The organism is Lentzea sp. NPDC036955, from assembly GCF_055608005.1.
Genome location: NZ_JBVJRC010000009.1, coordinates 1 through 56,714 on the forward strand (window position 1 = coordinate 1; position 56,714 = coordinate 56,714).

Consider the following 56,714-nt stretch of genomic DNA (forward strand, 5'->3'; position numbering starts at 1 on the left):
ACGAACTCTCCGGACCTGACGCCGTCCGGGTCTCCGTCGGGGTCGCACTCCGGTTCGCCGTCTTCGTCCACTCCGGACTCTTCGCCCTCCTCACCGTCTTCGCCCTCTTCACCGTCTTCGCCCTCTTCACCGTCTTCGCCCTCTTCACCGTCTTCGCCGTCTTCGCCGTCCTCGCCGTCTTCACCCTCGTCGCCTTCGTCTCCGGACAGCTCGCCGTCGCCGTCGTCTCCCTCGTCACCGTCGTCACCTTCTTCTCCCTCGTCACCGTCGTCGACTCCGGACGGCCCTTCGCGCGCTCCCGACGGCTCGTCGCCGTCGTCGACCCCGAGCCCGTCCCGCACGCCGGATGCCCCGTCCACTCCGGACACCCCGGCAGCACCTCCGCGCAACACCGGCCAGACCACCCAGTCCTCGGTCGCCACCCCCGAGGCCCCGCCGCGCACGGACGTCCCCCACGCCCCGCAGCCCCCGCGCACTCCGGACACCACCCCGTCGTCGTCCCAGTCGGGCCCGATGGGCAGCACCCCGAACGCCGGCGGCAACACCCCGTCCTCCCCCGCCGCAGGACGCCCCGGCAACCAGGGCTGGACCGGCACCCCCGGCTCCCGCGGCGACACCGGCTCCGGCATGCCGTCCCAGCGCACACCGGACACGTCACCTTCCTCGGCCCGCCCGTCCGCGCCGTCGCAGCCGAACTTCAGCCCGTCCTCCCCGAACACCCCGCACTCGCCCAGCGCACCCTCCGCGCCGCACGCGGGCACCCCGAGCGCACCTTCGGCCCCGAGCGCGCCCCACAGCGGTCCCACCGCGCCGTCGGCTCCCAGCACTCCCAACGCGCCGCACAGCCCGAACACCCCGTCGTCGCCGAACGCGCCTTCCAGCCCAGTAACCCCGCACAGCCCAACCGCTCCCCACGGCGGCCCGAGCGCGCCTTCGGCTCCGAGCGCCCCTCACAGCCCCAGCACCCCCTCGGCACCGAACGCACCCTCGGCACCAAGTGCGCCCCACAGCCCGAGCGCGCCCCACAACGGCCCGTCGGCACCGAACGCACTCTCGGCACCGAGCGCGCCCCACGGCGGCCCCTCCACCCCGCACGCGCCTTCGGGCCCCGGCGCACCGCACAGCCCGAACGCCCCGCACTCCCCCGACGCACCGCAGGGCCCGGGAACGACCTCGGCCGCAGGCCGCACGGACGTGCCAACCCGCCCGCAGTCGGCCACCCCCCACGCCGACGCCCCGCACACCACCCCGAACTCCCCGAACAGCCCGCACGTGCCCCAGCAGCAGGGCTTCTCGCCGTCCCCCGGCAGCCCGAACGCCCCGCACGCCGGCACCCCGCACACCCCAGGCACCCACAGCCCCGGCGGACGCCCCGACGCCCCGGGATCACGCCCCGACAGCCCCCGCCCGGACGCCTCACGCCCACGCACCGACGCCCCCGGCGGCCACCCCAACGGCCCGAGCAGGCCGGACTCCCCCACACCGCACCGTCCAGGCCCCAACCACCCCGACGGCGCACGCCCCCGCGGCTTCGACAACCCCACGACGCACCCCGGCCAGCGCCCCGACGCACCCGGCCAGCCCCACAACCGTCCCGACGGCTCCCGCCCCGACACGTCCCGCCCGGACGGCACTCGTCCTGACGGCACGCATCCCGGCAGCATCCACCCCGACGGCGCTCGTCTCGACGGAACCCGTCCCGACAGCAGGCCAGACGGCACTCACCCCGACGGCAGTCGTCCGGATGGGACGCACCCCGACGCGAACAAGCCCGACGGCCCCGGCCACCACGACGCGGACGGCCGACCGGACGGCGACACGCCCACCAGCCACGCCGACGAGCGGCCCGACCCGGCCACCGCGCACGAGCGCCACGCCGAGCAGACGCCCGCCGGTGTGTCGCACCACGGCGGTGACCCGGACATGGGCGACCTGCCGCACCGCGTGCCGAACGACCCGCGGTTCTTCACGGCGGACGTCCACATCACGCCGGACGGCCGGGCTCGCATCGGCGGGCACGACTACACGCCCGCCGAGTACGCGGACATGCTGCGCCGCGGCGGGTACGACGGCAGCAAGCCCGTCCGGCTGATCGGCTGCAACGCGGGCAGCAACGACTTCGCCCAGCAGCTGTCGAAGCACCTCGACGCACCGGTGGTCGCGCCGACCAAGCCCGCTTGGACGGACAGCCGGGGCCGGGTGTTCACCAGTGACGCGGAGATCGGCCCTGACGGCACCCGCCAGCCGAAGATCCCGCCGAACGGCGAGTGGGAGACCCACCACCCGGACGGCACGAAGTCCAAGGCGAGCGAGGACGGGTTCGCACCCGGCACCGACCCGAAGGACAAGGACGGCCTCGACCCCACCGATGCCAAGGACCGGCCGGGCAAGGTCGACCAGACCAACGTCGTCGAGGTCGAGAAGCCCGAGAACAACATCCCGATGAAGGACCGGATCCAAGATCCGGAGTACCGCGCGAAGTACTACGACGAGCGCGCCGACGGCTGGCACCGCAAGAAGATCGGCGAGGAGGACGCCTCCGGCGATCCCGTCCCGAAGATCCGCGAGAAGGACGGCCAGTTCATCGAGACCGACAAGGAGACCCCGACCAGCGGGAAGTACCAGCCGGACCCGGACAACCCGAACAAGGACTGGGCCTCCAACCGCAGGGCGGGCGAGCAGGAGGTCGACGACTTCGTCGACGCCAACCGCGGCCACCCCGACAGGGACGTCGAGAAGGTCGTCACCGACCGCCAGAAGGCGATCGAGGACCTCGACCAGGCCAAGAAGGACCACGACAGCGCACCCACCGACGAGACCGCGGAGGCCAAGCGGGACGCCTTCGAGCGGCAGACCAACGAAGGCGAACGCCTCGGCGACCTCGCCGGCGAGAACGCCATCCCGGTCGAGTTCGGTTCGCCGGCCACCCGGCTGGACCCGAACCTCGGCGGGTCGGGCCGGTTCGACCAGATCTGGGAGGTGCCCGACGGCAACGGCGGCACCAAGTACGTCCTGGTCGAGGCGAAGGGCCCGAATGGCACGCTCACGCCGCGCCGCGGGTTGGACGGCGAGCTCTACATGCAGGGCCACCCCGAGTACGCGAAGAGCATCCTCCAGGAGATGGTCGACAAGCGACTGACGCCGGAGCTCGAAGCGAAGATGCGTGCCAACGGCGCGACCGACGCGGACATCCAGGCGCACAAGGACGCGCTGAAGACAGAACGCGACCTCGCGCGGAAGATCATGTCGGGCTACCCGGACAACGCGGAATACGTGCACGTCAAGGCACAGGTCAAGACGGAAGCCGTCCCCGGTGGCACCGGCACCCGTGACGTCTACGATGGGTACACGATGAAGAAGTTCCAGTGACTGAAGCCCCAAACCCCGCAGGAGAGTGAGTTTCCAGGTGGTCACCGTGCAGCGTCATCTGACCGACGCGGAGTGGGCTGAGGAGCAGCTGGAGTACTACGTCACGGTCGTTCCGGAGGGCGCGCCGAGCGTCGAGCAGTCGACCGAACGACTGAGCGTGCTGCACCCCGCTGCGCTCAGCCGCCTCGGCTACGCCACGGTGCTCGACCCCACCGCGGAGAACCTGACCACCTGGGACGCCGTGGTGCAGGCGATGCAGGTGACCACCGGCATCTTCGCCGCGGCCGGCGCCACCGAGGGCACCGTCGAGTGGCTGATCGGCGAGCGGACGGTCCACATCCCCGCGACCGGGCCGGTGCACTACGCGAACTTCAAGCGGTGGCTGGACGCTTTCTGGCTCGCGGCGATCGTCCGCGACAAGAAGTGCCTCGACCTGCTCGCCTCGTTCCCGTTGGACATGATCAAGGAGTCGGTCGGCCAGTACGAGGAGTCCGACGCGTTGTGGGCCCGCACCTTGCAGATGTTCACGAAGAGCGAGCCGGGCATGGCCGAGGCGCTGTCCGAGGCGATGGCCGCGACCAATCCTGAACGGCTGAGGGTCAGCACGCCGGACTACGCGCTGCGCCTTGCCTTCCCGGTGATGAACGCGTTCCTGAACATGGTGCGCAGCAACCACGAACGCGAGTTCAACGAGGCTCTTGTGCAGGCGCTGGAACAGTTCAAGGCCTACTGGACGGAGAACAGCGAACTCGCCGACAACCCGCGCGGGTTCGTCGCGCTGGCTCCGCTCGGGCTCGCGTGCATCGCCAAGGACTCCGGGTTGAACGTCGAGGTCGAGTCGGACTACCTGCCCAAGCACCTGCTACTCGGCTCGTGGGTCGGCGAGTACCGGACTTCGTGACCGTTCTCCGTGTTCCTGAAATCTGTGCTTTCGAGCGGTGGCTGAACGATGAAGGTCCCCCGGCATCCCACCGACGCCGAGTGGGCTGAGGAGCAGCTGGAGTATTACGTCACCGTTGTTCCGGAAGGTGCGGCGAGCGTCGAGCAGTCGGCCGCGCGCCTGCCCGTGCTGCAGATGGGCGCGGTCGACCGGATCGGCTACGCCACGGTGCTCGACCCGACCGCGGAGAACCTGACGACGTGGGACGCCGTTGTCCAGGCGATGCAGGTCACCACCGGGATCTACGCTGCGGCCGGCGCCACTGAAGGCACCGTCGAGTGGTTGATCGGCGAGCGGACGGTCCACATCCCGGCGACCGGGCCGGTGGAGTTCGCGAACTTCAAGCGGTGGCTGGACGCCTTCTGGCTCGCGGTGATCGTCCGCGACAGGAAGTGCATCGACCTGCTCGCCTCGTTCCCGTTGGACATCATCAAGGCGTCGGGTAACCAGTACGAGGAGCTCGACGCACTGTGGGCCCGCACGCTGCAAATGTTCACGAAGAGCGAGCCGGGCATGGCCGAAGCGCTGGCCGAGGCGATGGCCGCGACCGACCCCGAACGGCTGAGGGTCAGCACGCCGGACTACGCGCTGCGCCTTGCCTTCCCGGTGATGAACACGTTCCTGAACATGGTGCGCAGCAACCACGAACGCGAGTTCAACGAAGCGCTCGCGCAGGCCCTCGAACAGCACAAGGCTTACTTCACCGCAGACAGCAAGCTGGCGGACGATCCGCGCGGTCTGATCGCGTTGGCTCTGCTCGGACTCGCGTGCATCGCGAAGGACTCCGGGCTGAACGTCGAGGTCGAATCGGACTACCTGCCCAAGCACCTGCTACTCGGCTCGTGGGTCGGCGAGTACCGGACCTCCTGATCACCGGCCTGTAGGCATGTTGGTCAACGCTTGCGCCGGCGCGGTGCCGCGGAACGGGGCGGGGCCGCGCGCATGTGGTCGCGGACCGGGGTCAGCAGGTCCGCGAGGGTCTGGACGTCGTCGGGCGACAGGCGGTCGAAGAGCAGGCCGCTGACCACCTCGATGTGACCGGGCAGCACCTGCGCGAGCAGGGTGCGGCCGGTGTCGGTGATGGTGACCGTGACGCCGCGTTCGTCGTCGGGTGACTGCGTGCGGGTGACCAGGCCCGCCTTCTCCAGCAGGCCGACCTGGTAGGTCAGGCCGCTGCGGCTGTAGACGACGCCGTCGGCGAGGTCGGTCATGCGGTGGCTGCCGGTGGGCGCGTCGCCGAGGCGGGCCAGCAGTTGGAACTGCACGTAGCTGAGGTCGCCGGCCTCCTTCAGCTGTTGCTCGACCGCGTGCCGCAGCAGGCTCGTCACCTCGACGAGCGTGAAGTACGCGCCGAGCTGGGCCGGGTCGAGCGACGGCGGTGGGGCGGGCATGCCCGGCAGTCTACTGCTTCGAATTCGAAGTGACAGCGAGCACATCTCTTGCTTCGAATTCGAAGCAGGCTGTAGCGTCGTCCTCAGTTGCTTCGAGTTCGAAGCACAACAGCGGAAGTGGGAGAGCCATGAAGGCAGTGCGTTTCCACGAGTACGGCGGCCCCGAGGTCCTGCGCCACGAGGACGTGGAGCAGCCGCAGCCCGGTGCCGGCGAGGTGCGGGTCCGGGTGGCCGCCACGTCGTTCAACTCCGTCGACGGCAACATCCGCGCCGGCTTCATGCAGGGGGCGATCCCGGTGGAGCTGCCGCACACGCCCGGTCTCGACGTCGCCGGCACGGTCGACGCGCTCGGCGAGGGCGTGACCGGCTGGTCCGTCGGTGACGAAGTTGTCGCCTTCCTGCCGATGACCAAGCCGGGTGCGTCCGCCGAGTACGCGCTCGCACCGGCGGAAGCGCTGGCACGGGCACCCAAGGGGATTCCGTTGGCCGATGCCGCCGCACTGCCCGTGGTGGGGCTTACCGCGTGGCAGGCGCTGTTCGACCACGGCCGGCTGAAGGCCGGGCAACGGGTGCTGGTCAACGGTGCGGGTGGAGCGGTCGGCGGGCACGCCGTGCAGCTGGCCAAGGGTGCCGGTGCGCACGTCATCGCCACGGCCAGCCCGCGCAGCGCCGAGGCCGTGCGTACTGCCGGGGCCGACGAGGTCGTCGACCACACCGCCACGAGCGTGACCTCGGCGGTCACCGAGCCGGTCGACCTCGTGCTCAACCTGGCGCCGGTCGCCCCGGAGGAACTGGCCGCGCTCGTCACGCTGGTGCGACCGGGCGGGGTCGTCGTGAACACCACGGTGTGGATGCCCGCGCCCTCCGACGAGGCACGCGACGTGCGCGGCATCGACCTCTACGTCCGCAGCGACGCCGAGCAGCTGGCGCGGCTGGTCGGGCTGGTCGACCGCGGCGAGCTGCTCATCGACGTCGGTCAGCGGGTGCCGCTCGCCGAGCTGCCCGCGCTGCACGCCGCGGGTGCGGTGGCCGGCAAGGTCGTCGTCCTCGTCGGCACCGGGGACTGAGGAGGACGACGACGGCGGTGGGGTCAGGCGACGACGACCTCGACACCGGCCGCGCGCAGGCGGTCGAGGTCCGCGGCCGGGGCGGAGGAGTCCGTGACCACCACGTGCACGTCGGTGATCGCGGCGATGCGGGAGAACGCGCGCTTGCCCACCTTCGACCCGTCGGCGAGCACGACCACGCGGTCGGCGGTGCGCAGCAGGCAGTGGTCGGTGTGGGCCTCGACCTCGTCGTGGGTGGTGATGCCGCCGCGGGCGTCGATGCCGTCCACGCCGAGGAACACCACGTCCAGGCTGATGCCCGCGAGCGCGCGGTCGGCGATCGGGCCGACGAGCTCGTAGCTCTCCGGGCGCACGCCACCGCCGGTGACCACCAGGTCGATGGTCGGGCGGGGGCACAGGTCGGAGGCGATGTTGAGGGCGTTCGTCACGATCTTGAGCTGGCGGCCGACCGCGAGCAGGCGGGCCAGCTCGGTGGTGGTCGTGCCGCCGTTGAGGCCGACCGAGTGGACGGACCCGGTCACGAACCTCGCGGCGGCCTCGGCGATCTGGCGCTTCTCCTCGCGCCGGCCCACCCGGTAGCGCAGCGGCAGCTCGTAGATCACCTCGGCCGCGACCGCGCCGCCGTGGGTGCGTTTGAGCAGCTTCTGCTCCTCCAGCGACTGGAGGTCGCGGCGGATCGACGCGACGGACGTGGCCAGGTCCTCCGCCAGCTCGGTGACGGTCACCGAGCCCGACTCGGCGAGCCTCTCCAGGATCGTGGCGAGGCGCTGCTCTTGACGCATTCGATCAGAATAGCGCACAAATTGTGTCCGTTTGGGCGCGAAACGATGCACCGAAGGCAGACACCGAACTAGAAACGATCAAATAAGCAACTGATCTGATCAAACGTGATTGGCCACCGGTCTCAATAGGCCTTCGTCGCTACAGTCGCTCACATCCGATCACCAACTGAGCGATCAAGGAGTGTGGCGTCCATGGCCTCCCCTGCCCGCGCCCTCGCCGGGGCCGCGCTCGCCGCGGCCGCGCTGACCGCCTGCGCCGCCGGTCCCCCGGCCTCGGCCGGCGCCGCGGTCGAGCCGTCCGCTGCCGCCGCCATCGAGAAGCCGCCGACCAGCGGCGTGCTCGACTACCAGCTCGGCGCGGCCTACACCCCTCCGGCCGGCGTGACCCTGGTGACCCGCGACAGCAGCGCGTCACCCGCGAGCGTCTACTCGATCTGCTACGTCAACGGGTTCCAGACCCAGCCCGGTGAGAAGAGCCTCTGGCTGAACCAGCGCAGGCACCTGCTGCTCGAGGACTCCTCCGGCAACCCGGTCGTCGACCCCGGCTGGCCGGACGAGTTCCTGCTCGACACCTCCACCCCGGCCAAGCGCACCGAGCTCGCCTCGATCATCGGCGCCACCATCGACCTGTGCGCGAACAAGGGCTTCGAGGCCGTCGAGGTCGACAACCTCGACTCGTACCTGCGTTCCCGCGGCAAGCTGACCGTGGGCGACAACCTCGCCTACGCCAAGCTCTTGGCCGACCGCGCGCACGGCAGGAACCTCGCGATCGGCCAGAAGAACTCCGCGGAACAGGCCGCCCAGGCGAAGTCCCAGGTCGGCTTCGACTTCGCCGTGTCGGAGGAGTGCCACCGCTGGGAGGAGTGCTCGTCCTACAGCGACGTCTACGGGAAGAACGTCATGGACGTCGAGTACACCGACGACCTGCGCGGCACGTTCGAGGACGTGTGCGGGGACCCGGACACCCCGGCCGTCACGACGTTGCGCGACCGCTTCCTCGTCGGGCCGAACGACCCCGGCTACGCGTTCGACCACTGCTGACCACGTGAGCGGCCCCGGTCGCGGGGCCGCTCCTCCTCGTGCGCGACGCGGCGCGGCGCCACCGCGATCGGCCTGCGGCCGGCGGGTCAGACGTCGACCACCTCGTGCAGCCGCAGCCCGCGGTTCATCGCCCCGGCCGCCTTCGCCACCGCCGCACGCGGCAGCAGGCGCGGCACCCACGTGATCGCGCGGGTCAGCCCCCGGCCGGGATAGGACGCCGTGCGGCGCCGGGCGTAGTCGTCGAGCAGCCTGCGCGCGACGGACTCCGGTGAGTCGGCGAAGCGCGGGTTGATCGACGCCGTGGTGCCGTCGAAGAAGCCGGTCGCGATCGCACCGGGGTGGGCGGCCATGACGTGCACGCCCGTGCCGCGCAGCTCTTCGGCCAGTGCCTCGGTGAACGACAGGACGAACGCCTTCGTGCCGGCGTAGGTGGCCTGGTAGGGCAGGGGCTGGAAGCCGGCGGTCGAGGAGACGTTCACGATGCCGCCGGTGCCGCGTGCGACCAGGTCGCGGCCGATGGCGTGGGTCAGCTCGACGAGGCCGGCGACGTTCAGGTGCAGCGACCGCAGCTGGGGTTCGAGCGGGCGGTCGAGGAACGGGCCGGCGCTGCCCGCGCCGGCGTTGTTCACGAGCAGGTCGACGGTCAGGTCCCGGGCGCGCAGCTCGGCGAGCACCCGGCGCGGGCCGTCGGGGGTGGCGAGGTCGGCGGTGATGACCTCGCCACCCCCGATCTCGGCGGCGAGCTCGCGCAGGCCGGACTCCGAGCGGGCCAGCAGGACCGGGCGCGCTCCTCTGCGTGCCAGGTCGAGGGTGAGCGCGCGGCCCAGCCCCTTGGACGCGCCGGTGACCAGTGCGGTGACACCGCGGTACTCGTGCCTCACGACAACCTCCACCAGTTCGAGACTCGAAGTACTCACGCTAGCAGAACACTTCGAGACTCGAAGCAAAGGTAGGATGCCGGTATGACGGCGGCCGACCTCACCGCGGCACTGGCCGCCACCCACGACGTGTGGATGCGCACGGCCGACCGGCTCGGGCCGGTGCTGGCCGAGCACCGCCTGACCACCGCGACCTTCCAGGCGCTGTGGGCGATCGACCCGGCAGAGCCGCCGCCGTCGATGAAGGTCATGACCGAGCGGCTGCACTGCAACGCGCCGAACCTCACGTTCGTCACCGGCCAGCTGCTCGACCGGGGACTCGTGGAGCGCAGCGTCGACCCGGCGGACCGGCGGTCGCGGGTGCTGAGCCTCACCGCGAAGGGGCGGCGGGTGCGGGACGAGGTGGTGCGGGCCGCGCTGGAGAACACGCCGCTGGCCCGGCTGGACGAGGGCGAGCTGCGGCAGCTCACGGCGTTGCTGGGCCGCGTCCTTCAGCCCGAGGGGTGAGTCCGGGTCACAGCAGCGCGCGCCACTCGTCCGCCCGCACGGCGGGACCGGCCGTCAGCCCGCACCCCCGCCACCCGGTCACGGCGCGGATGCCGTGCAGAGCGCCGAGGCTCCACACCTCCAGACCGTCCAAAGAGGCCAGATCGCACCGCTCGGGCCGCACCGCCACGCCCTGCCGACCGGCCAGGTCCACGACCAACCGGCGCGTCACGCTGTCCAGCACGGGCAGGCTCGGGTCGGGAACGCACAGCAGGTCCCCGCGCCACCACACGACCGAGCTGAGCGCGCCCTCCAGGACCGTGCCGGTGCCGGTGCGCAGCAGCACCTCGTCCGCACCGGAGGAGGCCGCCGACACGCGCAACGCCTGCATCGCCACCAGGTCCGGCCCCTTCGTCCGCGGGTGGCGGCGCGGGTCCGGGCCTGGGTGCGGCAGCAGCACCACCTCCGCCGACGGCTCGGGAGCCGGTCGCAACCGCAGCCGCAGCCGGTGGTCGGCACCGCACTCAACGCGCGGGAACCAGCGGCCGGTGCGCGGCACCGCACCGGCTGCGGAGTCCAGGAACCGGCGCACCGCCGCCGCGCCGAGCCCGGCCTCGCGCTCGCACGACGACACGAACCTGGCGTGGTGCAACGGGAGTGCGCGCGTCACGCCGTCCGAGACCAGCCACGAGTCCGCCACCAGCAGCGCGGCTTCACCGGAGTCCTCGGCCAGCCGGCCGTCCCGCCACAGGAAGGTGTCCACGTCTCCCCTCGCCCACGCCCCTACGCGCACAACGGAACCAGGAAGCGGGAGACGCTGCGCAGCTTCTCGGTCGTCTCCTCCAGCGCACAGCCGGGTTTCGCCGCCACGTCCGCACCGGCGCGCAGCCACGTGCGGCCGCCGTGCCGGAACAGACCGCGCAGCACCAGGACCGCGTCCAGCGAACCGTCCGGCTCGACCAGGACGACAGCGCCGCCGTACAGGCCGCGTTCGGGTTCGACCCGGTCGATCAACGCGCACGCCCGCGCCTTCGGCACCCCCGAGGCCGTGACGGCGGGCAGCAGCGCGGCCAGCGCGTCCCACGACGTGCGGCCGGCCGACAGCGCGCCGGTGACCTCGGCGGCCGGGAACCGCGCCACCCGCACCGAACCCGGTTCGCACACGCCGGCCAGTTCGGCGGCGGCCAGGCGCACCGCGACCGCGCGCTCGAACACCGCACCGGCGGCACGGCTCGGTTCCTCCCGCCACGCCACGTCGAACACCGGGTCGCCGCTCGACGGTGCCAGCGCCTGCGTCACGAGGCCTCGGGCGGTGTCGACCCTCGTCACGACCTCGGGGTCGAAACCGAGGACCTCCCAGCCGCCGAGGCGCAGCAGGGCCGACCGCGCCGGGTCGCCACCGCGCCGCCCGGCCAGGTAGGTCGCCGCGAAGTCGACCTCCCCCGGCACCGGCACGGTCCTGGACAGCACCACCCGGTCCAGCAGGCCCGCCCGGATGTCGGCCACCGCCGCGCCGACCGCCGAGCGGTACTCCTCGGCACCGTGCGTCTCCACCGGTGCGCGCACCCCGGCCTCGACCACGTCCACAGTGGACACGTCGGCGAGCCGCTTCTCCAGCACGTCCAGCGCGGCCTCGTCGTCCGCGCGCAGCACCGCCGTGCCGTCGGCGAACCGGACCTCGGCGCGCGGCACGGCGAGGTGGCCGGTGCGTTCGAACGACACCCAGCCGTAGGCGGTGCGCCCGGCCAGGCGGGCCACGTCGGCGAGCCCGCCGGTGACCGTCTCGGCCTCGCCCTCCGCGAAGTGCACGGTGGCGCCGTTCTCGTGGACGACGTGCGGTTCAGCGGCTGTGCGGGCCAGTGCCGCGGCCGCCTCCAGCGCGTCGCCCGCGAAGGGCACGCTGCGCTCATGGGTACTCATCGGAGACCTCACCTGTGGGCGGGGCGGCGGCGGTCAGATCACCCCGGTTCTGAGCGCGTAGGCCACGGCGTGGGACCGGTTGCGGAAGTTCAGCCGGGTCGTGATGCCGAAGACGGTCTGCTTGATCGACCGTTCCGACAGGTGCAGCCGCGCGGAGATCTCGGCCGTGCTGCACCCCTCCGCGGTGAGCCGCAGCACCTCGACCTCCCGCTGGGTGAACTCCGCCTCCGCGGCGCCGGCCGGGGCGCGGGTGATCGCCTCGACCTGCTCGGCGAGCCGCCTGCGCCGCTCGCCCAGCGTCTCGTCGCCGCTCACCACCGCGGCCAGCACGGCGCGGACCAGCTCGGCACCGGTCATCCGGCGCCGGGACAGCACGGTGACCACGTTGGTCCCGACCGACCTCAGGTCCGCGGTGCCGATCTCGTCGACGACCAGGACCGCCGGCACGGTGCCCGCCGTCACCCCGTACACCTCGGCCGCGACCTCGGCGGAGAACCGCCTCGCCCCCACGACCGCCACGTCGTAGCGGTCGTAGGGGTCGCCGTGCGCCTCGACCTCCCTCCTCGCGCGCAGGAAACCGACCAGCCCAGCACGGGTGATCGGGTCCCGCGCCTGCACCAGGACCGTCGCCGCGACCATCGCTGCACCTCACGTCGGAACGTCGAAAGCGTCGAGAACACGGGGAACCGGCGGCACTGCCGGACTGCGGGCTCAGATCACGCCGTGGCGCAGCGCGTAGGCCACCGCGTGCGGCCGGTTGCGCAGGTTGAGCCTGCTCGTGACGTTGTGGATCAGCTTCTTGACCGACCGCTCGGAGGCGCTCAGCTTGGCGGCGATCTCCGCGGTGTCGTGCCCGTCGGCCATGAGCTCGATGACCTCCACCTCCCTGGGCTTGAGCCCGGAGGCGCGCAGGCCGTGGGGGTCGAGCAGCTCCGCGTGCACCCGCCGGACGTGCCGGACGAGGTCGCCGGCCAGCGCGAACGGCAGCACCGCGCCGCCGCGGGCCGCGGTGAGCACCGCGGTGTGCAGCCGGTCGGCGGTGAACTCGGCGGCGGGCAGGACGGCCACGACGTTGCAGTCGACCGCCAGCACCACGTCGACCTGCTCGACCTCCCGCACCACCAGGACGACCGGCCGGTCGAGGAGCTGCCGCAGCTGCCGCAACGCCGCGGCCACGTCCACGGAGAGCCGGTCGGCGACGGCGACGACCACGTCCGCCCCCTGCCGCGCCGCGGCCGCGGCCAGCGCCGCCTCCTCGCGCACCTCGACCTCGGGGAAGGAACGCAGGGAGATGACGACGCCGGTTCTCGCGATGAAGTCCGCACAACACACGACGACGCGTGTGACGCCCATTCTTCTTTCCTCTCCCGCAAAAGAATTCAGGCGACTCCGAGCGTACGACACATCACCGAGGCCACCAAGGTCGTATCAATTGGCGTCCCGAAGAATGCGTCCCGCACCACTCGTCCGCAGCATCGGACATTGATTTCCTACGCGAGTGCGCAGGTTGACAGCACACCGGCTCCCTGGACCTCCGGAATGCCCGGTTCGCCGGGTTGTCCGACAACGTTGCCGACCGGCAGAACATCACGGTTCAAACCTCCCCACCTGCGAGTTTGCCCACCTCGTTCCCCAAGGGGCACCGACCTGATCCCCAAGGGGAAGTCATTCGACCGGCTGCGCCGACATCGTTGACAACGCCGCGGGAGGCCCCGCAGGATCACTTGACGCCGTCACTTGACCATTGCTGGTCGCCACGGTAATTCTGGGATCGGTCCCCGATTCAACCCGCGGTCACCGGCTGCACGGGAATGGGTGGGTGTCATGCACCACGGGCAGAACGACAAGTGGAAACGCGAGCAGCGACCGGCGAACTGCTGGACGCCCAGCTCGCTGCAGGCCAGGATCTTGGAAGGTGTCGCCGCGGGATTCTCCAGCGGGCGGTTGTCGAGGGAGCTCTACCTCAGCCCGAAGACCGTCGACTACCACGTCCGCGTCATGTCGGACAAGCTGCAGGCGCCGAACCGGGTGGCGCTGGTGTCCAGGGCGTTCGTCCTCGACATCCTGCGCGCCGACACGTGGCCACCGCGGGTCGCGTGCGACACCGTGGACTGATCGCGACACCGCCCCGGCGGTCGTCACCGCTCCTCCCCCGCGTGAACGGCGCCGGCGTCGTCGATGCCGACCGGCGCCGCGTCGAGGCCGGCCAGCAGGTCCACCACGGCCCTCGTGATGTCCTGCGCGGTCAGCCCGCAGGCGGCGAGCACCTCCGCCCGCGAACCGTGGCTCAGGAACCGCCGCGGGATGCCGAACTCCCGCAACGGGGTGCTGACGTCGTTGTCCCGCAACGTCTGCGCGATCGCCGAACCGACACCGCCCGCGCGGCTGTTGTCCTCGACCGTGATCGCGAGCCGGTGCCGGCGGGCCACGTCGGCCAGCGCGGGGTTGACCGGCGTGACCCACCGCGGGTCCACCACGGTCACACCGATGCCCAGGGCGCGCACGCCGTCCGCGACCGCCAGCGCGAGTCCCGCGAGCGCCCCGACCGCGACGACCAGCACGTCCGACGGACCGGAGCGGCGCAGCACGTCGACACCGTTGAACGTGGCGACGGCCGGCAGGTCGGGGCCGACCGGTCCCTTGGGGAACCGCAGCAGCGTCGGGCCCTCCGACCACGCCACCGCCTCGGCCAGCAGCTCGGCCAGCCGGGCGCCGTCACGCGGTGCCGCGATCCGCAGCCCCGGCACGACCTGCAGCACCGAGAGGTCCCACATGCCGTTGTGGCTCGGCCCGTCGTCACCGGTCACCCCGGACCGGTCGAGCACGAACGTCACCGGGCGCCGGTGCAGTGCGACGTCCATCAGCACCTGGTCCAGCGCGCGGTTCACGAACGTCGAGTAGATCGCCACCACCGGGTGCACGCCGCCCAGCGAGAGCCCCGCGGCCATCGTGACCGCGTGCTGCTCGGCGATGCCGACGTCGATCACCCGCTCGGGGTGCTTGCGCTGCAACGGGAGCAGGCCGGTCGGCTCGGCCATGGCGGCCGTGATCGCGACCAGGTCGGCCCGCCGCTCGGCCAGCTCGACCAGCTCCTGCGCGAACACCGAGGTGAACGACCGGCCGGAAGCCGGCAGCGGCTGGCCGGTCCGCGGGTCCATCGGTTTGACGGCGTGCCCGAGGTCCAGGTCGTTGTCCTCGGTGTGGCGGAACCCCTTGCCCTTGGCCGTGACCACGTGCACGACGACCGGCCGGGCCAGGGCGGCCGCGTGCCGCAGCGCGTCCTGCACGGCCGCGATGTCGTGACCGTCGACCGGGCCGAGGTAGCCGAGCCCGAGCTGTTCGAACACACCGGGCCCGCCGCCGGCGCGCAGGTCGGCCAGGTGCCGGGCGAGCCCGCCGACCGTCGGCGCGTAGGACCGGCCGTTGTCGTTGAGGACGACGACGAGCGGCCGGTCCGGCCCGCCCGCGATGTTGTTGAGCGCCTCCCAGGCCATGCCACCGGTCAGCGCACCGTCGCCGACGACCGCGACGGTCGCCCGGTCACGCCGCCCGAGGTGGGCGTCCGCGCGTGCCAGTCCGTCCGCGTAGGACAGTGCGGTGGACGCGTGCGAGTTCTCCACGAGGTCGTGCTCGGACTCCTCCGGGTTCGGGTAGCCGGAGAGGCCACCGGAACGGCGCAGCCGGTCGAACCCGGCCTGGCGACCGGTCAGGACCTTGTGCACGTACGCCTGGTGCCCGGTGTCCCACAGCACCCGGTCGCGCGGGGAGTCGAAGACGGTGTGCAGCGCGATGGTCAGCTCCACCACGCCGAGGTTGGGGCCGAGGTGTCCCCCGCTCGCGCAGACCCGGTCGACCAGGAACGCGCGGATCTCGCCGGCGAGGTCGCGCAGCTGCGCGGCGGTCAGCTCACGCAGCCGCGCCGGGTCGCGCACGGTTTCCAGCAGCGCCATGTCGAACAGAGCTCCTCATCGGGTGTGGTCGCTCTCGATCGGTCCTGACCGGTCACGCGGGTCCGCGACTCATTCCCGGCCCGTTCCCGGACGCGGTTTTCCGGTGTCGCGCAGAATCCACCAATCCGCAGAATAGTCCCGGTCAGTCCCACCTCCGCGTTCCTTTGGGGTTTTTCCCAAAGTCGATCCCGCGCACTCCGGCGTCGTTGACACCACCCGGACGGCGCCTCCACGATGGAATCCGCTCGCTATTCGCGAGGAATTCGGTCCACAGGCCATCCACCAACGCAGTCGTCGGCAACCGAGCCCTGGAGAAGTGACCGTGTCAAATCTTCCAAGTTCACCTCTGGCAGCGCTGGACCCCCAGGACGAGGTACGGGTAGTCGGCCAGTACTACGACGGCAAAACCGCCAAGCTCGTGCGCAAGTACGGTCCTGGCCCGCGAATTCACTACCACGTGGGCTACTACCCGGACAGCCGGACGCCCGCGCACGCGCCCGGTGCGAGCCCGGAGGACATCCGCGGCAGCATCCGCGTCCACCAGGAGGGCCTGCTGCAGTACGCGGCGAAGGTCTGGGGCGCGGAGCACCGGCTGTCGGGCAAGGTCCTGGACGTCGGCTGCGGTCTGGGCGGCGGCTCGCTGTTCTGGGCGCAGGAGTACGGCGCCGACGTCACCGCGGTCACCAACGCGCCGGAGCACGCGCCGATCGTCGAGGGCTTCGCGCGGGAGACCGGCGTGGGCGGGAAGGTCCGCTCGCTGGTCTGCGACGCCAACCGGCTCAGCGTGGACGACGGCCCCTACGACGCGGCGGTGGCGATCGAGAGCAGCGGCTACTTCAACCGCCCGCAGTGGTTCCAGCGGCTGGCGGACGTGATCCGCCCCGGTGGCAGCGTGTGCATCGAGGAGGTGTTCACGACCCGGCCCGGCGGTGCCGACGTGTGGGCGGAGTACTTCTACTGCAAGCCGGTCCCGGTGCGCGAGTACGTGCAGGCCGCGGAGGCGGCGGGCTTCGCACTGGTCGACGAGGTCGACGTCACGGCGGAGACCGCGCCGTTCTGGGAGGAGAGCGCCGCCTGGACGAAGGCGGTCCTGGACACCGACGACAGCCTTTCGGCGGTCGAGCGCAGGAACATGCGGATCTCCCTGCTGGCGAACCAGGCGCAGGGCGCCGAATGGCGAGCGGGCGGCCTGACGCTCGGCTTCCTGCGCTTCGAGAAGAAGTGAAGGAGAAAGCTCCGCACCCGCGCTCGGCCGGAACTCCCCGGCCGAGCGTCCGCATGTCCACCCCGTTCCCGACGATTCGGAGTTCGTCATGACGATCGACCAGACTCCCGCCCATCACGCCGAGGTCCGCAACGTGTACGACGGGTTCGGCCGGGTCTACCGCTCCGTGTGGGGACCGAACATCCACTACGGCTACTGGGAGGACGACGCCGACGACAGCTCCGTCGAGGTCGCCACCGACCGCCTGACCGACCTGATGATCTCGGGTCTGGCCGCGCAGCCCGGCCAGCGGGTCCTCGACATCGGCTGCGGCATCGGCCACCCCGCGCGGCGGCTCGTCCGCACGAGCGACGTGCACGTGGTGGGCATCAGCATCAGCCACCTGCAGGTGGAGCAGGCGAACGACGACGCCGTCGCGGCCGGTCTCGGCGACAAGGCCACGTTCCAGTTCGCCGACGCCATGGACCTGCCGTTCCCCGACGGCTCGTTCGACGCGGCCTGGGCGTTCGAGTCGATGTGGCACATGCCCGACCGCGGCCGGGTGCTCGCCGAGACCGCCCGCGTGCTGCGCCCCGGCGGCCGGCTCGTGGTCGCCGACGTCGTCCAGCGCGAGCCGATCACCCCCGAGGGACAGGTGGTCATCGACCACGTCAAGGCCAACTACGGCGTGACGACCCTGGGCACGATCGACGAGTACGAGCGCAACCTCGCCGCCGCCGGTTTCGTCGACGTGGAGGTCCGCGACATCACCGACAACGTGATCCGCACCCTCCTGCTCATGGCCGACGCCTTCGAGACGGTCCGCGACAAGCTCGCCGACCTGGTCGGCGCCGAACAAGCCGATTCGCTCATCGACTTCGTGCGCCGGTTCGGGTCCATCCCGGAGAGCGGCTACATCTACGTCACCGCGGTCCGCGCCTGACCTGACGACGGGAGAAGAGCCCCGGCCACTCCTGGCCGGGGCTCTTCTCCCGTCGTCACTGCCGGACGCGCAGCTCGGTCAACGCCCGCAGCGGGAACACCGGCTTGTGCCGGTGCGACTGCCCCGGCGCCATGGTCAGGCCCGGCATCCTGGCGGCGATGGCCTGCACAGCGACCTCCAGCTCCGCACGGGCGAACGACGCCCCGAGGCAGAAGTGGATGCCGTGCCCGAACGCGAGGTGCGAGGACGACCCGCTGCCCGGGCTGAACGCGGCGGGGCAGGCGTGGACGCGGCTGTCCCGGCCGGCGGTGCCGTACAGCAGGAGCAGCCTGCTCCCCTCGGCCAAGTGCACGTCACCGACCACCACGTCACGGGTCGCCGTCCGGTACATGCCCGCCAGCGGGGCGTCGAACCGCAGCCCCTCCTCGACGAGGTCGCGGGTGTCGACCGTGCCGTCGGCGACCTCCGCCCAGCCACCGGGCGACCGCAGCTGGTGGTACACGATCGTGCCGAGCGCCTCCGCGCAGGTCATGTGGCCCGCGAAGATCAGCGTGGGGATCTGCACCGCGACCTCGTCGGCGGTGAGGGTGTTGCCCGCCCTGCCGTCGTGCAGCAGCTCGCTGATCAGGTCGTCCTGCGGGTGCGCCAGCCGGTCCCGCGCGAGCTCGCGGGCGAACGCCCCGAAGTCGACCAGTCCCTGCGCCCACTCCCGCAGCAGCTCGGGGTCGGTGTCGCGTTGCAGCATCATCAGCTCGATGCGCTGCTCCGACCACAATCGGCAGCGGTCGAGGTAGTCGTCGGGCACCCCGAGGCGCGCACACATCACCTCAAGGGCGTACGGCACCGCGAACGCCTCGATGAGGTCGAACTCGGCGTCGGCCGCGACCCGCTCGACGAGCTCCGCGGCGATCTTGCGCATCGTGGGCTCGAACGCCCTGACCTTGGCCGGGGTGAACCCGATGTTGAGCACCTCGCGGACCCTGGCGTGCGCGGGCGGGTCGAGTGAGCCGACGCCCAGGCCACCGTCACCGCGCCACGTCTTGAACATCCTGGCCACGTCGTCGGGCAGCTTCACCTTCGGACGCGGGTTGTGGTCGCGCGCCGAGTAGCTCTTGTCGTCCTTCAGCACGGCGAGCAGCTCCTCGCGCCGGCTGACGCACCACGCGTCGAGCAGCGGCGCGTAGAACACCGGCTCGTCGTCCCCGATGCCGGCCAGGAACTCGTACGGGTCGTCGCGGTGTTCGCCGTACGGGTCGAACGGCCTGCCTTCGCGCACTTTCCCGGAATCGGCTGACACAGCCATTTCGCCTCTCCAGCTGTCAGTGGAACCAGCAGCCACCAATCCGCAGAATATCCAGTTCCCGGTCACACCCCGCGCACATTGGGGTTTTTCCCAAAGTCGAACAGGTGTGCGCGCCGAGTCGTTGACACCGCGGGAGCGGGTCGTTCAGGATGCTGATCGGAACCACCGCTCGAAATCCCGAGCACCACTCAGCGAACCAGTGGCGTTTTTTCGGTATTCAATTCGAGCGCCGGAGGGAAATCCGATGAGCACACCCGGCACCTCGTCGACCGCGCTCCTGTCGCCGGCGACGGTGCGGGCCGCGGTACTGCCCGTCGTCCGCCAGCAGGTGTCCGCGCTGGAACCGGCGCTGGCCAGGATCAGCTCCTACCACCTCGGTTTCACCGACGAGCACGGTGCGCCCAGCGACGCCGCGAGCGGCAAGCTGACCCGCGCGTCGCTGATGATGGCGGCGGCAGCGGGGGTCGGGCTGCGACCGGAGGACGTCCTCGCCCCGGCGGCGGCACTGGAGCTGCTGCACAACTCGACCCTGGTCCACGACGACATCATCGACGCGGACGACCTGCGGCGCGGGCGGCCGGCGACGTGGCGGGTGTTCGGCACGGGCCTCGCGATCCTCGCCGGGGACGCGTTGCAGGCGCTGAGCATCCAGATGGTCGTCGAGGACCCCGGTCCCGGCCGTGCCGAGATCGCCGGCGCGTTCGCCGAGGCCACCCGGCTGGTGCTCTCCGGCCAGTCCCGCGAGCTCACCGTCCGGCTGGGCCCGGACGCCGGAGTCGCCGCGTACGACCGGATCGTGGAGGAGAAGACGTCCGCGCTGCTGGAGTGCGCCCTGGTGACACCGGCGTTGCGGGCGGGCAGCGCGGACCACGTCGTGGCCGCCCTGCGCGGCGCGGGCAGGCACCTCGGCCTCGCCTTCCAGATCGCCAACGACGTCGAGGACGTCTGGGGCGACCCCGCGGTGACCGGCAAGCCCGTCCGCGGCGACATCGGGCGGCGCAACCCGTCCTTCCCCGTGCTGGCCGCGCTCGCGACCGGTGGCCCGGCCGGCGAGCGGCTGCTCGGGCTGTGGGAGTCCGACGACACCTCCGCGGCGCACCTGCGGGAGATGGCCGACCTCGTCGACGAGTCCGGCGGTCGCCGCACCGCCGAGCGGACCTCCCGCGAGCACTTCGACTCGGCCTTGGCGCACCTCGCACGCGCCGGGCTGACCCCCGCGGCGGCGGCCGAGCTGGCCGCCCTGTTCGACCGCATCGTCCACCGCACCCCGTGAACCTCGATCCCGGCGGAGGTCGTCAGTGAGTACCCCGGTTCAACTGCCGTTCGAGCAGGAGGACGTGCTGCGGCTCGCACCGCGGTTGCGCGAGCTGCAGTCCCAGGGCTCGGTCCACCGGGTGCGCACCCCCGACGGCGGCGCGGCGTGGCTCGTCACCGGGCACGCCCACGTGCGTCAGCTGCTCGACGACGACCGGCTGAGCCGCACCAACCCCGACCCGGCCGCGCAGGACCCCAGCTCGGCGCTGCTCGCAAGCCTGCTGGGCGGTTTCGCCACCGACCACGCCCGGATGCGCGCGCTGCTGGAACCGCACTTCTCGCCCGAACGCATGGCGGAGCTGCGCCCGTACGTCGAGAAGCAGACCGGACAGCTGCTCGACCGGCTCGCGGAGCGGACGCCGCCGGTGGACCTGCGCGAGGCGGTGGCGCTGTCGTTGCCGATCCAGGTGATGTGCGAGTGGCTGGGCGTGCCGCAGGAGGACAAGGACCGCTTCGGCGGCTGGACCAGGGACGCGGCCGGCGTCGGTGACCCGGTCCGGTCCAAGCAGGGGCTGGGCGGGTTGTTCGGCTACTGCCGGCAGCTCGTCGCCGACAAGCGGCGCACCCCCGGTGACGACGCGATCTCCCGGATCTGCGCGACCGAGGGCATCACCGACGACGAAGTCCTCGGGCTGACCGCGTTGTTGTTGTTCGGCGGCTACGAGACCACGGTGGCCCGGATCGGCACGAGCACCCTGCTGCTGTTGTCCGATGTGGACCAGTGGCGGGCGTTGGTGGCCGACCCCGGTCTCGTGCCCGGTGCCGTCGAGGAGACGCTGCGGCTGTCGATGCCGAACCCGCACAACGGTGGCATGCCCCGGTACGCGGTGACCGACCTCGACGTCGACGGGGTCACGATCCGGGCCGGTGACCCGGTGCTGCTGAACATCATCGCGGCCAACCACGACGAGGCGGTCTTCCCCGGCGCCGACCGGGTCGACGTCACGCGCGACACCGCGGCCAGCCTCGTGTTCGGGCACGGCGCGCACCACTGCGTGGGGGCGGCACTGGCGCGGATGCAGCTGCAGGTGGTGCTCACCCAGCTCGTCGCGCGGTTCCCGTCGCTGCGCCTGGCCGTCGGCGTGGACGAGCTGGCGCTGCGCACCGACACGCTGATCGGCGGTCTGGTCGAACTCCCGGTGACCTGGTGATTGGGAACCTGATGCTGCACAAGATATCCGCGGGCGTCGTCACGAAGAGCCCGGACCCGGTCCGCCCGTACCTGCTGCTGATGCGGCTGGACCGGCCCACGGGGTACGTCCTCTACCTGCTGCCCGGTCTGTGGGCCGTCGTGTTCGCCTCCGGCCACCGGCCCGACCTGCTGTCGGTGGCGGCCATCGCCGTCGCCGCGGTGCTGATCCGCGGCTTCGCCTGCGCCAGCAACGACGTGACCGACAGGGAGATCGACGCCCGCGTCGCCCGCACCGTGGGGCGACCGGTCGCGGCGGGGACGATCAGCGTCCGCAACGGGATCCTCTGGGGCGCTGCACAGGCCTTGGCCGCGCTGCTCGTCCTGCTGCTGGCGAACGTCGAGACCGCACTGGTCGCGCTCGCCACGTACCCGCTGATCGTCGCGTACCCGTTCATGAAGCGCTTCTTCTTCTGGCCCTCGGGGTTCCTCGGGCTGGTGATGAGCACCTACGTGTTCGTCGGCTGGACGGCGGCGACCGGCGACACCGACTACCCGCCCGCGGTGTACGGCCTGTACGCCGCCGGGACGTTCTGGACGATGGTGCACGACGCCATCTACTCCCACCAGGACAAGGAGTTCGACCGGAAGATCGGTGTCAGGTCCTCGGCGCTGCTGTTCGGCGGGGCGACCAAGGCGTGGCTGTCGCTCTTCGTCGTGCTCAGCGTGGCCGGTGTGCTGTGGGCCGGTTCGCTGACGTCGATCGGGTGGGCGTTCTACGCGGTCGTGGTGCTGGCGGCGGCGTACCTGGCGCACCTGCTGTTCCGGGTGGACCTGGACGACCCGAAGGCGTGCTGGGACACCTTCGTCGCCAACACGAACTACGGCTGGATCGTCCTGGCCGCCGTGATCGCCGGGCAGTTCACGTGAGCACCGCGATGTGGCAGGGCGACGCGGTCGACCTGGACGCCTACCTGGCCCGCGTGGGCGTCGAGGGCGCGGTGGCGCCGGACCTCGACACGTTGCGGCGCCTGCACGTCGCCCACGTCGACGCGATCCCGTTCGACAACCTCGACCCGCTGCTCGGGCGCACCGAGGTGCCGCTGGACCTCGACCGCGTCCAGGAGAAGGTCCTGCGGCAGGGCCGCGGCGGCTGGTGCCTGGAGCAGGTCGTCCTGGTGGCCGCGGTGCTGGACCGCATCGGGTTCACGTTCACCGCCTTCGCCGGCCGGACCCGCATCCGCACCGGCAGCAGGGTCGGTCCGGCGCTGCACGTGGCCCTGCTCGTCGACCTGGACGGCGAGCGGTGGCTGCACGACGTGAGCTTCGGCGCCCACGGGCCGCACGAGCCGATCCGGTTCGCGCAGGACGCGCGGCTGGACGGCCCCTGGTCGTTCGACCTCGTGCGCGAGCCGACCGGTGAGCACGTGCTGCGCATGCTGCGGCCGGAGGGACCGGCGGAGCTCTACGGCTTCACCACCGACGTGCGCTACCCGTCGGACTTCGAGCTCCTCAACCACTTCTGCCTCACGCACCCCCGGTCCCCGTTCAACCACCGGATGGTCCTGCAACGCACGCGACCGGACGTGCGGCACCTCCTCGTCGGCACCACGCTCACCGAGCTGCGGCCGGGTGCGCCGGCGGAGGTCCGCGAGCTCGACGAGGCGGAGGCGCTGGCCGCTCCCGGGGAGGTCTTCGGGATCACCCTGGAACCGGAGGACGTCCAGCTCCTCGGGAAGACCTTGGCCGGCTCATGACGCGCACCCTGCTGGTGGACAACTACGACTCGTACACCTTCAACCTGTTCCAGCTGATCGCCGAGATCAACGGACGGGAACCGGTGGTCGTGGTCAACGACGACCCGGCGCTGCCCGAGCTGTGGCGGGAGGGCTTCGACAACATCGTCGTCTCCCCCGGCCCCGGCCGGCCGCAGCACCCCCGCGACATCGGCCTGGTCGGGGAGCTGCTGCGCCGCACCACGTTGCCGGTGCTCGGGGTCTGCCTCGGGCACCAGGTCATCGGGCACCTGGCGGGCGCGACCGTGGCCGCCGCACCCGAACCGCGCCACGGGCACCTCGCCAAGGTCTCCCACGACGGCGACCCGTTGTTCGCCGGTGTGCCGAGCGAGTTCGTCGCGGTCCGGTACCACTCGCTGTGCGTGCGGGAACCGCTGCCGGAGGAGCTCGTCCCGATCGCGTGGGCCGACGACGGGGTGCTGATGGCGTTGCGGCACCGGGACCGGCCGCAGTGGGGCGTGCAGTTCCACCCCGAGTCGGTCGCCTCCGGTTACGGTGCGGAGATCCTGCGCAACTTCGCCGAGCTGACCCGCCAGGCCCACCGCCGCGGTGAGCTGGAGCTCGTCAGCGCCGTCGTGCCGACGACCGCCGACGCCGAGTCGGTCTTCCTGGAGCTGTTCGGCGAGTCCACCCACTGCTTCTGGCTCGACAGCAGCCGGGTCGAGGAGGGGTTGTCCCGGTTCTCGTTCCTGGGCGACGTGTCCGGGCCGCACAGCGAGGTCGTGACCTACCGCTGCGGTACCGGCGTGGTGCGGGTGCGCGACGCCGGCGGGGAACGCGACGTGCCCGGCACCGTGTTCGACTACCTGGAACACCGGTTGCGCGAGCGGCAGGTCGCCAGCACCACCCTGCCGTTCGACCTCACCGGCGGGTACGTCGGCTACTTCGGCTACGAGCTCAAGGCCGACTGCGGCACCTCGAACCGGCACACCGCCGAAACCCCCGACGCGGCCTGGATGTTCGCCGACCGGGTCATCGCGTTCGACCACCGCGAGGGCCTGACCTACGTCGTCGCCGTGCACGACCCGGCGACCCGTGAGGACGCGCAGGACTGGGTGGACCGGACCGCGACCGTCCTCACCGGACTGCGCCAGGCCGGTGAACCGCCGGTCGAGCCCGCCGAACCGGTCGACGCGGCGGGGTTCCTGGTCCGCGACCGGGAGCAGTACCTCGCGGACATCGCGGAGTGCCAGCGGCAGCTGCGGCTGGGCGAGAGCTACGAGATCTGCCTGACCGACAAGCTGCACCTGCCGTTCCACGACGACGACACGGCGTTCTACCGGCGGTTGCGGCGGGCGAACCCGGCACCGTACGCCGCCCTGCTGCGCCTGGGCGACCTCTCGGTCTTCTGCTCCTCGCCGGAGCGGTTCCTGCGCGTCGAGCGCGACCGCACGGTCACCAGCAAACCCATCAAGGGCACCGCCCCGCGCGACAGCGACCCCGTGCGCGACGCCGAGATCGCCGCCACCCTCGCCTCCAGTGCCAAGACGCAGGCCGAGAACCTGATGATCGTCGACCTGCTGCGCAACGACCTGGGCCGGGTGTGCGAGGTGGGCAGCATCTCCGTGGACCCGTACCTCGCGGTCGAGAGCTACCAGACGGTGCACCAGCTCGTCTCCACCGTCCACGGCCGGCTCGGGGACGGGGTCGGCGCGCTGGACTGCGTCCGGCAGTGCTTCCCCGGCGGGTCGATGACCGGGGCGCCGAAGCTGCGCACCATGGAGATCATCGACGAGCTGGAGACGGAGGCCAGGGGCGTGTACTCCGGTGCCCTCGGCTACTTCGGCCTCTCCGGCGGCGCCGACCTCAACATCGTGATCCGCACGGCGGTGCGCGTCGGCGACCGGCTGACCATCGGCGCGGGCGGGGCGATCGTGCTCGACTCCGACGCCGCCGACGAGTACGAGGAGATGCTGCTCAAGGCCGCGGCGTCGCTGCGCGCCTGGCGTGCCCGGTCCCCGAGCTGACCACCTGAAGGAGGCTTCCCGATGTCCAGCACCCCGGTGCGCGAGGAGTACGAGCGCGACCTGCTGGTCCAGCTGAACCGCCGCTGGGCCGGGCGGGTGGCCGTCAAGAAGGACGAGCTCGACCTCGACGGGCACTTCGACCCGCGCCTGCCGGACTTCCCGGAGCACCTCGTGCCGGTGCTCGCCCTGCCCGGTGCCGAGCGGCTCGACCGCGACGCTCGCGAGCGCATCCTGTCCGCGGCCTGGATCGCCTACAACGCCAAGACCGCGGCCATCGAGGACGAGATCATCCTGCCCGCCTGCGGGCTGATGCTGCACGGGAACATCCCGGTACGCCGCGACGACGCCGCCGTCGAGGCGCTGCACCAGACGATGCTCGACGAGCACTACCACATCCTCATGTGCCACAACGCCGTCGGCGTCACGCGGCGGCGCAGGGACATGAGCGACGTGCGGTTCGCACCGGGCGGCTGGTCGGTGGTGCAGGGGCTCGCGGCGGCACGCACCGGGCTGTCCGGGTTCGACCGCGACATCGTCGACATCGCGTTCTCCCTGGCCGCGGAGACGACGATCAGCGGGTTCCTCTCGACGCTGTCCACGGCCCAGGACATCCAGCCGATGAACCGCATCACCACCGACCTGCACCGGCGTGACGAGAGCGGTCACGCCGTGGTGTTCCGCGAGCTGTGCGGATCGCTGTACCGGAGCCTGGACTCCGCGCAGCAGCGGATGTTCCGCGAGGCGCTCGTCAGCGGCCTGACCGCGTTCCGCTCCGCCGACCTGGAGCCGTGGGTGGCCGTCGCGGCACAGGGCGGTTTCGAGATCGGCGCCGACCAGCTGCGCGAGTGGGCAGCGGCCCGGCCCGTGCCGAAGCGGGACAACGGACCGCTGCAGCTGCTGCTCGACGACCTGGGCATCGGCCACGACCTGCTCGGGACGTGACGCGACGACCCCGCCCCACCACCCCAGGCGCCCACCGAAGCTGGTGATGAACCCATGCGCGTTCTGCTCGTCGACAACTACGACTCCTACACCTACAACCTGTACCAGCTGCTGGCAGAGGTGTACGGCGTCGCGCCCGTGGTCGTGCGGAACGACGACGCCGGCTGGGAGCACCTCGACCTCGACGGCTTCGACGCCGCGGTCATCTCGCCGGGACCGGGGCACCCGGCGCTGTCCCGCGACTTCGGCCGGTCCCGCGACGTGCTGGAGCACGGCCGGCTGCCGGTGCTGGGCGTGTGCCTGGGTCACCAGGGCATGGGACTGCTGGCGGACGCGCGGATCACCCCCGCCCCGCAGCCGCGGCACGGGCACCTCACCACGGTCCGGCACGACGGCGAAGGCTTGTTCGCGGGCCTGCCGCAGGACTTCACCGCCGTGCGGTACCACTCGCTGAGCGTCGCCGAGCCGGTGCCCGCGCACCTGGAGATCACCGCGCGGGCCGAGGACGGCGTGGTGATGGGCCTGGCGCACCGCGACCGGCCGTGGTGGGGCGTGCAGTTCCACCCCGAGTCGATCTGCACCGAGCACGGCGCCCGGCTCGTGGCGAACTTCCGCGACCTGGCCCTGAGCGCACACCGGCGCACCAACGGGCACAGCCTCACCGGCGACGGCACCGGCACCGCACTGCCTGACGCACCGTCCACAGTGCACTCTCCAGATGCACCGCTGCGGGCGCACATCAGGATTCTGGACAAGGCCGTCGACACCGAGGCCGCGTTCCAGACCGCGTTCGGTGCGAGCCGGCGGGCGTTCTGGCTCGACAGCGCGCACGTCGAACCGGGACTGGCCCGCTTCTCGTTCCTGGGCACCGCCGACGCACCCGGTGCCGAGATGCTCACCTACCGGGTGGAGGACGGGCACGTCGTCGTGGACCCGGCCGGAGGCACCGCGCGGTTCGAGAGCGGCACGATCTTCGAGGCGCTCGACCGCCGCACCGGCCGCGTGGTCGCCGGCGCCGAGGGGCTGCCGTTCGACCTCACCGGCGGGTACGTCGGCTACTTCGGGTACGAGCTGAAGGCCGACTGCGGCGCGAACAGGGCCCACCGGTCCGACACCCCGGACGCCGTGTGGCTGCAGGCGGACCGGTTCATCGCCGTCGACCACGCGGAGAACCGCACCTACGTCGTCGCCGTGGGCGAGCAGCGGGACCTGGCAGCGGCCGAGGAGTGGACCGGCACGACCGTCCGCGCGCTGGCCGACCTACCCGCTCCGGCACCGGACCCCGTTGCCGCGCAAGCGGAACAGCACGACGTGTCGGGGTTTCTCGTCCGTTCGCAGGAGCGGTACCTCGCCGACATCGCCGAGTGCGACCGGCGGCTGCGCGAGGGCGTGAGCTACGAGATCTGCCTGACCGACAAGCTCCGCCTGCCCGCACCGGCCGACGACTTCGCCTACTACCGGCGGCTCCGGCGGCTCAACCCGGCGCCGTACGCGGCGTTCCTGCGGCTGGGCGACGTCACGGTGCTCAGCTCCTCGCCGGAGCGGTTCCTCAAGGTCGACGCCACCCGCACCGTCGAGACCAAGCCGATCAAGGGCACCGCGCCCCGCCACCCCGACCCGCGCACCGACGACGAGCGGCGGCGCTCGTTGCAGATGGACCCCAAGACCCGCGCGGAGAACCTGATGATCGTGGACCTGCTGCGCAACGACCTCGGGCGGATCTGCGAGGTCGGCAGCGTCACCGTGCCGTCGTTGATGGCCACCGAGTCCTACGCCACCGTGCATCAGCTGGTCTCCACGGTCACCGGCACGCTGCGGGCCGGCACGTCCGCGGTGGACGCCGTGCGGGCGTGCTTCCCCGGCGGGTCCATGACGGGAGCGCCGAAGCTGCGCACCATGGAGATCATCGACGAGCTGGAGACCGAGGCCCGCGGCGTCTACTCCGGCGCCATCGGTTTCCTGTCCCGCAACGGGACCGCCGACCTCAGCATCACCATCCGCACCGCCGTGAGCCACGGCGGCGAGCTGACCATCGGCGCGGGCGGCGCCATCGTGCTCGACTCCGACCCCGCCGCCGAGTACGACGAGATGCTGCTCAAGGCCCAGGCCACCCTGCGCGCACTGCCGAAGGCGAAGGTCCCCGACGCTTAGGCCCCACGACGATCGGAAGGCCCCTGATGACCGAACACCCGCCACGCTCGGTGCTGCTCGCCTCGCCCCGGTCGTTCTGCGCCGGGGTGGAACGCGCGATCGAGATCGTGGAACGACTGCTCGACCAGCGCGGTGGCCCGATCTACGTGCGCAAGCAGATCGTGCACAACGTCCACGTGGTGCGCGGTCTGGAGGCCCGCGGCGCCGTGTTCGTGGAGGAGCTGTCCGAGGTTCCTCCCGGTGCCACGGCGGTGTTCTCCGCGCACGGCGTCTCCCCCGCCGTGCGCGCGGAGGCCGTGGAACGGTCGCTCGACGTGGTCGACGCGACCTGCCCGCTCGTGGCCAAGGTGCACACCGAGGCCCGCCGGTTCGCCGAGCGCGGCGACACCATCGTGCTGATCGGCCACGCCGGGCACGAGGAGGTCGACGGCACGCTGGGCGAGGCGCCCGACCGGACGGTGCTCGTGGAGACCGTCGCCGACGTCGAGGCGCTGGAGATCACCGGACCGGTCTCCTACCTCACCCAGACCACGCTGGCGGTCGACGAGACCGCCGAGGTCGTGGCGGCGTTGCAGCGCAAGTTCCCGCAGCTGCGCGGACCCGGTTCCGACGACATCTGCTACGCCACCACGAACCGGCAGGTGGCGATCCGCGACGTCGCCGCACGATCCGACCTGGTGCTCGTCGTGGGCTCGAAGAACTCCTCCAACTCGGTGCGCATGGTCGAGCTGGCCGCCCGCACCGGCACCCCGGCGCACCTGGTCGACGACGCCTCGGAGATCGACCCGGCATGGCTGGAGGGCGTGACCGCGGTGGGGCTGTCGGCCGGCGCCTCGGCGCCACCGGAACTGGTGGACGAGGTCGTCGCCGCGTTGCGGGAGCTGGGCGTGGTCGACGTGTCGACGCACACCACCGCCGTCGAGACCATCTCGTTCACCATGCCGTCGGCGGTGCGCCGTGCCGACTGATCACACCGGTCACCGCAAGATCATGTTAGCGATAACATTTAGGTTGTCCGGAAGTGGTCATCGAATCGTCGAACGTGCTTGTAAAGCCGGGATGGCACCCTGGTCCAAAACCTCACCACGGACGTTAGCGCTCACATCGAACCGTTGACCGGTCGGTGAGGTCGTGGCTACATTCGGTCGCGGAGCCACGACGGTGCGACGTCGCACCACTCGCCGAGCAACCGGAGCGCGCCATGTCCTCATCGTTGAGTCGACGCAGGCTTTTCCAGGCAGCGGGCGTGGTCGCGGTCGCGACCACCGCACCCTCGTTGGTCTCCGCCGCGGCCCAAGCGGCCGCGGTGCCGCCGGTGCGCGGTGACGCGGGGGTGTCGGCCTACGCCTTCGACCTGTCCGAGGTCCGGCTGACGTCCGGGCGGTGGCAGGAGAACCAGAACCGGACGTTGTCGTACCTGCGGTTCGTCGACGTGGACCGGCTGCTCTACAACTTCCGCGCCAACCACCGGCTGTCGACGAACGGCGCCGCCGCGCTGGGTGGCTGGGAGGCGCCGAACTTCCCGTTCCGCACGCACAGCCAGGGCCACTTCCTCACGGCGTGGGCGCAGGCGTGGGCGATGCTGGGCGACACGACGTGCCGTGACAAGGCGAACTACATGGTCGCGGAACTGGCCAAGTGCCAGGCGAACAACGGTGCGGCCGGGTTCAACACCGGGTACCTGGCCGGTTTCCCGGAGTCGGACTTCGACGCGATGGAGTCCGGCTCGCCGAAAGCCGTGTCGTACTACTCGATGCACAAGACCCTCGCCGGGCTGCTCGACGCGTGGCGCTACCTCGGCAACAACCAGGCGCGCGACGTGCTGCTGCGCCTGGCGGGCTGGGTGGACTGGCGCACGTCCCGGTTGTCCTACAGCGTGATGCAGCGCGTGCTGGGCACCGAGTTCGGCGGCATGAACGCCGTGCTCGCCGACCTGTACCAGCAGACCGGCGACTCCCGCTGGCTCGCGACGGCCCAGCGGTTCGACCACGCCTCGGTCTTCGACCCGCTGGCGGCCAACCAGGACCGGCTGGCCGGCCTGCACGCCAACACGCAGGTGCCGAAGTGGATCGGCGCGGCCCGCGAGTACAAGGCGACCGGCACGACCCGGTACCGCGACATCGCCTCGAACGCCTGGAACATCACCGTCGGCGCGCACACGTACGTGATCGGCGGCAACAGCCAGGCCGAGCACTTCCGCTCCCCCAACGCGATCGCCGCGTACCTCAACACCGACGCGTGCGAGGCGTGCAACACCTACAACATGCTGAAGCTGACGCGGGAGCTGTGGCTGCTCGACCCGAACAGGGCCGCGTACTTCGACTACTACGAGCGCGCCCTGATCAACCACCTGATCGGCCAGCAGAACCCGGCCGACCCGCACGGCCACATCTGCTACTTCACCGGCCTCAACCCCGGTCACCGGCGCGGCAACACCGGGCCGGCGTGGGGCGGCGGCAACTGGAGCACGGACTACACCACGTTCTGGTGCTGCCAGGGCACCGGCCTGGAGAACAACACCAAGCTCGCCGACTCGATCTACTTCTACAGCGGCACCACGCTGACGGTGAACCTGTACGCGCCGTCGGTGCTGACGTGGTCGGCGCGCGGCATCACGGTCACCCAGGCCACGACCTACCCGGCGAGCGACACGACGACGTTCACCGTCACCGGCAACGTCAGCGGGTCGTGGACGATGCGGTTCCGCATCCCCGGCTGGACGTCGGGCGCGACCGTCAGCGTCAACGGTGCCGCGCAGGACGTGACCGCCACGCCCGGTTCCTACGCGTCGCTGACCCGGTCGTGGACCTCCGGTGACGTGGTGGTGCTGAAGCTGCCGATGCGCGTGATCGCGCAGGCGGCCAACGACAACTCGAACGTCGTCGCGCTCACCTACGGCCCGGCGGTGCTGGCGGGCAACTACGGCAACTCCAGCCTGTCGGGGTTGCCGTCGCTCAACGTGAGCTCCGTGACGCGCACCAGCTCGTCGGCGCTGGCGTTCACCGCGACGGCGAACGGCACGCAGGTCAACCTCGGGCCGTTCCACGACGCGCACGGCTTCAACTACACCGTCTACTGGAACGCCGGCGGCGGTGGTGGCACGACGAGCCACCGGCTGGTCAACGTCGCCACCGGCATGGTGCTCGGCGTGCAGAACATGTCCACTTCGGACGGTGGGCTGGCGGTGCAGTGGCACGACAGCGGTACCGCCGACCACAACTGGCAGATCGTCACCGACGGCGCCGACGTGCGGTTGCGCAACGTGCACAGCGGCAAGGTGCTGGGCGTGGAGAACATGTCCACCGCCGACAACGCCCGCGTCCTGCAGTGGTCGGACAACGGCACCGCCGACCACCGCTGGACGCTGCTGCCGCAGGGCGACGGCACCTACAAGGTCCGCAACGCCAACAGCGGCAAGCTGCTCGGCGTCCTCAACGGCTCCACCGCCGCCGGCGCCCAGATCGTGCAGGACCCGGACAACGGCAGCGCGGACAACCGCTGGCGCCTGGTCCAGAACTAACTCCCCTGCTTGCCCCGGGCATCTGCAAGTACCACCAACTCTTGATCAAACCGCCGCTGACCACACCCAACCTGTTCGCCGGTCACCGAAGCAGCCGGTGGTCGGAGGACGAGTTGGCAGTGGAGAAGTGCTCGATGACCTTGAGTCGGTGGTACTGGCAGATGCGGGTGGAGCAGGGGGTCAGAGCGGGCCGCCGGGGCGCCGCCCGGAGGTCAGCGCCTCGACCTGCTCGGCCGTGAACGGCGCGCCGAGCAGGTCGTCGCGCACCGCGTGGCAACGGAACATGTCGGCGATGTAGTGCATCCGGTCCGGCAGGTCGGCCCAGTCCCGCGCGGCCGTGTCACGCAGGCTGTCCGGTGTCGGGTCGACCTGCGCGAGCAACGCCAGCAGCTCCGGGTCGGCCGGCTCCGCCAGCAGCGGAGGGAACACGGCCGGCAGGTCGTCGCTCAGGTCGAGCACCTCACCACCGGGCAGCGCCAGCGTCATCAGGTGCCGGGTCACCGCACGCCGGACCACCGCACGCGCCTGGTCGGCCAGCTGCTCCGTGGCGATGCGCACGACGGTCCGGCGGCCGAGCACGAACAACACCGCCTTGCGCAGCCACCGCACCACCCGGTTGCCGGGCAGCAGCAGCTCGAACAGCCGCCGTTCGAGCTCGCGGGGGTCGACCACGGGCGCCTGCATCGCGGCGGCGATCTCCGGCTGCAACCGCGTCTGCTCGTGCAGGCCGACCTCGATGTTGGCCAGCAGCAGCAACTCCGCGCGCTGCTTGGGGTCGCCGGTGGTCATCGCCCGGTGGTACCGGCCGAAGGCCTGGCGCAGGTACCGCTGCCCCTCCGGCGGCTCACCGGACCGCAACGAGTCGCGGAACTCCCCGATCGGCTCGTCCGCACCGCCGCTGAACCCGGCCAGGAACCGGGCGAACTCCCGTGCGACCTCCTCGAAGACCTTGAGGTTGCCCCGCGCCGCCGCGGCACCGACGTCGTCGAGCCGCGCGGTCGTCAGCACGGCCTTCCGCACCACCCCGTGGGCGTGCTCCAGCACCTCCCGCGGCACACCCCGCCGCAGCCCGCGCACCACCAGGTCGACACCGGCGGCCACCTCGGGCGAGGCCTTGAGCAGCCGCTCGACCGTGCGCGCCAGGTCCTCCTGCCGGATCGACTGCCCCACCTGCTTCGACGCCCACACCGCGAAGGTGCACCAGTTCGCGCCCCCGCCGGTGCGCGCGGCCAGCGCCCGCGACAACCGGTGGTAGCAGTGGGTGATCTGCAGGTTGCGGACGACCGGGTCGGCGTGAGCGCAGATCCGCTCCACCTCACCGACCACCGGCGCGCTGTCGTCGCCGAGCACGTGCACGTCCACATCGGACCGGCTCATCAGACTGACCTCTCCTCCCAGGGACCACACCTCCAGGATCGTCCGCCGGGCGGAGAACGTGACGGTCGCGTTCAGGCCTGCCGGGTCAGCTCACCGAGCACCGCAAGCGCTCGCGCCAGCACCGGCGAGTCGTCGTCCACCCGTACGGCGGCGGCGAGGTCGATGCGGTGCTCCCCGGTCAACGGCCGGTAGACCGTGCCGGTGACGCCCAGCTCGGCCACCGGCTCCGGCACCACCGCCACCCCGAGACCGGACGCCACGAACGTGACCAGGGTCGAGGTCTCCGACACCTCGTGCCGCACCCGCGGCTCGAACCCGGCGGCACGGCACAGCCGCGCGACGATCCCGTGCATCACCGACCGGCCGCCGGAGGCGTGCACGACCAGGTCCTCGGTCTCCAGGTCCGCGATGCCCAACCGGCGGCGGCGGGCCAGGCGGTGACCCTCGGGCAGTGCGACGATCAGGCGGTCGCGGCGGACCGTGCTCAGCCGCACCGACGGGTGGTCGACCGGCGGGCGCAGCAGGGCGAGGTCGATCGTGCGGGCCAGCAGCGCCTCGACCTGGTCGGGGGCGAGCATCTCGCCGCGGAACGCGAAGTCCACGTCGGGCAGCTCCTCGCGCAGGGTGCGGGCGAGGGCGGGCAGCAGGCTGTAGGTGGCGGAGCCGACGCAGCCGACGACGAGCCGCCCCTCCAGCCCGGCGGCGACCCGGCGGGCCTCGGCACCGGCGTCGTCCACGGCGGCCAGCACGGCGCGGGCGCGGTCCAGGTAGACGGCGCCGGCACGGGTGAGCTCGACCTTGCGGGTGGTGCGGCGCAGCAGGGTCACGCCCAGCTCCGCCTCCAGCTGCTGGATCTGCTGCGACAGCGGCGGCTGGGCCATGTGCAGGCGTTCGGCGGCCCGGCCGAAGTGCCGTTCCTCGGCGACGGCGACGAAGTAGCGCAGATGGCGGAGTTCCACGCATTGATACTCACAGAGTCTCAGCCGACGTGAAATGAGTATTTCCAGATATGGACGTGACGATCTAGCGTCGAGGGCATGACCGACGTCGTGATCTGCGCGCCCCTCCGCACACCGGTCGGGAGGTTCGGCGGCGCTCTGGCACCGCTGAGCGCCACCGACCTGGCGGCCACCCTGCTGAAGGAACTGGTTCGCCGCACCGGGCTGGGCGAGGGCGACGTGGACGACGTCGTGCTCGGGCAGTGCTACCCGAACGGCGAGTCACCCGCGATCGGCCGGATCGCCGCGCTCGACGCCGGGCTGGGCGTCGGGGTGCCGGGTGTGCAGGTCGACCGGCGCTGCGGGTCGGGGCTGCAGGCCGTGCTGTACGCGGCGGGCCAGGTCGCGACCGGTGCCGCGCGGGTCGTCGTGGCCGGTGGTGCCGAGTCGATGTCGCAGGTCGAGCACTACGCGCTCGGGCTGCGCACCGGCGTCAAGAGCGGCGGCGTCGAACTGATGGACCGGCTGGTGCGGGCACGCGAGACGGCCGGTGGCCGGTTCCACCCGGTGGCCGGCGGCATGCTGGAGACCGCGGAGAACCTGCGCCGCGAGTACGGCATCTCCCGCGAGGAGCAGGACGAGCTGTCGGTGCGCTCGCAGCAGCGGTGGGGCGCGGCGCAGGAGGCGGGCCGGTTCGCCGACGAGCTGGTGCCGGTGACGGTCCCGCACCGCAAGGGTGACGTGGTCGTCGACCGCGACGAGCACCCGCGGCCGGACACCACGCTGGAGGACCTGGCGAAGCTGCGGCCGGTGCGGCTCAAGATCGACCCCGAGTCGACGGTCACGGCGGGCAACGCCAGCGGGCAGAACGACGGCGCCGCGCTGTGCGTCGTCACCACGCGCGCCGAGGCGGAGAAGCGCGGGCTGCGCCCCCTGCTCGCGCTCAGGTCGTGGGCCGTGGCGGGCGTCGGGCCCGAGGTCATGGGCATCGGTCCGGTGCCCGCCGCTGCCGCCGCGCTCGACCGCGCCGGGCTCACCCTCGACGACGTCGGCGTCATCGAGCTCAACGAGGCGTTCGCCGCCCAGGTCCTCGCCTGCCTGCGCGAGTGGAAGCTCGACCCGGCCGACGAACGGCTGAACCCCAACGGGTCCGGCATCTCCCTCGGCCACCCCGTCGGCGCCACCGGGGCGCGCGTCCTCGCCACCCTGGCGCACGAGATGCAGCGCAGGGACAGCCGCTACGGGCTGGAGACCATGTGCATCGGCGGCGGGCAGGGTCTCGCCGCCGTCTTCGAGGCGGTGCGGTCATGAGCCTGGACAAGGTGGTCGGCTCAGCCGCGGAGGCGGTCGCCGGCATCCGGTCAGGGGCCAGCGTCGCGGTCGGCGGGTTCGGGCTCGCCGGCATCCCGTGGTTCCTCATCGAGGCGTTGCTGGAGCAGGGCGCCGACGACCTCACGATCGTGTCCAACAACTGCGGTGTCGACGGTGCCGGTCTCGGGCTGCTGCTCGACCACCGCCGGATCAGCCGGGTGATCGCGTCCTACGTCGGGGAGAACAAGGAGTTCGCCCGGCAGTACCTCTCCGGCGAGCTGACCGTCGAGCTCACCCCGCAGGGCACGCTCGCGGAACGGCTGCGCGCGGGCGGTTCCGGCGTCGGCGCGTTCTACACCCCCACCGGGGTCGGCACGCTGGTGTCCGAGGGCGGCCTGCCGTGGCGCTACCACGCCGACGGCACCGTCGCGGTCGTCTCACCGCCCAAGGAGGTGCGGACGTTCCACGGCAGGGAGATGGTCCTGGAGGAGTCGATCGTCACCGACGCCGCGCTCGTGCGGGCCGCGGTCGCCGACCGCGCGGGCAACTGCGTGTTCCACGCCGCCGCCCGCAACTTCAACCCCGCGGCCGCGATGGCGGGCCGGTTCACCGTCGTCGAGGCCGAACGCGTGGTCGAGGTCGGCGAGATCGACCCCGACCACGTGCACCTGCCGGGCGTGTTCGTGCAGAGCGTCGTCGCTCTCACCCCGGAGCAGGCCGCTCGCAAGGACATCGAGAAGCGCACCACCCGCGCCCGCCCGGAGGCGAACTGACATGGCCTGGACCCGCGACGAGATGGCCGCCAGGGCCGCGCTCGAACTGCGCGACGGCGAGTACGTCAACCTCGGCATCGGCCTGCCCACGCTGATCCCCGACCACCTGCCGGCGGGCTCGGCCGTGACGCTGCACGCCGAGAACGGCATCCTCGGCGTCGGCCCGTTCCCCTACGACGACGAGGTCGACCCCGACCTGATCAACGCGGGCAAGCAGACCGTGAGCGTGCTGCCGGGCGCGTCGTTCTTCGACTCCCCCACCAGCTTCGCCATGATCCGCGGCGGCCACATCGACACCGCCGTGCTCGGCGGAATGCAGGTCTCCGCGCACGGCGACCTGGCCAACTGGATGGTGCCCGGCGCGATGGTGAAGGGCATGGGCGGCGCCATGGACCTCGTCAGCGGCGCCGGACGCGTCATCGTCCTCATGGAGCACACCACCCGCAAGGGCGAGCCGAAGCTGGTCGAGTCGTGCTCGCTGCCGCTGACCGGCCGCGGGGTCGTGTCCCGCGTGATCACCGATCTGGCCGTCCTGGACGTCGCCGACGGGGCGTTCCACCTCGTCGAGCTCGCTCCGGGCGTGCCGGTGGAGGAGGTCGTGGCGAAGACGGGTGCGCCGGTGGTGGAACGCGAGCCGGCCCGGCCGTGACCGCACCGCTTCCGCGGCGCGTCAGGACTCGCGCAGCTCCAGCGCCGCCTCGATGGCCGAGGTGACCGCCTCGGACTCGGGCTCGGTCGTCGGCCGGAACCGGGCCAGCACCTGCCCGTCAGCGGACAGCAGGAACTTCTCGAAGTTCCACTGGACGTCACCGGCGGTGCCGTCGGCGTCGGCGTGCTCGGTGAGCGCCGTGTAGACGGGGTGGCGGCCGGGTCCGTTGACGTCGACCTTCTCGTACATCGGGAACGAGACGCCGTAGGTGGCCGAGCAGAAGGTCGCGATCTCCTCCGACGAGCCGGGCTCCTGGCCGCCGAACTGGTTGCAGGGGAAGCCGACCACGCTGAACCCGCGGTCGGAGTACTTGCCCTGCAACCGTTCCAGGCCCGCGTACTGGGGCGTGAGGCCACACTTGGAGGCGACGTTCACGACGAGCAGCACCTTGCCGCGCAGGGGGCCCAGGTCGCCGGGTTCGCCGGACAGCGTGGAAACGGGGATGTCGTAGATGCTCACGGCACGAACCTATGTCACTGGTGCCTGACTCCACACGGCACTGGTCGATCTTGCTCCGCCGCACCGCCGTGACCTGCGGTGTCGGGGTTCACGGAAGAACGCGCGCCAGTTTCTCGCGCACCGCGTGCGCCTCCGGGAGGTCCAGCGCGTCGAACAACGCCTCGGCCCGCTGCCACGCCTCCACCGCCTCCGCGGCATGGCCGGTGGCGGTCAGCGCGTCGCCCAGCTGGTCGGCCGTGACGGCCTCGCTGTAGGAGTCGCCCAGCTCGCGGAACAACGCGCAGGCGCGCCGGTGGTGCTTGACGGCGGCGGCGTGGTCGCCGCGTTGCTGCTGCACGAACCCGAGGGTGCGCCGGGTGTGCGCCTCGCAGTCGCGGTCGTGCACCTCGTCCTGCAACCGCAACGCGGCGAGGCTGTGCTCGACCGCGAGGTCGAGGTCGCCCAGCAGTGCGTGGAACCACCCGGCCGCGCTGAGGCTGAACGACTCCCACGCGCGGTCGCCGGTGGCGCGGAACAGGGTCAGCGCCCGCCGGGCGTGCTCCAGTGCCGCGGCGGGCTCGGCGCCGCGGGCGTGGGCGACGCTGAGCGAGAAGTGCGCGATGCCCGCGCCGGTGTCGTTGCCGACGGCGCGGAACGACGTCAGCGCCTCGGTGAGCTCCTCGACGGCGCGCGGCTGGTCGCCCGCGACGCTGGTGCCGCGGCCGAGCAGCAGCGACACCTCGGCCAGTGCCGTGCGGTCGCCCAGCCGGTGTGCGGCGGCGAGGGCGGTGCGCTGCGTGGCGACCCGGTCGTCCCACTGGCCGATGCGGGTCAGGAAGGTCGACAGCACCCAGGCCAGCTGCCAGGCGTGCACGTCCCAGCCGGACCGCGCGGCCAGAGCGGTGGCGGCGAGCAGCACCGGGCGTTCGGCGGTGAACCACTCGACCGCGTCGTCGTAGGAGTCGATCGGCAACGGCGTCACGCCGTCGCACGGCGGGGCCAGGTCGATCGGCGGCCAGTGCGGCGAAAGGTGGCGCTCGGCCGCGAAACCCGTGTGCAGGTAGTGGTCGAGCACCCGGCTCAGCGCCTGCCGGGTCTCCTCCGGCGCGGCCTCGGCACGGGCGAAGGCGCGCAGCAGGTCGTGCGAGGCGAACCGGCCCGGCGCGGGCTCGTCCAGCACGTGCGCCCTGGTCAGCTCCGCGAGCAACGGCCGAACGACGCCGGGGTCGGCACCGGCGAGCGCGGCCGCGGCGGCCAGGTCGGCGTCCGGGCCGGGGTGGGCGCCGAGCAGGCGGAACAACCGGGCGGCAGCGGGCGAGAGTCGGTGGTAGGACCACGACAGCACGGCCCGCACGCTCGACGCCGGGTCCCCGGCGTCGAGCGCGTCGAGGCGGCTGCGTTCGTCGCGCAGCTCCGTCACCAGCACCCCCAACCCGAACGCGGGGTGCGCCAGCGCCCGTGCCGCGACGACGGACAGCGCGAGCGGCAGCCCGGCCGTGAGCCGGACGAGGTCGTGCACCGCGCCCGAGTCCGCGACCCGCGCCGCACCGAGCCGCTGGGTCAGCAGCGCGGCCGCCTCGTCGTCGGTGAGCACCGGCACCGTGACCGGCCGGGCCTGCTCGGCCACGACCAGTCCGGTCAGCCGGTTGCGGCTGGTCACCAGCACCAGGCAGGTGGTCCCGCCGGGCAGCAGCGGCCGGACCTGGTCCTCGTCGAGCGCGTTGTCGAGCACGACCAGCACCCGCCGTCCCGCGACCCGTTCCCGGAACAGCGCGCTGCGGGCGTCGAGGTCGTCGGGCATCCGCTCGGGCAGCACGCCCAGCGCGCCCAGGAACCCGCGCAGCACGACACCGGCCGCGGCGGGCGGCGCGGACGGGTCGAAGCCGCGCAGGTTCACGTGCAGCTGGCCGTCCGGGAACGCGTGCGCGTGGTCGTGCGCCCAGCGCAGGACCAGCGAGGTCTTCCCCACCCCGCCGGGCCCGCCGACGACGACCACCCCGCCGGCCACGCCGTCCAGCTCGGCGCGCTCCCCCTCCCGCCCGACGAACGCGGGCGGTGGCGCCGGCAGCTGGCGCGGCACCGCAGGCGGCGTGACCAGGGCGAGCGCGGCGTCGTCGGTGAGCATCTGCCGGTGCAGGCGCCGCAGCTCGGGGCACGGGTCGACGCCCAGCTCCTCGGCGAGCCGCACGCGCAGGTCCTCGTAGCACCGCAACGCCTCCGCCGCCCGCCCGTCCCGGTACAGAGCGAGCAGCAGCTGCCCGGTCAGCCGCTCGTCGTGCGGGCGCTCGGCGACCAGCGCCATCAGCTCGGGCACCAGCGCGCTGTGCCCGCCCCGCCGCAACGCGATGTCCGTGCCGAGCAACCGGGCGGCGAACCGCTCGTCCGCGAGCACGGCGCGCTGCGCGGCGAACCAGGGCGTGTCGGCGCCGTCGAACGCTTCGCCGCGCCACAGCCCGAGCGCCTCCGCGAGCAGCCCTGCCGCCGCGTCGTCGGGCAGGTCGCGGGCCTGCCGCACGAGTGCGCGGAACCGGTGCACGTCGACGTGGTCCGGTGCGACGTCGAGCAGGTAGCCACCCGGCCGCCGCACGATCACCACGCCCGGCACGCGCCGCAGCCGGGCGACGTAGGTGTAGAGCGTGGCCCGCGCCCGGTGCGGCAGGTCGTCGTGCCACACCGCGTCGACGACCTGGTCGACCGGCACGACCTCGCCCGCCCCGACCAGCAGCACCGCGAGCACCTTGCGCTGCATCGCGGGGCCCAGGTCGAGCGGCCCGTCGCAGGACCGCGCCTCGATGGTTCCCAGCACGGCGAACCGGGTCCTGACACCGTTCACGCCGCCACCTTACCGAGGTGGTCACGGACCGTTACGACCGGACACGCTGCGCTGCCGTCCGCCGCTCCCCGCCCCGGCGGGTCCGCTCGCTGTATCGTCGCGTTTTTCACCTCGTACAGGTACTGGTGCATGACTGACGCCGATGACCGCTCCGGCCGCGACACGTCCGTCGCCGGTGTTGCTCGCCGCCTCTGGGGCGTCGAGCCGGCACCCGCGATCCCGCGCTACGCGGAACCTGGCTGGCAGCCCTCGCCCCACCCGATCGACCGGCCGTGCCCGCGGTGCTCCGGCGAGCTGCACGGGCTGTACCGGGTGGCGGGCAACGTCGGCAAACCGCGGCTGCAGGCGGCGGTGGTATGTCCGGGGTGCCCGGCGTCGTTCAAGCTGAGCGACCTGCACCTGGCGCAGCGCGCGGTGCTCGGCGAGCTGCGGCCGGAGGCGGTGGCCCGGCGGCTCGCCGACGACGAGCGGTTGTCGAAGCTGGCCGTCGAGCAGTGGACCAGGCCCGCACCGCCGGAGCCTCGGGCGGCACCGGTCGTGGAACGCCCTCGGCCCACCGAAAAGCCCGCCGAAGAACCCGCCGGAAAACCCGCCGGGAAGCGCGCGGAACCGGCACCGCAGCCGCCCGCGCCACCCGAACCAGTGGCGACAGAGCCGATCTCCCCGGAGCCGATCGCCCCGGAGCCGATCGCCCCTCCCCCGCGGCGCACGTCGACCACGGTCATCGCGGCGAAGATCCGCCGCATCCTCGCCGACGCCGACGGCGCGGAGGAGCGCAGCCACCCGGTCGCGGTGCCGCTGGCCCCGGCCGAGGACGTCACCGAGCACCGGATGCTGTTCTGGTGCAAGACGGTCGACCCGGACCTGACCGTGCCGCGGCTGCCGGAGGGCACCGACGTCCGCGTCGTGTTCCCGGACGCGGACGGGTTTGCGGACCTGCGCGCCCGGCTGAGCGCCGCCAGGGTCCCGTTCCGCGCGGTGCCGCACTGGGTCGAGGAGGAGTGGGTCAGCTCGGTCGACGAGGACGCGCTGGGGCCGTTGCGGGTGACGCCGTCGCTGACCGGGATGGCGGGCATGGTCGCCGAACCGACGGCGCCGCTCACCGACGCCGGTGCACGGGCGGCGCGGGACGCGTTCGAGCTGCTGTGGGACCTGCACGAGCCGGTCGACCGCGCCACCGAACCACGACCGGTGCCCGCGGCTGACCTGGTGCCGCGCGACTGGCTGCGGTTCCTGCCCTACTCGACGCTGAACCCCGCGCAGGCGCAGGCCTGCCCGTCCGTTGTGGACGGTGACGGGCACGTGGTGGTCACGGCGCCGACCGGTGCGGGCAAGACGGTGGTCGGGATGCTCGCGGTGCTGCGCAGCATCCTCGAAGAGGGGCGCAAGGCGGCGTGGCTGGTGCCGCAGCGGACGCTGACCGACGAGCTGGACCGCGAGCTGGAGACGTGGCGCGGGCAGGGGCTGCGCGTCGAACGGCTGTCCGGCGAGTACACCGTCGACGTCGAACGGGTGCGCGCCGCCGACCTGTGGGTGGCGACCACGGAGAAGTTCGAGGCGATCTGCCGGGCGTCGTCGCTGCAGACGGCGCTCGCCGAGGTCGGCTGCATGGTCGTGGACGAGATCCACCTGCTCGGCAGCGCGGGCCGCGGTGCGTTGCTGGAGGCGTTGCTCGCACGGGTGCGCGGGGCCGAGTCGCCGGTGCGGATCGTCGGGTTGTCGGCGACCGTGGCCAACGCCCAGGAGGTCGCGGACTGGCTGGAGGGCGAGCTGGTCACCACGACCTGGCGGCCGTCGCGGCTCACCTGGCAGCTGCCGATGCTGCCCGCCACCTCCCGGCACGCCGAGGCGTCGCGGATGCGCGAGCAGGCGGTGGCGGAGCTCGTGCAGCGGCACACCGCCGACAAGGGCAGCGTGCTGGTGTTCTGCGGGTCGAAGCCGAAGGTCCGCTCGACCGCGCTGATGATCGCCGCCGAGCGCGGTGCGCCGGTGCACCTGGTGGGGCCCACCGACTTCGACAAGCTGGAGACGGTGTGCGCCGAGGTCGGGGTGCGGCTGCACTACGCCGACTGGGACGGCAAGCACGCGGCCGAGCAGGCGTTCCGGGCGCGCGAGGCCGACGTGCTGGTCGCCACGACCACGGTCGCCGCGGGCGTGAACCTGCCGGCCCGCGCCGTGGTCGTGCGCGACACGAAGATCGGCACCGACCCGATGGACACCGCCACGGTCATGCAGATGTTCGGCCGGGCCGGTCGCGTCGGCGCCGGCGAGACCGAGGGCTGGGCGTACCTCGTGACCGACGAGACCGAGCGCGCGGACTGGCAGCGGCGGCTCATGGCCGGGTACGCCGTCTACTCGCAGATCTACGACAGCCTGGCCGACCACGTGCTCGCCGAGGTGTTGCAGGGCCGCATCACCACGGTCGTCGAGGCCGAGGCGTGGTGGCGGCAGACGCTGGCCTTCGCCCAAGGCGACGAGGACGTCGAACCGGTGCACGACGCCGTGGCGTTCCTCGTCGAGAAGGACTACCTGGCGCAGCGCGGTACCACGCTGACGGTCACCGACCTCGGCCGGCTGACCGCGCAGCTGATGGTCTCCACCTACACCGGCGCCCGGCTGCGGCAGGTGCTCGGCCTGCTGCCGGCACCGGAGGACGCCGACACGGCGGAGGAAGCGCTGACGTGCGTGCTCGGCGTGACCGTCCCCGAGCTGGCCGACGCACCGGTCGCCGAGGCCAACCGCCCGGCCGTGGCCACCGCGATCCGGGCCCGCGGCCGCACCTCGCGGATCACCGACACCACCGCCGTGCAGGGCCTGGGTTCGTCGGCGAACGTCCAGCGCGGTGACCTGGCGTGGGCGGCGCTGCTGCTCGTGGCCCGCTCACCCGAGCTGTTCGCGGGCCGCGGTCGCCGGGCCGTCGCGGGCATCCCGCTGGGCTCCCTGCACCCGGTGCTGGAGCAGGCACCACGTTACCTCGCCTGGCTCGCGGCACAAGGACATCTGGGCACCGTGCACCCATGGGTGGCGATCGTGTCGGCGGACCTGGACCGGCGGGTGCGGTGGCGTTCCTGCACTCCCGGCCGCGGCGCGGGCCGCCTGCTGTGGATGTGCGAGCAGATGGCGACCCGCGCGCACGCCAAGGAACTCGTGCCGGGCATGTGGCGCTCGGCGGTCAGCCGCGGTGTGCGCGCACCGGACTGGGCCCCCGGCCGGCCACCGGCGCACTGCCAGCTCGACCAGGCGTCCTACACCGCGTTGCTGCGCGAGCGGACCACGTCGGCGGTGCTGACGGTGAGCGCGCAAGGCGTTGCGGTCACCGGGATCGCGGGCGCGGCGGCGGTCGCGTGGACCGGCCGCAAGCGCACCGCGGTGACGATCACCAGGGCCACCACGGAGATCGGCTACCCGGTCGTGGACGAGGGCGACCCCGACCTGGGCGCCGCGTCCGGTGCCGCGGTGTTCACCCGCCGCGGTGACCACCGGGCCACGGGCTGGCTGGCGGAGTACGACCGGATCAGCCCGACGGTCGAGTCCGACGACGAACCCGCACCCAAACCGGCCCGGCGCGGGCTCGGCCGGGTGCGCTGAACGTCAGCGCCAGCCGGTGATCGTGACGTCGTCGCCGACGGCGATGGTGCCGGGCCGCAACACGGCCGCCTTCAGGCCGAAGACGACGCCGTCGGGTCCACGGCGGTAGGTCGCGAGCGTGCGCAGCGGTTCCGGTCCGGCCCGCACGCCCTCGTCCTGGTCGACCAGCGTGACGACGCACCGGACGGCCAGCTCGCCGAAGCCGAGCTCCGCACCGCCGACGGCCATCCGCTCGGCCCTGTCCTCGGTGCAGGGCTCCGGCCAGCCGCTGACCACGACGTTGGGCCGGAAGCGCTGCAGCGCCACCGGGTTCCCGCCGCGCTCGGCGATCCGGGCGTTCAGGTCGTCCACTGAGGACAGTGAGAGGACGTGCACCGCGGTCGGGTCCGTGCCCGCGGCGGCCCGAGCGGCCCTGTCCGGCTCCCGCACCAGGCGGACCGGCTTGCCGACGACCTCGGACAGCCACGCGGCCGCCTCGTCGCCCTGGTCGATCCCGGCGTCGGGCCACTTCTCCACCGCCACCGGCCGGGTGGCGCCACCCGTCACGACGGCCAGCACCAGCTCACCGGCGCCGGGTGCGCTGAGCTCCAGCTCCGCGCCCCCGCGCAGCACCCGGCCGCGGACCAGGGCCAGCCGCGGCAGCTCACCCTGCCACTGGGTCGACCCGTCCACCCCCACGACGGCGAACAGCCGATCGCCCGCCGGCCCGGCCGGGGTGAGCTCTGCCCGGTCCACGGCGACACCGGCGCACCCCTTGATCGGGTACAGCGTCAACGCGTGCACGTGTGCCATGTGCGCCAACGTACTCGGCCTCGGACACCGCTGGGTCGAATTCGATGAGAACGCTCTCACGGTCGGCGGAACTGCCCGGCGCACACAGCGGCGGGGCCGGCCTGAGCCGACCCCGCCTCGTGATCACCTGGTGGTCACGCCTTCACGGAGTGCTTCCCGTGCGCCCAGGACGTGGCGTCGCCGCCGTCGCCCGCGGGACCGGAGTGGCCACCGACCGTGGTGCTGTGGTTGGTCGCGGCACCGGTCGAACCCGTGGCACCGGTGTTCCCGGAGTCGCCCGAGCTGACCTCGATCCAGGACTGGGTGCCGTGGTTCGTCCAGCCGTGCTTCCAGTCGTGGCCCTTCCACCCGTGGCACTTGTCGCCGCGGTGGCCGGGCTGTTCGTTCTTCACCACGGCCGTGTTGCCGCCGGTGGCACCCGACTTCCCGGAGTTGCCCGAGTTGCCGGTGGTGGCGTTGTTCGAGCTGGTGGCGTTGCCACCGTCACCCGAGTTGCCGCCGTTGCCCGCGGTGGCCTTGGTGGAGCCGGACTTGCTGTGGTGGCCCCACTTGTCGCCGTGGTGGTTCCAGGACTTCTTCTGCTCGGTCACGGCCCACGCGTCGCCGCCGTCACCGGCCGGGCCGGAGTTGCCGCCCACGGTGTTGCTGTGGTTGGCAGCGTCCCCGGTCGCACCGGTGGCACCCGTGTCGCCGGAGTCGCCCGACGTCACCGCGGTCCAGGACTTCGTGCTGTCCCAGGACCAGCCGTGGCCCCGCTCGGACCCGATCGTGCGGACGACCGCCGTGTTGCCATCGGTGGCACCGGAGTTGCCCGAGTTGCCCGAGTTGCCGGTGGTGGCGTTGTTCGAGCTGGTGGCGTTGCCACCGTCACCCGAGTTGCCGCCGTTGCCCGCGGTGGCCTTGGTGGAGCCGGACTTGCTGTGGTGGCCCCACTTCTGACCCTCGGTGGCGTCGCCCCCGTTGCCCGCGGCACCGGAGTTGCCGCCCACGGTGTTGCTGTGGTTGGCCGCGTCCCCGGTCGCACCGGTGGCACCCGTGTCGCCGGAGTCGCCCGACGTCACGTTCGTGTGGCACTCCGCCAGCACGCAGAGCCCGTAGGCGCTGTTGCCGCCAGTGGCACCCGAGTTCCCGGAGTTGCCCGAGTTGCCGGACGTGGCGTTGTTCGAGCTGGTGGCGTTGCCGCCCTGACCCAAGTCACCACCGTTGCCGGCGGTCGCGGAGGTGTTCCGCGCACGACCCGTGGCGGTGGCGTCGCCCCCGTTGCCCGCGGCGCCGGACTTTCCGCCCACGGTGTTGCTGTGATTGGAAGCGTCACCGGTCGAACCCGTGGCACCGGTGTTCCCGGAGTCACCCGAGCTCACGTTCGTGTGGCACTCCGCCAGCACACAGAGCCCGTAGGCGCTGTTGCCGCCGGTGGCACCCGAGTTCCCGGAGTTGCCCGAGTTGCCGGACCGCGCGGTGTTCGAGCTGGTGGCGTTGCCGCCGTTGCCCGAGTCACCGCCGTTGCCGCCCTTGACGACCGAGCTCACGATGTCGTTCACCCCGCCCAGGAGACCGTGGTCACCCGTGTCGGCGCTGGCCATCGCTGTTCCGAACAGGAGGAATCCTCCCGAGAACGCTGCGGCCACGAGACCGCGTCGCACAGAGCTGTGCATGTCGAACCTTCCCGTCAATCAAGCTGGTGATCTGGTCGGCTTGGTCGGCGGGACTGCTCAGCTGGGATGATTTCGGCCGTAGTAATAACACCACGAGCCGCGGAACTGCTGTTTTCCACTCGCAATCGGCGACGCGTTGTCCGGGTGCACTCCCGAAAGAGCCGGGAGGTCCGAGACGGCGGTGCCCGTCGATCCGCTCGACGACGCCGATCCCGTCGTGCCGGGCAAAGCGAGCGGCACAGCGGGCGACTGCCCTTCCGGCGACTGGACCGGCAATTGGACCGGCATCTGGATTGGCGTCTGGGCCGGTGGCGCCACGTCAGGCGCGGAGGTCTGCTCGGCCTTCGCCGGCACGACCTGCTGGGGCAGCGCCACCGCGGGCGCCTCGGGAACAACGGCCGGCACCACGGGTGCGACCACCTCCGGCGGGGCCGATGGCAGTGGCACCAGCGGTTCCACGACCTGCGGAGGTGGAGCGTCCCGCACCACGCCCACCACGGGGGCGAGCACCGGCGCGGTCACGGGCCGCAGCGGCTCCAGCACCGGGTCCAGGGTCTGCGCCGCGGTGTCGACCACGGGTGTCAGCAGCGGTGTGGTCACCTGGGCGATCGGCGCCACCACCTCGGCCACCGGGGACACGAGCGCGTCCAGCAAGCCCGAGTCGTTCTCGTCGGCATTCGCCACTCCCGCCGAGAGCAAGCCGAATCCCAAGAGGAACCCGGCCACTCCCAGAGTTCGCCGCAGCGTTGTGGAACATGTTGATTTCATGCGTATCACCCCCTTTCGCTGAATCAGCACCTGTCATCGAGGCATTCGGTTCCCCACGGGTGCCGGTTCACTCGAAAGTGGAAGTTTTTCTTTTGCTCCAGGTCAGCGATCTGAATTAGTTTGAAACACGCATTTCCCACTACTTTGCGACACCGTACGAGGCCGAAAGGTCAACGCGGAGTGAGAGCGCGGCGGAGCGACCGGTTGGATCATCGGCGATCGGCGGTCCGTGGGTTACGGTGGTCGGTGTGCTGACGACCACGTCACCTGCGACCGGGCATCAGGTGGCCGAGCGGATCAGGCAGCTGGAGGCGCGGCTGGTCCGCGACCACGACGAGGTGCCACCGAGCCTGGTGCACGAGTGGGTCGAACGCGCCATCGCCCGCTTCGGCGGCGCGCGCGTGCGCGACTACGTCCCGCTGCTGGTGGAGCGCTCGGTGCGGGCCTCCGCGCAGGGCTTCTCCTCCGGCTCACCGGAGCTGCCGGGCACGTGGCTGTCGGCCTGGGCCCGCAACACCGCCCGCCGCCTGCTCGCCACCGAGCTCCCCCGCCGCTGGTCGCACACCGCCGGCGTGGCCCGCCGCGCCGAGCAGGTGGCCCGCGTCCTGCCCGCAGGCCAGCGGGACCTGCTGGTGGCGGCCGCCTGGGTGCACGACATCGGCTACGCCTCCGAGCTGGCCGATACGGGCCTGCACCCGGTCGACGGCGCCCGCTACCTGCGCCGCGCCGGGATGTCCCCGCTGCTGTGCGGTCTCGTCGCCCACCACTCCGGTGCCGCCGCCGTCGCCGAGCTGACCGGCCTGGCCGGCGCCTTGGCGGAGTTCCCCGACGAACGCGGCCGGCTGCGCGACGCGCTCTGGTACGCCGACATGTCCACCTGCCCCGACGGCCACGCGATCACGGTCGAGGCCCGGCTCGCGGAGATCCGCCGGCGTCGTGGCCCCGACGACCCGGTCGTGCGCGCGCTCGCGCTCAACGGCGAGGAGCGGCTGGCCGCGGTGCGCCGCATCCACCGGCTGCTGCGCCGGGCGAGCTGACCTCAGCCGCGGCCGGCCTCCGGCCACCGGAAGATCCCCGCTGTCGCCATCACCACCCGCCGCCGCGCCTTCTCCTCGTCGTCCCCGAACCGGTCGATGGCCCAGGACAGCGCCAGCACCAGCTCGAACACCTCGTCGGCGCTGATCTCCCCCGCCACCTGCCCTGCCTCCTCTGCCGCGTCCAGCAGCACCCCGACCCGTTCCACCAGCGGTGCGTTCGCGGAGTGCAACGCCGAGCTGTCGTCGTCGTGCGCGGTCGCGAGGCACACCGGCAGGTCGTGCCAGATCCGCAGTCCCCAGCCCACCCGCACCAGCCACTCGGCCAGTGCCTCGGCCGGAGGCAGTGCACGGGACAGCTCGTCGGCCTCGGCCAGCGCACGGGCGTAGAAGCCCTCGATGACGGCGGCCACCAGGTCGTCGCGGGTGGGGAAGTTCCGGTAGAGGGTGGCGTTGCCGACGCCGGCGCGCAACGCGATCGCGTCGAGCGAGGCGAGCACTCCCTCCGCCTCGAACGTCTCCCGCGCGGCGGCCAGGATCGCGTCACGGTTGCGCTGGGCGTCAGCGCGAAGAGGGCGTGTTCCAGCCAACGCAACTCCTCCTCGACAAAGTGGGGAGTGTCCCCACATACTCGCATCCGGGGAAGCTCCCCACTTATCGCAGGAGTGTAGATGACCTACGACGACCTGACCGGGCTGCGGATCTCCGTGGCCGACGGCATCGCCACCGCCACGCTCGACCACCCGCCGCTGAACCTGATGGACGGTGTGCTGGTGCCGTCGTTGCGCGGCTTCGTCAACCGGGTGCGCCACGACACCGGCGTGCGCGTCGTGGTGTTCGACAGCGCGGACCCGGAGTTCTTCAGCGCACACGGCGACATGGCCTACCTGACCGACCCAGCGGCGTTGCCCGCCGCCACCGCCGCCGCGATCGCCGCCGCGCCGGACGCGCCCGTCCCGGACGGCATGAACATCCTCCAGGCCGTTGCCGACGAGGTGCGCGGGCTGCCGCAGGTGACCATCGGCAAGATCGCCGGCTTCGCCCGTGGCGCGGGCAACGAGTTCCTGATGGCGCTCGACCTGCGCTTCGCGGCCATCGGCCGGTCCGGTCAGGCGCAGCCGGAAGCCGTCATGGACATCCTCCCCGGCGGCGGTGGCACCGTGCTGATGACCCGGCTGCTCGGCCGGGAACGCGCGCTGGAGGTGCTGCTCGGGACCGACCTGGTCGACGCCGAGCTGGCCGAGCGGTACGGCCTGGTCAACCGGGCGCTGCCCGCCGACGAGATCGACGCGTTCGTCGACCGGCTGGCCCGCCGGATCGCCCGCCTACGCCCCGAGGTCGTCGCCGCGATCAAGGCCACCGTCGAGACCATCGCGCCGAAGATCCCCCACGAGGCCTACGCCGTGGAGAACGCCGCCCTGTACTCGCTGTTCACCGAGGACATGGTCGCGTCCGCCCACCGCCAGCTCGCCGCCGGCGTGCAGACCCGCGAGGGGGAACGCGACCTCGAAGGTCTCCTCGACGGGCTCTGACCGGCACGGCGACGCCGGTGACGTGGGCGGTGCGGATCGGCAGGAGGTGGGCGCGGTGAAGCGGACGCCCCAGCCGCCCGCCCGGAGGGTCCGGGAGCACGGGTGGCTGGTTCCGGAGGAACGAGATGTCCCGCACGGACAAGACGAAACCGGCGTGGGTGCGGCACCGCGAGCACGGCGGCCGGCCCTGCACGACCACCGGAGCGGCCCCTGCGACCTGCCGCCACTGCCCACCGGGGAGGACACCGGCACCCGGTGCCGCGGTCACACCTGGACGTAGCCGCCGTCCACGAACAGCTCCGCCCCGTTGACGAAGCTCGCGGCGTCCGAGGCGAGGAAGAGCGCGGCCGCGGCGATCTCGTCCGGGTCGGCGACCCGGCCCAGCGGCACGGCGCTCGCGAGCTCGTCGAGGAACCCGGACCGTTGGTCCTCCGCCACCAGGCCGACCAGGCCCGGCGTCTCGGTCGGGCCGGGGCTGAGCACGTTGACGCGGAAGCCGCGCGTCTTCGCGTCGCGCGCCCAGCTGCGGACGAGGTTGCGCACCGCGGCCTTCGAGGCGCCGTAGACCTCCAGCCCCGGGTCCGGCCGGAGCGAGCTGGTCGAGCCCGTGACGATCACCGACGCACCGGGCGACAGCAGCGGCAGCGCCTTCTGCAGTCCGAAGATGACACCCTTGACGTTGCCGGCGAACGTGCTGTCGAACTGCTCCTCGGTGATCTCCTCCAACGGCGCCATCACGCCACCGCCCGCGTTGGCGGCGAGCACGTCGATCCGCCCCGCCTTCTCGCGCACGACGGCGTAGAGGGCGTCGAGGTCGGCGAGCTTCCCGACGTCGGCCCGCACGGGCACGACCGCGTCACCCAGCTCGGCCGCGACCGCGTCGAGCTGCTCCTGCCTGCGGCCGGTGACGAAGACCCGTGCGCCTTCGGCGACGAACCTGCGCGTGATGGCCAACCCGATCCCGCTGTTGCCGCCGGTCACCACGGCCACCTTGTCGGCGAGCACACCGGACATGAAGCACCACTCCCTAGTTCTTGACTGGTTCGTCCATAACGTAGGCACTTATGGACGATTCAGTCAAGAACTGGGTACGATGAGGCATGCCACGTCCGCGGAAGTTCGACGAGTCAGCCGTCCTGGCCGCCGCACGCGACCAGTTCTGGTCGGCCGGGTACGCCGGCACCACGATGGACGCCGTCGCCGCGGCCACCGACCTGGGCAAGGGCAGCCTGTACGGCGCCTTCGGCGGCAAGCAGGAGCTGTTCCACCGCGTGTTCGACGACTACTGCGCGCAGGCGGAGGACGGGGTCCGCCGCGAGCTGACCGGCCCCGACGAGGAGGCCTTCGCGCGACTGACCGCCCACGTGCACGGCATCGCGGCCTCCGTCGCCGCGGACACCGCGCACCGCGGGTGCCTGCTCGCCAAGGGCACCGCCGAACTGGCCGAGCACGACCCGGTCGTCGCGGCCCGCGCGCTGCGGACGTTCGACGAGCTCGAACGCCTCCTGGTCGCCGACATCGAGGCGTGTCAGCGCCACGGCGACCTCTCCCCCGGCGCCGACCCGCACCGGCTGGCCGCGCTCGTGCTCACGGTGTTGCGCGGCATGGAGGCCCTGGGCAAGGCGGGCAAGGACGCGCGCTTCCTGGAGGCGGTCGCGGAGAGCGCGCTCGCCGCGCTCCCGCGACCCTGAGCGCCGTCAGACCCTGGCCTGCTCCCGGACCGGCCTGACGGCGTCCGGCACGCGCCCGCCTTCGGGATAGGCGCAGGTGAAGGTGCCGCGGTAGCCGAAGAGCGGCCCGAACCGGTGGTTGGTCACCTCGACGTCGATGCGGAACCGGCCGAGGTCCTCGTCGTAGGACTCGCGGACCGTCGCGGCGCCGGTCACCAGGCCGGGGACGCGGAAGTGGAGCGGGCCCTCGTGGAAGCGCTGCTCACCGCTGCGGATCAGCAGCCCGCCGCGGTCGTCCACGGACAGGTCGAGGTCGACCGAGACGTGCTGGTGGGTGCCCAGGTAGTCCACGACACGGCCGCGTTCGGGGCTGTAGATCATCGTGGCGTCCCACCGCCGGGGCCGCTCGAAGGCGAAGGTGCGGACGAACGTCATCGTCTCCCGGCCCAGCGAGTCGCGGTAGGGGTAGTTCTCGATGGTGAAGGGGACGTCGCTGCCGTGGCCGGGGAGCAGGATGTGGCGCTTGGCCCCGAGCCACAGGAACGGCCGGGTGAAGCCGCGCCCGTGCCACACCCGGTCCATCGTGCCGGTGCCGACGCAGGCGATGCCGTCGTCGCTGGTGAAGCCGAACCGGCGTTGCAGCTGCGGGTGCAGGCGGTCGAAGTCGGCGCCGAGGGCGCGCTGGAAGATCGACGTCACGGGTGCTCCAAGGTCAGCAGGGTCGAGGGCGCCGTCGACGACCGGCGGTCCGGCGGCGTGCGCCGGCACCTCCTGGCGGCCGGGGTGGACGGCAGCGGCGGAGCCAGCAGGGCGGCGAGGGTGAGGGCCGCGGCGAGCACGGCGGGCCCGGACAGCCAGGCCACGGCGCAGACACCAGCCCTCGTGCCCGCGTCCAGCAGCGCCCACCGCAACGACACCTCGGGACGGACGCCGCGTTCGAGCCACAGCCGGAGCCGGTCGAACGACCAGGCCGTCCCCCACCCCATCAGCAGGCGGAACGGGCGGTCGGCCAGCGCCCCCAGCCGCCCCCAGCCGGGCCGGTAGTCGTAGCCGGTGAGGAACCGGACCCCCGCAGCGGTCGGCACGTACCGCCAGTACCCCGACCCGGAGCGGATCGGGGACAGCGGGTGCGCCGAGCTGAACCGCAGCGCCGACGTCCGCGAGCCGTCGGCCTTGACCCGCTCACCGACGCTGACCCCGGTCCCGTCCACCTCCAGACCGGGCAGGACGCGGACCGAGTACCGGAAGCGCTGCTCCGCGTCCTGGTCCGCCTTCGGCAGGTGGTCGATCGTGGTGAACCGCAGGTCCCACCGCTGGTGCTGGTGCGGGTCCTGGGTCCGCAGCCACACGTCGTCGAGGTCAGCCCTGATCACCGTCTCCACGTAGAGCGTCCGCCGCCGCGCCATGGCACCCCCTCCTTTTTGAGCAGTTGCTCAAACAGGAGGGTAGCCGGATTTGAGCAGATGCTCAAACAGGGCGTTGAGCTGGGGTTACTTCGCCTTCCCGGCCGTCTTGCGGAGTTTGGAGCGCAGCGCGCGCACCGCGATCGGCCCGAGGTCGTCCACCACCTCGATGAGCACGGCCAGCCGGTCGAGGGCGTCCATGGCCGCCTTCGACCCGTCCGGGTCGACGCCCTCGTACAGCTCCAGCCCGATGAACCCGGCGCTCACCGCACGGGCGAGACCCGCCGTGTCGATCAGGTCGGAGACCGGGGAGCCGGCCAGCGACCGGGTCAGCGCCCGCTCGATCGGGTTGATCCACAACCGCAGGGACGCCGCGGTGGCCTCGGCGAGCCGGGGGTCGGTCTGGGCGCCGGCCAGCAGCTGGGCGAGCACCATGACGTTGCCCTGCGCCCGTTCCTCGGCGTGCAGCGCGCGGCCCAGCTCCAGGAGCCGGCGCAGGTCGGTGATCTGCTCGAGCCGCTCGGCGAACAGCTCGACCCGCGCCTGCGTGGCGGCCAGGCACGCGGCCTGGAGCAGGTCGTGGACGGTGCCGAAGTGGTAGAAGACCAGCGCCTGGTTGACCCCGGCGGTGGCCGCGATGCTGCGCGCCGTGGTGCCGGTCAAACCGTGCGTGCGAATGGTCTCGATCGCGCCGTCGATCAGGCGTTGTCGGGTGTCGGCCACGGCATCACCGTAGAGGCCCGCGCCGGGCGCCCGAGGTGAGGCGGCCCTCGACTGGACGCGCACCGGACGCGCCGGTACCGGTGGGTGCTCCACGGCCTCACAGGGCGCACCGACCGGCGGATCACCGACGAGCCGTTCCTGTCACCACGCCCCGCCGAACACCACGTCGCCCGCGCGATGCGGAAGCGGGACGTCGGGTCCCGCGCTGCCGCCTCGGTGCGGCGGCGGTGTCGAACTCGGTCCTCGTGACCCTCGACCTGAGGTCACCACCGGCCCCAGCGGCTCCAGTCGGCGAGGGCGTATGACACGACCACGACCTGCGGACTTGATCGAATTCGGCCGGGCGTTCGCGCCAACCGGAGATCATGGTGTAGGGTGGTCCCCATCAGTCATGGTTACGAAGTAGAACTCGCCCGTGATCAGTATCACGGGCTTTTTGCTGTTTCAGCGTTTCCGCAGGCCGTGGCGGATGATCCCCAGGCACCCGCGACAGTGCGGATGCCAACTCATCACAGGAGTGCACATGGCTACCGGAACCGTGAAGTGGTTCAACGCCGAAAAGGGCTTCGGCTTCATCGAGCAGGACGGCGGCGGCGCCGACGTGTTCGTCCACTACTCGAACATCGCCGCGCAGGGCTACCGGGAGCTCCAGGAGGGCCAGAAGGTCTCCTTCGAGGTCACTCAGGGTCAGAAGGGCCCGCAGGCGGACAACGTCGTTCCCGCCTAGTTCTGCGTCGGCTGCCGGTCCGCTCGTCGGACTGAGCTGGTCACACCGAAGCCCGGCCTGGGTCCACCGATCCCGGCCGGGCTTTGACGTGCGCGGTGGCCGCTCGCCGGCTCCGGTGCCACCACCCGCCGCGCCGAGCCGGACCGAGCGTCGTGCGCTGGTCGAGCAGGCCACCGACTTCGCGTACTCCTCGTTCACCGCCGGCACGGCTGATCACGCCGATGGAGCGCGAGTGGTGTGCCGCTCGACGTCCGGGGTACTCGACCGAGCGACCCCGACGGGAGAGAGCCCATGCGTGGCGACATCGAGACCTACTTCGAAGACGGCCGGTGGAAGAACAAGGTCCAGGGCAACGACCAGGTCTCCAGCACACACCTCACCAAGCAGGACGCGGCCGCGAACGGTCGTGAGATGGCGATCGTGCACGCGGTGGACCACATCGTCCGGGGCCGCGACGGGGTGATCAGCGAGCACGACGTCTACCCCCGCGGCCGCGACCCCCACACCTTTCCCCGCTGATGCCGCTGTCGGTGTTCTCGCACCGGGAGTGCGAGAACACGGCACGACCTGGTCGGCGGGTGAGGAACGGCGGGGTGGCGACCGCGGAGCCTGCCCGGCGACGCGCCCGCAAGCCGCCGGCGAGACCGTACTGCGCGCCGCGGGCATGCGCGCAGTACGGAGAAGAAGTTAAACCTGATGCGGTCACGCAAGGCGTGGGCCCAGACCTCGCTACGTCCACGAGCGACTGGAATCAGTCGACGTGGTGGAGGAATGCTGTGCCAGCCGTGGACGACCGGCCGTTGTTCGGCGGTGTGAGCGAAGGTGCGCGCACCTGATGGGCCGCATCGGTCGGTGAGCGACGCACGAGCGGCGGTGATGGCCGCGCTTCGGGACAGCGGGAGCGGGCTCGACACCATGGCGCGCGTGATCCGCGCGTGCGTGGACGTGCTGCCGGTCGACGGCGCCTCGATCTCGGTGATGAGCAGCCCGCGGGAACGTGAGACGTTGTACGCCAGCGACGAGATCGCGACGAAGATCGAGGACGTCCAGTTCACCCTGGGCGAGGGCCCGTGCTTCGAGGCGTTAGCGAGCCGCAAACCCGTGCTGGTTCCCGACCTGCCCCGTGCGTCGGTCCTGGAGTGGCCGGTGTTCGCGGCTGCCATCGCCGCGCTGCCCATCGGCGCGATCTTCGCGTTCCCGCTGCAGGCGGGGGCGATCGGCATCGGCGCGCTCGACCTCTACCGCAGGCAGCCCGGCTGGCTTTCGGCTGACGAGCTCACCATGGCGCTGGAGGTGGTCGACGTCGTGACCGCGGTGCTGCTCGGTCTGCTCCTGGGCGAGGTCGACGACACCACCGGCCTCCGCAGCGTCATGGCACCCGGTCGCGAACAGGTCCACCAGGCGACCGGCATGCTCATCGCCGCCCTCGGCGTCCCCGCGGAGGAGGCGCTGTCCCGGTTGCGGGGCTACGCCTTCGCGAGGGGCAGGTCGCTGGACGAGATCGCCAGGGACATCACGAGCCGCAAGCTGTCACCGCTGGAGCTCGCCACATGACCACGTACGACACAGCACTCCCGTCCTGGGCGGCACCCACCGCAGGAAGACCAAGACAGGAGCTGGTGATGAGCGATAACGCACTGTCCACGACAGAGCGGGAGTCGCGGTTGCTCAGGGCGCTCGTCCAGCTGGCGGACACGCTCGTCGACGACTACGACGTGGTGGACGTGCTGCACCGGCTGGTCGAGCACTGCGTCCACCTGCTGGATGCGACGGCGGCCGGGTTGATGCTGTCCGACCAGCACGGCGGCCTGCGGGTGGTGGCCTACTCGTCGGCCCAGACCCACATGCTCGAGCTGTTCCAGCTCCAGGCGAGCGAGGGCCCGTGCATGGACTGCGTGCACAGCGGTGAGGCTGTGCTGGTCGCGGACCTGACGACGGAGGTGCGGCGGTGGCCCCGGTTCGCACCGCGCGCCGTCGAGGAGGGTTTCGCCTCCGTGCACGCGGTGCCGATGAGGTTGCGCCGCGAGACCGGGCTGCTCAACGACGAGGACCTGCTGGTCGTGCGCGCGCTGGCGGACACGGCGACGATCGGGATCTTGCAGGAGCGCGCGATCCGGCGCGGTGAGGTCGTCACCGAGCAGCTGCAGACGGCGTTGAACAGCCGGGTCGCCATAGAGCAGGCCAAGGGGGTGCTGGCGTTCGCCAGGGATCTTGAGATGGAGCAGGCGTTCCACACACTGCGCAGCTATGCGCGCAACGGCGGTCGCCGCCTGGCCGACGTGGCCAGGGAGCTCGTCGTCGGAGAGCTGCGGCCCGAGGACCTGCTCTCGGTGCGGCGTCGTCCTTCCGA

Annotated in this window: 51 protein-coding genes and 1 pseudogene (1 of these 52 running past the window's edge); 29 read left to right on the forward strand and 23 right to left on the reverse strand. The window is 72.0% G+C overall.

Features of this window, described 5'->3' with window-relative positions; translation table 11 throughout:
• Together ACZ7CF_RS29315 and ACZ7CF_RS29320 are read right to left on the reverse strand one after the other, a co-directional pair.
• Positions 1–854: pseudogene (locus ACZ7CF_RS29315) on the reverse strand (hypothetical protein); the annotation flags it as partial.
• Positions 855–950: 96 nt separating this feature from the next.
• The gene (locus ACZ7CF_RS29320) at positions 951–1,190 is read right to left on the reverse strand and encodes a hypothetical protein (RefSeq protein ID WP_470371064.1); all 240 of its coding nucleotides are present in this window, start codon (positions 1,188–1,190) and stop codon (positions 951–953) included.
• A 4-nt stretch (positions 1,191–1,194) separates the two neighbouring features.
• On the opposite strand from ACZ7CF_RS29320, the gene ACZ7CF_RS29325 reads away from it, so the two are divergent.
• The 3 genes from ACZ7CF_RS29325 to ACZ7CF_RS29335 are packed head-to-tail and all read left to right on the forward strand — an operon-like array spanning position 1,195 to position 5,179.
• Positions 1,195–3,369: a hypothetical protein gene (locus ACZ7CF_RS29325; RefSeq protein ID WP_470371065.1), complete on the forward strand. Its 2,175-nt coding sequence runs from the start codon at positions 1,195–1,197 to the stop codon at positions 3,367–3,369.
• Positions 3,370–3,415: 46 nt separating this feature from the next.
• The gene (locus ACZ7CF_RS29330; protein WP_470371066.1) at positions 3,416–4,270 is read left to right on the forward strand and encodes an immunity 49 family protein; all 855 of its coding nucleotides are present in this window, start codon (positions 3,416–3,418) and stop codon (positions 4,268–4,270) included.
• 48 nt (positions 4,271–4,318) lie between these two features.
• Positions 4,319–5,179, forward strand: a complete 861-nt coding sequence (locus tag ACZ7CF_RS29335) for an immunity 49 family protein (protein WP_470371067.1) — start codon at positions 4,319–4,321, stop codon at positions 5,177–5,179.
• A gap of 23 nt (positions 5,180–5,202) precedes the next feature.
• On the opposite strand, the gene ACZ7CF_RS29340 is transcribed toward ACZ7CF_RS29335, so the two are convergent.
• Entirely contained in the window at positions 5,203–5,700 is a 498-nt protein-coding gene (locus ACZ7CF_RS29340; protein ID WP_360393303.1) for a MarR family winged helix-turn-helix transcriptional regulator, read from the reverse strand.
• A 128-nt stretch (positions 5,701–5,828) separates the two neighbouring features.
• Between ACZ7CF_RS29340 and ACZ7CF_RS29345 the strand changes: the two genes are divergently transcribed.
• On the forward strand, positions 5,829–6,767 hold the full coding sequence (locus tag ACZ7CF_RS29345; RefSeq protein WP_470371068.1) for an NADP-dependent oxidoreductase: 939 nt from the start codon (positions 5,829–5,831) through the stop codon (positions 6,765–6,767).
• A gap of 23 nt (positions 6,768–6,790) precedes the next feature.
• Here ACZ7CF_RS29345 and ACZ7CF_RS29350 read toward each other — a convergent pair whose 3' ends face one another.
• Positions 6,791–7,549, reverse strand: coding sequence for a DeoR/GlpR family DNA-binding transcription regulator (locus ACZ7CF_RS29350; RefSeq protein WP_470371069.1), 759 nt, complete (start codon positions 7,547–7,549; stop codon positions 6,791–6,793).
• A gap of 192 nt (positions 7,550–7,741) precedes the next feature.
• Here ACZ7CF_RS29350 and ACZ7CF_RS29355 point away from each other — a divergent pair, with 192 nt between their 5' ends.
• Entirely contained in the window at positions 7,742–8,590 is an 849-nt protein-coding gene (locus ACZ7CF_RS29355) for an endo alpha-1,4 polygalactosaminidase (RefSeq protein ID WP_470371070.1), read from the forward strand.
• A gap of 86 nt (positions 8,591–8,676) precedes the next feature.
• Here the strand turns inward: ACZ7CF_RS29355 and ACZ7CF_RS29360 are convergent, their stop codons facing one another.
• Entirely contained in the window at positions 8,677–9,471 is a 795-nt protein-coding gene (locus ACZ7CF_RS29360) for an SDR family NAD(P)-dependent oxidoreductase (RefSeq protein WP_360393294.1), read from the reverse strand.
• Between the two features lie 81 nt (positions 9,472–9,552).
• Here ACZ7CF_RS29360 and ACZ7CF_RS29365 point away from each other — a divergent pair, with 81 nt between their 5' ends.
• Complete coding sequence (locus tag ACZ7CF_RS29365; protein ID WP_458431533.1) at positions 9,553–9,975, forward strand: MarR family winged helix-turn-helix transcriptional regulator; 423 nt, start codon at positions 9,553–9,555, stop codon at positions 9,973–9,975.
• A gap of 7 nt (positions 9,976–9,982) precedes the next feature.
• On the opposite strand, the gene ACZ7CF_RS29370 is transcribed toward ACZ7CF_RS29365, so the two are convergent.
• The 4 genes from ACZ7CF_RS29370 to ACZ7CF_RS29385 all read right to left on the reverse strand — a co-directional run bounded on the left by ACZ7CF_RS29370 (position 9,983) and on the right by ACZ7CF_RS29385 (position 13,227).
• Positions 9,983–10,717: an aminotransferase class IV gene (locus tag ACZ7CF_RS29370; RefSeq protein WP_470371071.1), complete on the reverse strand. Its 735-nt coding sequence runs from the start codon at positions 10,715–10,717 to the stop codon at positions 9,983–9,985.
• Positions 10,718–10,737: 20 nt separating this feature from the next.
• A complete protein-coding gene (locus ACZ7CF_RS29375; protein ID WP_470371072.1) occupies positions 10,738–11,874 on the reverse strand; it encodes a chorismate-binding protein in 1,137 nt (378 codons plus the stop codon).
• Between the two features lie 33 nt (positions 11,875–11,907).
• The gene (locus tag ACZ7CF_RS29380) at positions 11,908–12,513 is read right to left on the reverse strand and encodes a helix-turn-helix transcriptional regulator (RefSeq protein ID WP_360393282.1); all 606 of its coding nucleotides are present in this window, start codon (positions 12,511–12,513) and stop codon (positions 11,908–11,910) included.
• Positions 12,514–12,585: 72 nt separating this feature from the next.
• Entirely contained in the window at positions 12,586–13,227 is a 642-nt protein-coding gene (locus ACZ7CF_RS29385; RefSeq protein ID WP_360393279.1) for a LuxR C-terminal-related transcriptional regulator, read from the reverse strand.
• Positions 13,228–13,698: 471 nt separating this feature from the next.
• Here ACZ7CF_RS29385 and ACZ7CF_RS29390 point away from each other — a divergent pair, with 471 nt between their 5' ends.
• The gene (locus ACZ7CF_RS29390) at positions 13,699–13,989 is read left to right on the forward strand and encodes a LuxR C-terminal-related transcriptional regulator (protein WP_360393276.1); all 291 of its coding nucleotides are present in this window, start codon (positions 13,699–13,701) and stop codon (positions 13,987–13,989) included.
• A 23-nt stretch (positions 13,990–14,012) separates the two neighbouring features.
• Here the strand turns inward: ACZ7CF_RS29390 and ACZ7CF_RS29395 are convergent, their stop codons facing one another.
• A complete protein-coding gene (locus ACZ7CF_RS29395) occupies positions 14,013–15,824 on the reverse strand; it encodes a 1-deoxy-D-xylulose-5-phosphate synthase (RefSeq protein ID WP_470371073.1) in 1,812 nt (603 codons plus the stop codon).
• 322 nt (positions 15,825–16,146) lie between these two features.
• Here ACZ7CF_RS29395 and ACZ7CF_RS29400 point away from each other — a divergent pair, with 322 nt between their 5' ends.
• Positions 16,147–17,049 carry an SAM-dependent methyltransferase gene (locus ACZ7CF_RS29400; protein WP_470371074.1) on the forward strand — a complete coding sequence of 301 codons (903 nt, stop codon included), beginning with the start codon at positions 16,147–16,149 and terminating at the stop codon, positions 17,047–17,049.
• An 88-nt stretch (positions 17,050–17,137) separates the two neighbouring features.
• On the forward strand, positions 17,138–17,971 hold the full coding sequence (locus tag ACZ7CF_RS29405; protein WP_458431526.1) for a methyltransferase domain-containing protein: 834 nt from the start codon (positions 17,138–17,140) through the stop codon (positions 17,969–17,971).
• Between the two features lie 55 nt (positions 17,972–18,026).
• Here ACZ7CF_RS29405 and ACZ7CF_RS29410 read toward each other — a convergent pair whose 3' ends face one another.
• Positions 18,027–19,247 (reverse strand): cytochrome P450, encoded by a 1,221-nt coding sequence (locus ACZ7CF_RS29410; protein ID WP_458431524.1) that lies wholly within the window; start codon positions 19,245–19,247, stop codon positions 18,027–18,029.
• Positions 19,248–19,518: 271 nt separating this feature from the next.
• Between ACZ7CF_RS29410 and ACZ7CF_RS29415 the strand changes: the two genes are divergently transcribed.
• The 9 genes from ACZ7CF_RS29415 to ACZ7CF_RS29455 all read left to right on the forward strand — a co-directional run bounded on the left by ACZ7CF_RS29415 (position 19,519) and on the right by ACZ7CF_RS29455 (position 32,093).
• Positions 19,519–20,547 (forward strand): polyprenyl synthetase family protein, encoded by a 1,029-nt coding sequence (locus tag ACZ7CF_RS29415; RefSeq protein ID WP_470371075.1) that lies wholly within the window; start codon positions 19,519–19,521, stop codon positions 20,545–20,547.
• A 25-nt stretch (positions 20,548–20,572) separates the two neighbouring features.
• The gene (locus ACZ7CF_RS29420; RefSeq protein ID WP_360393258.1) at positions 20,573–21,739 is read left to right on the forward strand and encodes a cytochrome P450; all 1,167 of its coding nucleotides are present in this window, start codon (positions 20,573–20,575) and stop codon (positions 21,737–21,739) included.
• Positions 21,740–21,750: 11 nt separating this feature from the next.
• Positions 21,751–22,647, forward strand: coding sequence for a 4-hydroxybenzoate octaprenyltransferase (locus tag ACZ7CF_RS29425; RefSeq protein ID WP_470371076.1), 897 nt, complete (start codon positions 21,751–21,753; stop codon positions 22,645–22,647).
• Complete coding sequence (locus ACZ7CF_RS29430; RefSeq protein ID WP_470371077.1) at positions 22,644–23,474, forward strand: arylamine N-acetyltransferase family protein; 831 nt, start codon at positions 22,644–22,646, stop codon at positions 23,472–23,474. Before ACZ7CF_RS29425 ends, ACZ7CF_RS29430 begins: the two co-directional genes overlap by 4 nt.
• On the forward strand, positions 23,471–25,480 hold the full coding sequence (gene pabB, locus ACZ7CF_RS29435; protein ID WP_458431517.1) for an aminodeoxychorismate synthase component I: 2,010 nt from the start codon (positions 23,471–23,473) through the stop codon (positions 25,478–25,480). Before ACZ7CF_RS29430 ends, pabB (ACZ7CF_RS29435) begins: the two co-directional genes overlap by 4 nt.
• A gap of 21 nt (positions 25,481–25,501) precedes the next feature.
• A complete protein-coding gene (locus ACZ7CF_RS29440; protein ID WP_458431516.1) occupies positions 25,502–26,422 on the forward strand; it encodes an AurF N-oxygenase family protein in 921 nt (306 codons plus the stop codon).
• A 54-nt stretch (positions 26,423–26,476) separates the two neighbouring features.
• Positions 26,477–28,573, forward strand: coding sequence for an aminodeoxychorismate synthase component I (gene pabB / locus ACZ7CF_RS29445; RefSeq protein WP_470371078.1), 2,097 nt, complete (start codon positions 26,477–26,479; stop codon positions 28,571–28,573).
• Positions 28,574–28,599: 26 nt separating this feature from the next.
• Positions 28,600–29,541 carry a 4-hydroxy-3-methylbut-2-enyl diphosphate reductase gene (gene ispH / locus ACZ7CF_RS29450; RefSeq protein ID WP_360393239.1) on the forward strand — a complete coding sequence of 314 codons (942 nt, stop codon included), beginning with the start codon at positions 28,600–28,602 and terminating at the stop codon, positions 29,539–29,541.
• Between the two features lie 233 nt (positions 29,542–29,774).
• The gene (locus ACZ7CF_RS29455) at positions 29,775–32,093 is read left to right on the forward strand and encodes a beta-L-arabinofuranosidase domain-containing protein (protein ID WP_470371079.1); all 2,319 of its coding nucleotides are present in this window, start codon (positions 29,775–29,777) and stop codon (positions 32,091–32,093) included.
• 180 nt (positions 32,094–32,273) lie between these two features.
• On the opposite strand, the gene ACZ7CF_RS29460 is transcribed toward ACZ7CF_RS29455, so the two are convergent.
• Together ACZ7CF_RS29460 and ACZ7CF_RS29465 are read right to left on the reverse strand one after the other, a co-directional pair.
• Entirely contained in the window at positions 32,274–33,470 is a 1,197-nt protein-coding gene (locus ACZ7CF_RS29460; protein WP_470371080.1) for a hypothetical protein, read from the reverse strand.
• A 71-nt stretch (positions 33,471–33,541) separates the two neighbouring features.
• Positions 33,542–34,429: a LysR substrate-binding domain-containing protein gene (locus ACZ7CF_RS29465; RefSeq protein ID WP_458431511.1), complete on the reverse strand. Its 888-nt coding sequence runs from the start codon at positions 34,427–34,429 to the stop codon at positions 33,542–33,544.
• Between the two features lie 78 nt (positions 34,430–34,507).
• Here ACZ7CF_RS29465 and ACZ7CF_RS29470 point away from each other — a divergent pair, with 78 nt between their 5' ends.
• The 3 genes from ACZ7CF_RS29470 to ACZ7CF_RS29480 are packed head-to-tail and all read left to right on the forward strand — an operon-like array spanning position 34,508 to position 37,141.
• Complete coding sequence (locus ACZ7CF_RS29470; RefSeq protein ID WP_458431510.1) at positions 34,508–35,719, forward strand: acetyl-CoA C-acetyltransferase; 1,212 nt, start codon at positions 34,508–34,510, stop codon at positions 35,717–35,719.
• Positions 35,716–36,492 (forward strand): CoA transferase subunit A, encoded by a 777-nt coding sequence (locus ACZ7CF_RS29475; protein ID WP_470371081.1) that lies wholly within the window; start codon positions 35,716–35,718, stop codon positions 36,490–36,492. The genes ACZ7CF_RS29470 and ACZ7CF_RS29475 overlap by 4 nt, the downstream gene beginning before the upstream one ends.
• A gap of 1 nt (position 36,493) precedes the next feature.
• A complete protein-coding gene (locus tag ACZ7CF_RS29480) occupies positions 36,494–37,141 on the forward strand; it encodes a CoA transferase subunit B (RefSeq protein ID WP_470371082.1) in 648 nt (215 codons plus the stop codon).
• Between the two features lie 21 nt (positions 37,142–37,162).
• Here ACZ7CF_RS29480 and ACZ7CF_RS29485 read toward each other — a convergent pair whose 3' ends face one another.
• Together ACZ7CF_RS29485 and ACZ7CF_RS29490 are read right to left on the reverse strand one after the other, a co-directional pair.
• A complete protein-coding gene (locus ACZ7CF_RS29485; protein WP_360393191.1) occupies positions 37,163–37,660 on the reverse strand; it encodes a glutathione peroxidase in 498 nt (165 codons plus the stop codon).
• 88 nt (positions 37,661–37,748) lie between these two features.
• A complete protein-coding gene (locus ACZ7CF_RS29490) occupies positions 37,749–40,472 on the reverse strand; it encodes an AfsR/SARP family transcriptional regulator (protein ID WP_470371083.1) in 2,724 nt (907 codons plus the stop codon).
• Positions 40,473–40,601: 129 nt separating this feature from the next.
• Between ACZ7CF_RS29490 and ACZ7CF_RS29495 the strand changes: the two genes are divergently transcribed.
• Positions 40,602–44,060, forward strand: a complete 3,459-nt coding sequence (locus tag ACZ7CF_RS29495) for a DEAD/DEAH box helicase (protein ID WP_470371084.1) — start codon at positions 40,602–40,604, stop codon at positions 44,058–44,060.
• Positions 44,061–44,063: 3 nt separating this feature from the next.
• On the opposite strand, the gene ACZ7CF_RS29500 is transcribed toward ACZ7CF_RS29495, so the two are convergent.
• The 3 genes from ACZ7CF_RS29500 to ACZ7CF_RS29510 form a co-directional block, all read right to left on the reverse strand.
• A complete protein-coding gene (locus ACZ7CF_RS29500) occupies positions 44,064–44,852 on the reverse strand; it encodes an MOSC domain-containing protein (protein WP_470371085.1) in 789 nt (262 codons plus the stop codon).
• 134 nt (positions 44,853–44,986) lie between these two features.
• Positions 44,987–46,435 (reverse strand): hypothetical protein, encoded by a 1,449-nt coding sequence (locus ACZ7CF_RS29505; RefSeq protein WP_470371086.1) that lies wholly within the window; start codon positions 46,433–46,435, stop codon positions 44,987–44,989.
• Between the two features lie 129 nt (positions 46,436–46,564).
• The gene (locus ACZ7CF_RS29510; RefSeq protein WP_470371087.1) at positions 46,565–47,191 is read right to left on the reverse strand and encodes a hypothetical protein; all 627 of its coding nucleotides are present in this window, start codon (positions 47,189–47,191) and stop codon (positions 46,565–46,567) included.
• Between the two features lie 332 nt (positions 47,192–47,523).
• Here ACZ7CF_RS29510 and ACZ7CF_RS29515 point away from each other — a divergent pair, with 332 nt between their 5' ends.
• Positions 47,524–48,312, forward strand: a complete 789-nt coding sequence (locus tag ACZ7CF_RS29515) for an HD domain-containing protein (RefSeq protein ID WP_470371088.1) — start codon at positions 47,524–47,526, stop codon at positions 48,310–48,312.
• A 2-nt stretch (positions 48,313–48,314) separates the two neighbouring features.
• Here the strand turns inward: ACZ7CF_RS29515 and ACZ7CF_RS29520 are convergent, their stop codons facing one another.
• On the reverse strand, positions 48,315–48,899 hold the full coding sequence (locus ACZ7CF_RS29520; RefSeq protein WP_470371089.1) for a TetR/AcrR family transcriptional regulator: 585 nt from the start codon (positions 48,897–48,899) through the stop codon (positions 48,315–48,317).
• A gap of 81 nt (positions 48,900–48,980) precedes the next feature.
• Here ACZ7CF_RS29520 and ACZ7CF_RS29525 point away from each other — a divergent pair, with 81 nt between their 5' ends.
• A complete protein-coding gene (locus tag ACZ7CF_RS29525; RefSeq protein ID WP_470371090.1) occupies positions 48,981–49,841 on the forward strand; it encodes an enoyl-CoA hydratase/isomerase family protein in 861 nt (286 codons plus the stop codon).
• Between the two features lie 264 nt (positions 49,842–50,105).
• On the opposite strand, the gene ACZ7CF_RS29530 is transcribed toward ACZ7CF_RS29525, so the two are convergent.
• Positions 50,106–50,855: an SDR family NAD(P)-dependent oxidoreductase gene (locus ACZ7CF_RS29530; RefSeq protein ID WP_360393164.1), complete on the reverse strand. Its 750-nt coding sequence runs from the start codon at positions 50,853–50,855 to the stop codon at positions 50,106–50,108.
• An 86-nt stretch (positions 50,856–50,941) separates the two neighbouring features.
• Here ACZ7CF_RS29530 and ACZ7CF_RS29535 point away from each other — a divergent pair, with 86 nt between their 5' ends.
• Positions 50,942–51,532 (forward strand): TetR/AcrR family transcriptional regulator, encoded by a 591-nt coding sequence (locus tag ACZ7CF_RS29535; RefSeq protein ID WP_360393161.1) that lies wholly within the window; start codon positions 50,942–50,944, stop codon positions 51,530–51,532.
• Positions 51,533–51,538: 6 nt separating this feature from the next.
• Here ACZ7CF_RS29535 and ACZ7CF_RS29540 read toward each other — a convergent pair whose 3' ends face one another.
• The 3 genes from ACZ7CF_RS29540 to ACZ7CF_RS29550 all read right to left on the reverse strand — a co-directional run bounded on the left by ACZ7CF_RS29540 (position 51,539) and on the right by ACZ7CF_RS29550 (position 53,637).
• Positions 51,539–52,210, reverse strand: coding sequence for a DUF4166 domain-containing protein (locus ACZ7CF_RS29540; RefSeq protein WP_360393159.1), 672 nt, complete (start codon positions 52,208–52,210; stop codon positions 51,539–51,541).
• Positions 52,207–52,917, reverse strand: coding sequence for an SRPBCC family protein (locus ACZ7CF_RS29545; protein WP_470371091.1), 711 nt, complete (start codon positions 52,915–52,917; stop codon positions 52,207–52,209). The genes ACZ7CF_RS29540 and ACZ7CF_RS29545 overlap by 4 nt, the downstream gene beginning before the upstream one ends.
• 84 nt (positions 52,918–53,001) lie before the next feature.
• Entirely contained in the window at positions 53,002–53,637 is a 636-nt protein-coding gene (locus ACZ7CF_RS29550) for a TetR/AcrR family transcriptional regulator (RefSeq protein WP_458431497.1), read from the reverse strand.
• Positions 53,638–54,160: 523 nt separating this feature from the next.
• On the opposite strand from ACZ7CF_RS29550, the gene ACZ7CF_RS29555 reads away from it, so the two are divergent.
• The 4 genes from ACZ7CF_RS29555 to ACZ7CF_RS29570 form a co-directional block, all read left to right on the forward strand.
• Positions 54,161–54,364, forward strand: coding sequence for a cold-shock protein (locus ACZ7CF_RS29555; RefSeq protein WP_086661517.1), 204 nt, complete (start codon positions 54,161–54,163; stop codon positions 54,362–54,364).
• A gap of 291 nt (positions 54,365–54,655) precedes the next feature.
• Positions 54,656–54,883, forward strand: a complete 228-nt coding sequence (locus ACZ7CF_RS29560) for a DUF2188 domain-containing protein (protein WP_360393150.1) — start codon at positions 54,656–54,658, stop codon at positions 54,881–54,883.
• 333 nt (positions 54,884–55,216) lie between these two features.
• Positions 55,217–55,918, forward strand: a complete 702-nt coding sequence (locus ACZ7CF_RS29565; RefSeq protein WP_470371092.1) for a GAF and ANTAR domain-containing protein — start codon at positions 55,217–55,219, stop codon at positions 55,916–55,918.
• 68 nt (positions 55,919–55,986) lie between these two features.
• Positions 55,987–56,714: the 5' portion of an ANTAR domain-containing protein gene (locus tag ACZ7CF_RS29570; protein ID WP_470371093.1), read on the forward strand. The gene runs 7 nt beyond the window's last position; the window shows 728 of its 735 coding nt (coding positions 1–728); its start codon is at positions 55,987–55,989; its stop codon lies beyond the right edge, outside the window.

Excerpts from the sequence above, each read along its gene's own strand:
- ACZ7CF_RS29390 (WP_360393276.1), top strand. The coding sequence starts at position 13,699 with ATGCACCACGGGCAGAACGACAAGTGGAAACGCGAGCAGCGACCGGCG.
- ACZ7CF_RS29355 (WP_470371070.1), top strand. The coding sequence starts at position 7,742 with ATGGCCTCCCCTGCCCGCGCCCTCGCCGGGGCCGCGCTCGCCGCGGCC.
- ACZ7CF_RS29475 (WP_470371081.1), top strand. The coding sequence starts at position 35,716 with ATGAGCCTGGACAAGGTGGTCGGCTCAGCCGCGGAGGCGGTCGCCGGC.
- ACZ7CF_RS29440 (WP_458431516.1), top strand. The coding sequence starts at position 25,502 with ATGTCCAGCACCCCGGTGCGCGAGGAGTACGAGCGCGACCTGCTGGTC.
- ACZ7CF_RS29480 (WP_470371082.1), top strand. The coding sequence starts at position 36,494 with ATGGCCTGGACCCGCGACGAGATGGCCGCCAGGGCCGCGCTCGAACTG.
- ACZ7CF_RS29525 (WP_470371090.1), top strand. The coding sequence starts at position 48,981 with ATGACCTACGACGACCTGACCGGGCTGCGGATCTCCGTGGCCGACGGC.
- ACZ7CF_RS29470 (WP_458431510.1), top strand. The coding sequence starts at position 34,508 with ATGACCGACGTCGTGATCTGCGCGCCCCTCCGCACACCGGTCGGGAGG.
- ACZ7CF_RS29460 (WP_470371080.1), bottom strand. The coding sequence starts at position 33,470 with ATGAGCCGGTCCGATGTGGACGTGCACGTGCTCGGCGACGACAGCGCG.
- ACZ7CF_RS29455 (WP_470371079.1), top strand. The coding sequence starts at position 29,775 with ATGTCCTCATCGTTGAGTCGACGCAGGCTTTTCCAGGCAGCGGGCGTG.
- ACZ7CF_RS29415 (WP_470371075.1), top strand. The coding sequence starts at position 19,519 with ATGAGCACACCCGGCACCTCGTCGACCGCGCTCCTGTCGCCGGCGACG.
- ACZ7CF_RS29560 (WP_360393150.1), top strand. The coding sequence starts at position 54,656 with ATGCGTGGCGACATCGAGACCTACTTCGAAGACGGCCGGTGGAAGAAC.
- ACZ7CF_RS29500 (WP_470371085.1), bottom strand. The coding sequence starts at position 44,852 with ATGGCACACGTGCACGCGTTGACGCTGTACCCGATCAAGGGGTGCGCC.
- ispH (WP_360393239.1), top strand. The coding sequence starts at position 28,600 with ATGACCGAACACCCGCCACGCTCGGTGCTGCTCGCCTCGCCCCGGTCG.
- ACZ7CF_RS29545 (WP_470371091.1), bottom strand. The coding sequence starts at position 52,917 with ATGGCGCGGCGGCGGACGCTCTACGTGGAGACGGTGATCAGGGCTGAC.
- ACZ7CF_RS29385 (WP_360393279.1), bottom strand. The coding sequence starts at position 13,227 with ATGGGCGTCACACGCGTCGTCGTGTGTTGTGCGGACTTCATCGCGAGA.
- ACZ7CF_RS29555 (WP_086661517.1), top strand. The coding sequence starts at position 54,161 with ATGGCTACCGGAACCGTGAAGTGGTTCAACGCCGAAAAGGGCTTCGGC.
- ACZ7CF_RS29350 (WP_470371069.1), bottom strand. The coding sequence starts at position 7,549 with ATGCGTCAAGAGCAGCGCCTCGCCACGATCCTGGAGAGGCTCGCCGAG.
- ACZ7CF_RS29535 (WP_360393161.1), top strand. The coding sequence starts at position 50,942 with ATGCCACGTCCGCGGAAGTTCGACGAGTCAGCCGTCCTGGCCGCCGCA.
- ACZ7CF_RS29395 (WP_470371073.1), bottom strand. The coding sequence starts at position 15,824 with ATGGCGCTGCTGGAAACCGTGCGCGACCCGGCGCGGCTGCGTGAGCTG.
- ACZ7CF_RS29505 (WP_470371086.1), bottom strand. The coding sequence starts at position 46,435 with ATGGCCAGCGCCGACACGGGTGACCACGGTCTCCTGGGCGGGGTGAAC.
- ACZ7CF_RS29375 (WP_470371072.1), bottom strand. The coding sequence starts at position 11,874 with ATGAGTACCCATGAGCGCAGCGTGCCCTTCGCGGGCGACGCGCTGGAG.
- ACZ7CF_RS29335 (WP_470371067.1), top strand. The coding sequence starts at position 4,319 with ATGAAGGTCCCCCGGCATCCCACCGACGCCGAGTGGGCTGAGGAGCAG.
- pabB (WP_470371078.1), top strand. The coding sequence starts at position 26,477 with ATGCGCGTTCTGCTCGTCGACAACTACGACTCCTACACCTACAACCTG.
- pabB (WP_458431517.1), top strand. The coding sequence starts at position 23,471 with ATGACGCGCACCCTGCTGGTGGACAACTACGACTCGTACACCTTCAAC.
- ACZ7CF_RS29380 (WP_360393282.1), bottom strand. The coding sequence starts at position 12,513 with ATGGTCGCGGCGACGGTCCTGGTGCAGGCGCGGGACCCGATCACCCGT.
- ACZ7CF_RS29365 (WP_458431533.1), top strand. The coding sequence starts at position 9,553 with ATGACGGCGGCCGACCTCACCGCGGCACTGGCCGCCACCCACGACGTG.
- ACZ7CF_RS29405 (WP_458431526.1), top strand. The coding sequence starts at position 17,138 with ATGACGATCGACCAGACTCCCGCCCATCACGCCGAGGTCCGCAACGTG.
- ACZ7CF_RS29495 (WP_470371084.1), top strand. The coding sequence starts at position 40,602 with ATGACTGACGCCGATGACCGCTCCGGCCGCGACACGTCCGTCGCCGGT.
- ACZ7CF_RS29530 (WP_360393164.1), bottom strand. The coding sequence starts at position 50,855 with ATGTCCGGTGTGCTCGCCGACAAGGTGGCCGTGGTGACCGGCGGCAAC.
- ACZ7CF_RS29425 (WP_470371076.1), top strand. The coding sequence starts at position 21,751 with ATGCTGCACAAGATATCCGCGGGCGTCGTCACGAAGAGCCCGGACCCG.
- ACZ7CF_RS29340 (WP_360393303.1), bottom strand. The coding sequence starts at position 5,700 with ATGCCCGCCCCACCGCCGTCGCTCGACCCGGCCCAGCTCGGCGCGTAC.
- ACZ7CF_RS29345 (WP_470371068.1), top strand. The coding sequence starts at position 5,829 with ATGAAGGCAGTGCGTTTCCACGAGTACGGCGGCCCCGAGGTCCTGCGC.